General features: G+C 37.0%; 52 protein-coding genes and 3 pseudogenes. 5 read left to right on the forward strand and 50 right to left on the reverse strand.

Features of this window, described 5'->3' with window-relative positions:
• Positions 1–335: 335 nt before the first annotated feature.
• The 8 genes from PGL02S_RS18720 to PGL02S_RS18755 all read right to left on the reverse strand — a co-directional run bounded on the left by PGL02S_RS18720 (position 336) and on the right by PGL02S_RS18755 (position 8,279).
• Positions 336–677 (reverse strand): hypothetical protein, encoded by a 342-nt coding sequence (locus tag PGL02S_RS18720; RefSeq protein ID WP_063477637.1) that lies wholly within the window; start codon positions 675–677, stop codon positions 336–338.
• 195 nt (positions 678–872) lie between these two features.
• The gene (locus PGL02S_RS18725; protein WP_063477636.1) at positions 873–1,712 is read right to left on the reverse strand and encodes a GIY-YIG nuclease family protein; all 840 of its coding nucleotides are present in this window, start codon (positions 1,710–1,712) and stop codon (positions 873–875) included.
• A 29-nt stretch (positions 1,713–1,741) separates the two neighbouring features.
• Positions 1,742–2,755: a 3'-5' exonuclease gene (locus PGL02S_RS18730; RefSeq protein ID WP_063477635.1), complete on the reverse strand. Its 1,014-nt coding sequence runs from the start codon at positions 2,753–2,755 to the stop codon at positions 1,742–1,744.
• 18 nt (positions 2,756–2,773) lie between these two features.
• Positions 2,774–3,925: a hypothetical protein gene (locus PGL02S_RS18735; RefSeq protein ID WP_063477634.1), complete on the reverse strand. Its 1,152-nt coding sequence runs from the start codon at positions 3,923–3,925 to the stop codon at positions 2,774–2,776.
• 175 nt (positions 3,926–4,100) lie between these two features.
• Positions 4,101–4,313 carry a DUF3006 domain-containing protein gene (locus PGL02S_RS18740; protein ID WP_063477633.1) on the reverse strand — a complete coding sequence of 71 codons (213 nt, stop codon included), beginning with the start codon at positions 4,311–4,313 and terminating at the stop codon, positions 4,101–4,103.
• 19 nt (positions 4,314–4,332) lie between these two features.
• Positions 4,333–5,238, reverse strand: coding sequence for a ComEC/Rec2 family competence protein (locus tag PGL02S_RS18745; protein ID WP_063477632.1), 906 nt, complete (start codon positions 5,236–5,238; stop codon positions 4,333–4,335).
• A 515-nt stretch (positions 5,239–5,753) separates the two neighbouring features.
• Positions 5,754–7,118 (reverse strand): hypothetical protein, encoded by a 1,365-nt coding sequence (locus tag PGL02S_RS18750; RefSeq protein ID WP_063477630.1) that lies wholly within the window; start codon positions 7,116–7,118, stop codon positions 5,754–5,756.
• Between the two features lie 15 nt (positions 7,119–7,133).
• A complete protein-coding gene (locus PGL02S_RS18755) occupies positions 7,134–8,279 on the reverse strand; it encodes a 3D domain-containing protein (protein WP_063477629.1) in 1,146 nt (381 codons plus the stop codon).
• A 531-nt stretch (positions 8,280–8,810) separates the two neighbouring features.
• On the opposite strand from PGL02S_RS18755, the gene PGL02S_RS18760 reads away from it, so the two are divergent.
• Positions 8,811–9,569, forward strand: coding sequence for a LytR/AlgR family response regulator transcription factor (locus tag PGL02S_RS18760; RefSeq protein WP_063477627.1), 759 nt, complete (start codon positions 8,811–8,813; stop codon positions 9,567–9,569).
• A gap of 23 nt (positions 9,570–9,592) precedes the next feature.
• On the opposite strand, the gene PGL02S_RS18765 is transcribed toward PGL02S_RS18760, so the two are convergent.
• From PGL02S_RS18765 to PGL02S_RS18790, 6 genes are all read right to left on the reverse strand, one after another.
• Positions 9,593–9,910, reverse strand: coding sequence for a hypothetical protein (locus tag PGL02S_RS18765; protein WP_063477626.1), 318 nt, complete (start codon positions 9,908–9,910; stop codon positions 9,593–9,595).
• A gap of 184 nt (positions 9,911–10,094) precedes the next feature.
• Positions 10,095–11,245 (reverse strand): IS3 family transposase gene (locus PGL02S_RS18770; protein ID WP_127502898.1). Its coding sequence is split into 2 segments (ribosomal slippage): positions 10,095–10,984 and positions 10,984–11,245, totalling 1,152 coding nucleotides; the frame shifts between segments, so codons are not numbered across the junction.
• A gap of 206 nt (positions 11,246–11,451) precedes the next feature.
• Positions 11,452–12,822, reverse strand: a complete 1,371-nt coding sequence (locus PGL02S_RS18775; RefSeq protein ID WP_063477625.1) for a helix-turn-helix transcriptional regulator — start codon at positions 12,820–12,822, stop codon at positions 11,452–11,454.
• A 350-nt stretch (positions 12,823–13,172) separates the two neighbouring features.
• Positions 13,173–13,517 (reverse strand): hypothetical protein, encoded by a 345-nt coding sequence (locus tag PGL02S_RS18780; RefSeq protein WP_063477624.1) that lies wholly within the window; start codon positions 13,515–13,517, stop codon positions 13,173–13,175.
• 143 nt (positions 13,518–13,660) lie between these two features.
• Entirely contained in the window at positions 13,661–17,776 is a 4,116-nt protein-coding gene (locus tag PGL02S_RS18785; RefSeq protein ID WP_063477623.1) for a DNA topoisomerase 3, read from the reverse strand.
• A gap of 292 nt (positions 17,777–18,068) precedes the next feature.
• Positions 18,069–19,616 carry a hypothetical protein gene (locus PGL02S_RS18790; protein ID WP_063477622.1) on the reverse strand — a complete coding sequence of 516 codons (1,548 nt, stop codon included), beginning with the start codon at positions 19,614–19,616 and terminating at the stop codon, positions 18,069–18,071.
• Between the two features lie 574 nt (positions 19,617–20,190).
• On the opposite strand from PGL02S_RS18790, the gene PGL02S_RS18795 reads away from it, so the two are divergent.
• Positions 20,191–20,820 carry a 7-cyano-7-deazaguanine synthase gene (locus PGL02S_RS18795; protein ID WP_063477621.1) on the forward strand — a complete coding sequence of 210 codons (630 nt, stop codon included), beginning with the start codon at positions 20,191–20,193 and terminating at the stop codon, positions 20,818–20,820.
• Positions 20,821–21,140: 320 nt separating this feature from the next.
• Positions 21,141–22,004 carry a hypothetical protein gene (locus tag PGL02S_RS18800; protein WP_063477620.1) on the forward strand — a complete coding sequence of 288 codons (864 nt, stop codon included), beginning with the start codon at positions 21,141–21,143 and terminating at the stop codon, positions 22,002–22,004.
• Between the two features lie 76 nt (positions 22,005–22,080).
• Here the strand turns inward: PGL02S_RS18800 and PGL02S_RS18805 are convergent, their stop codons facing one another.
• The 4 genes from PGL02S_RS18805 to PGL02S_RS18825 all read right to left on the reverse strand — a co-directional run bounded on the left by PGL02S_RS18805 (position 22,081) and on the right by PGL02S_RS18825 (position 25,916).
• Positions 22,081–22,554, reverse strand: coding sequence for a hypothetical protein (locus tag PGL02S_RS18805; protein ID WP_063477619.1), 474 nt, complete (start codon positions 22,552–22,554; stop codon positions 22,081–22,083).
• A 1,031-nt stretch (positions 22,555–23,585) separates the two neighbouring features.
• On the reverse strand, positions 23,586–23,933 hold the full coding sequence (locus tag PGL02S_RS18815; RefSeq protein WP_076153638.1) for a hypothetical protein: 348 nt from the start codon (positions 23,931–23,933) through the stop codon (positions 23,586–23,588).
• A gap of 337 nt (positions 23,934–24,270) precedes the next feature.
• Positions 24,271–24,849 carry a hypothetical protein gene (locus PGL02S_RS18820; RefSeq protein WP_063477615.1) on the reverse strand — a complete coding sequence of 193 codons (579 nt, stop codon included), beginning with the start codon at positions 24,847–24,849 and terminating at the stop codon, positions 24,271–24,273.
• 650 nt (positions 24,850–25,499) lie between these two features.
• Entirely contained in the window at positions 25,500–25,916 is a 417-nt protein-coding gene (locus PGL02S_RS18825; protein WP_063477613.1) for a hypothetical protein, read from the reverse strand.
• A gap of 372 nt (positions 25,917–26,288) precedes the next feature.
• Here PGL02S_RS18825 and PGL02S_RS18830 point away from each other — a divergent pair, with 372 nt between their 5' ends.
• The gene (locus tag PGL02S_RS18830; RefSeq protein WP_231887929.1) at positions 26,289–28,313 is read left to right on the forward strand and encodes an ATP-dependent DNA helicase; all 2,025 of its coding nucleotides are present in this window, start codon (positions 26,289–26,291) and stop codon (positions 28,311–28,313) included.
• A 236-nt stretch (positions 28,314–28,549) separates the two neighbouring features.
• Here PGL02S_RS18830 and PGL02S_RS18835 read toward each other — a convergent pair whose 3' ends face one another.
• The 23 genes from PGL02S_RS18835 to PGL02S_RS18945 form a co-directional block, all read right to left on the reverse strand.
• A complete protein-coding gene (locus PGL02S_RS18835) occupies positions 28,550–29,308 on the reverse strand; it encodes a helix-turn-helix transcriptional regulator (protein ID WP_063477611.1) in 759 nt (252 codons plus the stop codon).
• Between the two features lie 5 nt (positions 29,309–29,313).
• Positions 29,314–29,820 (reverse strand): hypothetical protein, encoded by a 507-nt coding sequence (locus PGL02S_RS18840; RefSeq protein ID WP_063477610.1) that lies wholly within the window; start codon positions 29,818–29,820, stop codon positions 29,314–29,316.
• Positions 29,821–30,042: 222 nt separating this feature from the next.
• Positions 30,043–31,146: an RES domain-containing protein gene (locus PGL02S_RS18845; RefSeq protein WP_063477609.1), complete on the reverse strand. Its 1,104-nt coding sequence runs from the start codon at positions 31,144–31,146 to the stop codon at positions 30,043–30,045.
• Positions 31,147–32,132: 986 nt separating this feature from the next.
• Positions 32,133–32,627 carry a hypothetical protein gene (locus PGL02S_RS18850; RefSeq protein ID WP_218029250.1) on the reverse strand — a complete coding sequence of 165 codons (495 nt, stop codon included), beginning with the start codon at positions 32,625–32,627 and terminating at the stop codon, positions 32,133–32,135.
• 87 nt (positions 32,628–32,714) lie between these two features.
• On the reverse strand, positions 32,715–32,933 hold the full coding sequence (locus tag PGL02S_RS18855; protein ID WP_063477607.1) for a hypothetical protein: 219 nt from the start codon (positions 32,931–32,933) through the stop codon (positions 32,715–32,717).
• 20 nt (positions 32,934–32,953) lie between these two features.
• A complete protein-coding gene (locus PGL02S_RS18860) occupies positions 32,954–33,250 on the reverse strand; it encodes a hypothetical protein (RefSeq protein WP_164762875.1) in 297 nt (98 codons plus the stop codon).
• 146 nt (positions 33,251–33,396) lie between these two features.
• Positions 33,397–33,846 (reverse strand): hypothetical protein, encoded by a 450-nt coding sequence (locus PGL02S_RS18865; protein ID WP_063477605.1) that lies wholly within the window; start codon positions 33,844–33,846, stop codon positions 33,397–33,399.
• Positions 33,833–34,105 (reverse strand): hypothetical protein, encoded by a 273-nt coding sequence (locus tag PGL02S_RS18870; RefSeq protein WP_063477604.1) that lies wholly within the window; start codon positions 34,103–34,105, stop codon positions 33,833–33,835. The genes PGL02S_RS18865 and PGL02S_RS18870 overlap by 14 nt, the downstream gene beginning before the upstream one ends.
• Positions 34,106–34,499: 394 nt before the next feature.
• Entirely contained in the window at positions 34,500–34,700 is a 201-nt protein-coding gene (locus tag PGL02S_RS18875; protein ID WP_063477603.1) for a hypothetical protein, read from the reverse strand.
• Between the two features lie 1,329 nt (positions 34,701–36,029).
• Positions 36,030–36,320: a hypothetical protein gene (locus PGL02S_RS18880; RefSeq protein ID WP_063477600.1), complete on the reverse strand. Its 291-nt coding sequence runs from the start codon at positions 36,318–36,320 to the stop codon at positions 36,030–36,032.
• A 99-nt stretch (positions 36,321–36,419) separates the two neighbouring features.
• Positions 36,420–36,698, reverse strand: coding sequence for a hypothetical protein (locus PGL02S_RS18885; protein ID WP_063477599.1), 279 nt, complete (start codon positions 36,696–36,698; stop codon positions 36,420–36,422).
• Between the two features lie 206 nt (positions 36,699–36,904).
• Positions 36,905–37,321, reverse strand: a complete 417-nt coding sequence (locus PGL02S_RS18890) for a hypothetical protein (protein WP_063477598.1) — start codon at positions 37,319–37,321, stop codon at positions 36,905–36,907.
• Positions 37,322–37,713: 392 nt separating this feature from the next.
• A complete protein-coding gene (locus PGL02S_RS18895; protein ID WP_063477596.1) occupies positions 37,714–38,097 on the reverse strand; it encodes a hypothetical protein in 384 nt (127 codons plus the stop codon).
• Between the two features lie 383 nt (positions 38,098–38,480).
• Positions 38,481–38,861, reverse strand: coding sequence for a hypothetical protein (locus tag PGL02S_RS18900; protein ID WP_063477594.1), 381 nt, complete (start codon positions 38,859–38,861; stop codon positions 38,481–38,483).
• Positions 38,862–39,330: 469 nt separating this feature from the next.
• Positions 39,331–40,014 (reverse strand): hypothetical protein, encoded by a 684-nt coding sequence (locus tag PGL02S_RS18905; protein ID WP_063477593.1) that lies wholly within the window; start codon positions 40,012–40,014, stop codon positions 39,331–39,333.
• Positions 40,015–40,089: 75 nt separating this feature from the next.
• Positions 40,090–41,736 carry an LPD1 domain-containing protein gene (locus tag PGL02S_RS18910; protein WP_063477592.1) on the reverse strand — a complete coding sequence of 549 codons (1,647 nt, stop codon included), beginning with the start codon at positions 41,734–41,736 and terminating at the stop codon, positions 40,090–40,092.
• A 253-nt stretch (positions 41,737–41,989) separates the two neighbouring features.
• Positions 41,990–42,574 (reverse strand): hypothetical protein, encoded by a 585-nt coding sequence (locus tag PGL02S_RS18915; protein ID WP_063477591.1) that lies wholly within the window; start codon positions 42,572–42,574, stop codon positions 41,990–41,992.
• A 969-nt stretch (positions 42,575–43,543) separates the two neighbouring features.
• Positions 43,544–43,702, reverse strand: a complete 159-nt coding sequence (locus PGL02S_RS28275) for a hypothetical protein (RefSeq protein WP_164762876.1) — start codon at positions 43,700–43,702, stop codon at positions 43,544–43,546.
• 785 nt (positions 43,703–44,487) lie between these two features.
• Positions 44,488–46,158 (reverse strand): SNF2-related protein, encoded by a 1,671-nt coding sequence (locus PGL02S_RS18925; RefSeq protein ID WP_063477589.1) that lies wholly within the window; start codon positions 46,156–46,158, stop codon positions 44,488–44,490.
• The gene (locus PGL02S_RS18930; RefSeq protein WP_063477588.1) at positions 46,155–46,544 is read right to left on the reverse strand and encodes a hypothetical protein; all 390 of its coding nucleotides are present in this window, start codon (positions 46,542–46,544) and stop codon (positions 46,155–46,157) included. The genes PGL02S_RS18925 and PGL02S_RS18930 overlap by 4 nt, the downstream gene beginning before the upstream one ends.
• Positions 46,545–46,599: 55 nt before the next feature.
• Entirely contained in the window at positions 46,600–47,169 is a 570-nt protein-coding gene (locus PGL02S_RS18935) for an RNA polymerase sigma factor (RefSeq protein WP_063477587.1), read from the reverse strand.
• 205 nt (positions 47,170–47,374) lie between these two features.
• Positions 47,375–47,629, reverse strand: coding sequence for a hypothetical protein (locus PGL02S_RS18940; RefSeq protein WP_063477586.1), 255 nt, complete (start codon positions 47,627–47,629; stop codon positions 47,375–47,377).
• A gap of 15 nt (positions 47,630–47,644) precedes the next feature.
• Positions 47,645–48,130 carry a hypothetical protein gene (locus PGL02S_RS18945; RefSeq protein ID WP_063477585.1) on the reverse strand — a complete coding sequence of 162 codons (486 nt, stop codon included), beginning with the start codon at positions 48,128–48,130 and terminating at the stop codon, positions 47,645–47,647.
• A 431-nt stretch (positions 48,131–48,561) separates the two neighbouring features.
• Here PGL02S_RS18945 and PGL02S_RS18950 point away from each other — a divergent pair, with 431 nt between their 5' ends.
• Positions 48,562–49,389 (forward strand): HD-GYP domain-containing protein, encoded by an 828-nt coding sequence (locus PGL02S_RS18950; protein WP_164762877.1) that lies wholly within the window; start codon positions 48,562–48,564, stop codon positions 49,387–49,389.
• A 282-nt stretch (positions 49,390–49,671) separates the two neighbouring features.
• On the opposite strand, the pseudogene tnpB reads toward PGL02S_RS18950, so the two are convergent.
• The 9 genes and pseudogenes from tnpB to PGL02S_RS18990 all read right to left on the reverse strand — a co-directional run.
• Positions 49,672–50,681 (reverse strand): annotated as a pseudogene (gene tnpB / locus PGL02S_RS18955) (IS200/IS605 family element RNA-guided endonuclease TnpB); the annotation flags it as partial.
• Between the two features lie 14 nt (positions 50,682–50,695).
• Positions 50,696–50,803, reverse strand: a pseudogene (locus PGL02S_RS18960) (transposase); the annotation flags it as partial.
• 293 nt (positions 50,804–51,096) lie between these two features.
• On the reverse strand, positions 51,097–51,402 hold the full coding sequence (locus PGL02S_RS18965; protein WP_063477582.1) for a hypothetical protein: 306 nt from the start codon (positions 51,400–51,402) through the stop codon (positions 51,097–51,099).
• A 249-nt stretch (positions 51,403–51,651) separates the two neighbouring features.
• Positions 51,652–52,239: a hypothetical protein gene (locus tag PGL02S_RS18970; protein WP_127502904.1), complete on the reverse strand. Its 588-nt coding sequence runs from the start codon at positions 52,237–52,239 to the stop codon at positions 51,652–51,654.
• Positions 52,240–52,324: 85 nt separating this feature from the next.
• Complete coding sequence (locus PGL02S_RS28280; protein WP_197477059.1) at positions 52,325–52,651, reverse strand: hypothetical protein; 327 nt, start codon at positions 52,649–52,651, stop codon at positions 52,325–52,327.
• A 70-nt stretch (positions 52,652–52,721) separates the two neighbouring features.
• Positions 52,722–52,976 carry a hypothetical protein gene (locus PGL02S_RS18975; RefSeq protein WP_063477579.1) on the reverse strand — a complete coding sequence of 85 codons (255 nt, stop codon included), beginning with the start codon at positions 52,974–52,976 and terminating at the stop codon, positions 52,722–52,724.
• 168 nt (positions 52,977–53,144) lie between these two features.
• Positions 53,145–54,164: a hypothetical protein gene (locus PGL02S_RS18980; protein WP_063477578.1), complete on the reverse strand. Its 1,020-nt coding sequence runs from the start codon at positions 54,162–54,164 to the stop codon at positions 53,145–53,147.
• Positions 54,165–54,246: 82 nt separating this feature from the next.
• Positions 54,247–55,332, reverse strand: coding sequence for a GGDEF domain-containing protein (locus tag PGL02S_RS18985; protein WP_063477577.1), 1,086 nt, complete (start codon positions 55,330–55,332; stop codon positions 54,247–54,249).
• Positions 55,333–55,517: 185 nt separating this feature from the next.
• Positions 55,518–56,328, reverse strand: a pseudogene (locus tag PGL02S_RS18990) (DUF5704 domain-containing protein); the annotation flags it as partial.

Here is a 56,328-nt window from a genome sequence, read left to right on the forward strand (position 1 = left end):
TGAAAATTAAATTTAATTAGTTCATAAAAATCAAATAGTAGAATATGTAGGCAATTTCAAAAGAAAGACCCATTTAAATAAAGCTAAACTAGCTCCATTTAGATGGGTGCTTCCATTTCAAACCATTAGGTTTGTATATTTATACTATATCTTTTTTCATGTTTGTTGTAAATCCAAAGTCCTAGTCATGGGAATGGGTAAAAAGTTCTATCATATGCACTTTATCTACTAGAATATCCTTGTCTTATACGGCTGCTCTGAACAGGGAATATTTTGTAGCTATGCATTTAGGTAAGTCGTTTAGGATTAGAACTATTGATTCATCAAAATTTAAATCAGTCAATCAAACCAAAAGCCCGATGCACTCGTTCTTTTATTCTAAATTGTTTGTTTGTGTCCCTTAGTGGCGATGGTTGGAAGTTAGTCGGATTCTCGAATAGATTGAATTTTTTAAACCTTTCTCGTTCATATCCATCGTTCTCTAATTGTCTAACACAATCTTTTGCTTTGTCACGGAGAGAATCACTCCAGGGGATGAATTTCTTTGAATGTGTGCTATAAACGAAATAAGTAATTTGGTACTTACCAGGCACCTTCGCAGACATCGATAAAATTGCACGTGCTCCAGTCAGTTTAGGGTGAAAATAATAATAAGCGAAAAAATGGGTTTGATGCATTGAAATGACTCCTTCGCATTTTGGATTGAAATACAAAAAGCCCCTAGAAAGTATGTGATGACAACCATCAACAAACCTTCAAGAGGCACTTTAACTTAAAAGACAACGCCCTTTTGTCGCATGACTAGGACCTGCATAAGGAATTTATGGCTCTATTATAGCATCAAAACGGCCTTTAGTCATTTTCTTGGTTTCCTAAAATAATAGTGGCTGTCCTTCAACCATCTCCCTAAATCGGTCCTTTAAGTCCTCCACTGTAATCTTGGGTTTGGTTATGTTAGATACATTATACTGTTCAAGTTTATATTTTTGGATCCACCAGGACTCAATGCTATTTAAATAGTGTTGATTCTGATCATCAGTCAAGCTACGGTTTCTATTTACATTGGCTAAGACGGAGAAAGTCAAATCCGAGATATCTCCTTTTTTTCCTGACTTTATGTGTTCTTGCCACCTGAAAAAGGGAAGGAAGCGGGTTTGGCCAATATAATATGTATTTTGTTCACGATTATAAATCAGATATACATAACCGAATGTATTCCCATCGTTACCTTCCTCTTTAACCTGGAATTCCCCTTCATTATTTCTTTTCACTATATTAAAATCTTTCTTGCATTCATTTGAGCAAAAAAAAGCAGACTTATTAAAATCACTGAATACATCATCATTTGGACTATAAAATAAACCTTCGCCGATAAACTCTCTTGGAAATTCACTTGCTTTCCCTTTGATTGGTTTATTGCAGAAGAAGCAGATGGAATCAAGTTGACAATAAAATCGATCATAATAAAACTTAGTGGATTCCATCACGATCGCATAAATACCATTGTTACCTTTCTTAGGTTTGGCAAACCGCAGATTTTCTTTTGAATTTGAGCAATATCGCTCACGCACTTGTAACTTTACTTCTTCTCTATCAGCAATTCCTTTGAGATAAAACTCATCCAGCATTGTACCTTTTTCATTCTCAAGATGGTCCCGTTCATAAATATAATCAAAAATCCTAATCCAATAATAATTTGAGTTGCTTTTCATGTTCTCTTCCCCTCTCTCTCATATCGATCTCATGCTATAGGATCTTGTTTTCCTAAAAGTGTGTGATTATATAATGCTTTCAGTAATTCAAATGTTGATTCACAATCGTTCAAAGCTCGATGTGCCGATCCTGATGTAATGTTAAAGAGACGGCAGAGAGTTTCGAGTTTATAGTCTTTCACAATGATTTGACTCTTGCGAGCAAACTTCATCGTACATAATAATTGGCCATTCCAGGAGGGCATCCTGAAGCGTTGTGAAAATAATCGAAGCAACTCATAATCATATGAATAGAGATTATGGCCAACTAAAACCTTTGTATCACCTATAAAATTGATTAGTTTTTTCATTACTGTATATGTTGTCGGAGCTGTATCAATGTCGATTTGTCTGATCCCGGTTAGTTCTCTTATAGCCTTTGGAATTTTTATACCTGGGTTTGTGAAGCTTTGAAAGCGATCGATAATAACCCCATTTTTGAATTTAATTGCTCCAACCTCAAAAATACGTGCATATTTAACATGAGTAGAATTAGTTTCGAAGTCGATAACTACGCCACTTAAAGGCATCAGGACTCCGTTGTAATCTTGGGGCCTATCCCTCTTCTTTTTTCTTAGTTTTTCTTCGTTTAATTGGTTTCTCCTCATCTCTACCTCAGTCGAAGAATATCCATGAAGTATACATTGATCAATAGAATCGATCTCCCCCATCTGATTGACTATACTTAGTACTTCTAGATAACGATCATTAGTAAACTCAAATGATTCAAATTTGTCTAGTACTCTATAAATCTCACTTTTGATTTGGGGATGAAGAATCGATAGATAGGCTTCAGGAAATGCTAAAATAAGTGATCGGTTGTTATAAGATTTAACTATTACTTGTATTGCAGCAAGGATGCATTGACCAAATGCTTTAACTGGATTTGAAGTACTTTGATTGTAGTACAAGTATCCGTTCTTTATTCCTTGGATTTCACAATACATAGCAGCTGATATGTATCTTTCATACTGATAGAGTTCTATTGCCAACAGTACCTTCACGTTATATTCTCACACCTTTCAAAACATAACTTTTTGTTCATCTAAGGTAGCAAGGATACTTTCGATCAATCCAGAATCAAAATGCCACAAGGGTTTGTTAGGCATTGATAATAGTTCTTGTAAGTAACCCATATCGATAAGCTCATCAATATATTTTTGAACTGACTTTTGAGTGTTATTAGATCTTGAGCTTAGTTGACTAATGTTTGTTTGGAAATCAACTACAAATAGAAATTGAAGTATCCCTTTTGCTCCCCAGGAGAGAAGAGGATCATCCATAGCCATTTGCAATAATCTGGTTTCTGCTTGTTTTGTATGTATTACTTTGTTGACTGAATCTGACACTCGTTGTTTTTCGGAATTCATTTCTAGAAGTAAACCCATTCTGGTTAAGGGTGTATCTTGAAACCCGATTCCATACCAGAAGGATTTTTGATTAGGTTGAATAATTCGTTCGGGGATATACACAGATGTAATTTCAAACTCATGTTCAAGCGTTGCTATTAAAGTATGTGCAGCTTTAAATGAGTTGGTATCTTGCGTTATTTCTGATTTAATTTCATGGACAATTGCAAGATCTTCATAATCACTTATGGTGGGGAAATCGGTAATACTCATACCAATGATCTCCTGCATAAATAGAATAGAATTTCGAAGGGTATCTTGATCGTTACTTATTAAAACAGAGCCGGACATTATGGCGTTTTCTTTTGGAGCTTTGAGATTAAAGCGCAGTTTATGAACGCCGAATGACGGATCAAATATTTGTTCGTATTCTGAAACAATTCCGTCAGTGATGCTTGGTAGATGAACACGTTCATCTAGAACATCCTCTTGAGTTAATCCTAATTCCTTATAAACGGCTTCGATGTCATCATCTAAAAAATCTACTATTATCTGTCTAGTTTGGTTGTTTACAGTCTGGGAATTAACAACTATGAAGTCTCCATAAATTTTCGTAACTTTGTTATGTTCTAATCTAATCAATCGATTAAAAGTCTCACTATTATCTTGTGCCTTAACATTGTATGCATATGAATATGTACCAAATGGTTTTATTAACATTAATTCATCACCTATTAGCTTACGAAGTGCATGTATAGATCCATCAATTGATATTAAAGTAGGTACACCGGTTGCCTTCATAAGCAAGGCGGATACTTCACCCATATACTTAACCTCCTAGATGTCTTGTAAAATATTTTATATTAGTATTACTGGTGGTGCGAATTCAAAACAAAAAATAAGCACCATAAGCAGCCTCTAATAGAGACTGCCATGGTGCTTCCATGGGAAATACTTATTCCCCCTATTATACCCCAACTTTATTTGTATTGAAAAGTTACTACTCTTCCCACAATTCCTCTGCAAGTCGATTAATACGGTCAGATTGGTTTTTTGTTTTTTCTGGATTAGTTACCCATTTTCCATTTACCAGATCTACTACATCACCAGGGGACGCTGCAGGATCCACTAAACTTTTGCTTACATCTTGCGTATGACCATCAATCTCAATAATAACAATTTCCCCTTCAAATCGGTCGATGATGCCTTCCATAAAAGTATCCCTTCTTTCATTATTTTTCAACTGATACGGACCATTTCTGTCCATCTGTCGAGGCAAACACAGTTCCGTTTAAATCATTCCTATAGATATGTACATCTTGATCCTTTAGTCTCTGGAGAGTCTTCGATGTGGGATGTCCATAATTATTCTCTCCAACCTGAATTACGGCAAACTCTGGCTGGACGGCTTTGAGAAACTTGGAGCTGGTGGAGCCGGCCGACCCATGATGAGAAACCATAAGTAGATCTGCAGATAAATCTTTTCCAGAATCCATCATATCATTTTCGCTAATAAATTCTGCATCTCCTGTAAGAAGGGCAGATCTATCCTTATATTTCAATTTCAAGACTACACTATAGTTATTAGTGTCCTCATATTTATCCTTTACTGGGGCTAACATATCTATCTCAATACCTGGTTCCCAGTCTAGTTTTACGCCAGCCTTTGCAGTTGTGATCTTCAACCCTTTTTCTTTAATGGCAGTAAGCAAAGACTCAAAAGTCTTTGTATTCTTAGTAACTTTAGGCATGTAGATTTTCCCAACATCTACATTGGAGACTACAGCATCAAGGCCTCCGATATGATCTGCATCCGGATGCGTTGCTATCAAAATATCGATTTTTTCTACACCATAGCTCCTAAGATATTCTAACATCAACTCTTCTTTGTCGTTGTCTCCCCCATCGATCAACATGGTTTTACCTGTTGGACCGACCAAAAGTTGACTCGCTCCTTGCGATACATCGAGAAAAATAATGTTTAATTTTCCGTTTTCAATCTTTAAATTGGACTCAACAATCGGCTTTTGTTGCATTTTGGTTGCTGTAGAACCGGATGTTGTAGCCGTTGGAAATGAGCACCCAGATATAAGCAGCAAAAACACAGTAATGATGAGCAGGTTTTTTATAAATTTCATTTTTCTTAGTATCCCCTTTTAGGTTAATGGATTTTAAATTCATTATGTCGTTACTCATGGACATTTGTTTAAATATACAGTTATAATAAAATCAACCGAAAGGAACGGTGTTCTATTATGGAATATAAAATGGTGGGTTGTTGCGCAATTGTGGCCATCGCAATACTACAATTTTTTTACTTGATATGGGATATTTTTTTGTTGAGTCCTACCGCAATTTTGGTCACGGGAATTGGTCTCTTGGTGGATCTAATCATACTTCGATTATTCTTTATTGACGAGGCTGAAGAGTTATACAGAAAAATCCTTAAAAAAGAATCCTAGTCGTTTCAATTTGGTTTCTTATTCGCTCCTTTCATATTCTTCTTTATTATAAACAAACAAAGAAAGAGCACTAGCGCATCGTGTTTCAGGGAGGTTTAGACTCCTGAAGAGTTTACACGAGAATGGCTAGTGCTCTTTTATATCCCATAAGCGCGTGCTAGGGATTGTTCGTCCATTTCAATTACTTAGCACTATAATAACATCTTCCTTGCCTCGTGGGAAGCAATTAGTCCATCCATGTAACGGCAATTGAGTGCATGAGGAGCTTGAGCGATGTGACCTTTACTTCTCGCTGTTTTTGTATCACAAGTCCATATGACAAACGTACCAGCATCCAGTTGCATGAGCTCATTAGGTTTTATTGAACTGGTTTCTTGGAATGAAGAATGTATGATGTTTATGATAGCTTCAGCGCTTTGGTAGTCCATCTTAAGTCCAGTAATGGTTTTTACTTTTTGTATAATGTGATGATTTGATTGTTGATAGCGTTGAAATGACAATGAGATCGACAATTTCTCAGAATTAACAGTAGAGTCCATCAAATAATTGATAGGAGAAAGATCATAAGCCTGTGCATCATCTATAGTTAGAAAGCAGGGCAGCTCTACTGTAGAACTTGTCTTCTCAAAGAAACTGACACTCAACGCGTTAATAAACAGATTGCCTAAAAATGATCCATATTGAGGATGTTTTGATGTTCTAATAAACACAATCTTGCTTTCATTCAATACCTTTGAAACGCGAAAAGAGGACGTACTGTTTAGAACTCTCATCAACCCTTTATCATTTGTGATGTCCTCAAAAAAGCGGATCACTTCATAATTCATCATATTATGCTTTGATATCACCACCTGTAGTCCTTCGTAATAGTGTCCTTCAGGATACCTTGTTGGAACTAAAATACCATCGTCCTCATGTTCGAGATAATCAAGAACATGATGCTTAAAATAGTCAGTTATCGTTTGCCATTCTGTATTTTCCCTATATCCCTCTCTTTCTGTCATTTCTTCAACAATGTCAGCTAGGTAGCGGGGATCACTGTATAAGCGATTAAGATAAATAAGATTTGCTCGGTCAGAATAGTATGCCTTTACCAATCTGACCATCCACCTACAATCGTGCTCAATGAAGTCTTTAAGATTTTCCTCGCAGTTCGCCAAACTTGATGCAATTGCGCGTGATAGAATTTCTGCTGCGCGTTCTTCTAATAGTGGGTTCCAGCCAGATTCAAACTTAGGATCTACGGCATTCAGTAGTTTCACTTGACTTGGAGTAATCCCTAAACGATTCATTTGTTTCTGCGCCCCTGAGAGAAGGCCTCCGTCTTCCTCTAAGACAACAATAGATCTTTTGTCTCCCCGAGATAAAGATAACAAATCATGGGTTATCCTTCTTAGCAAATGGATACTTGATTTTCCTGTTCCCTCAATCCCAAGTACAACCTCATGTTGAAATCTTAAACTTTCAGGTAAAGCAATTGGTTTGTTATTTGAGGCACTCCAACCCAGCACTAGATCATTGTTTTCCTGTTTTCTTGTTTTAAATAATTGGAACATCGTTCACTATCTCCTTCAGCTATCAGTTGGTTTATTAGGTCCAATTACAGTCACTGTGAAGCCGTACTTTCGACCGAACTGCATGCAGTATTCTTCACTTTCAAAATAGATATCAATTTTATTTCCTTTTATGGCACCCCCTGTATCTTCAGCTCTTCGGTATCCCAAGCCCTCAATATATACCCACCAACCAATAGGGATCACTTCAGGATCGACTGCGATCGTTCGACCTTCTACTACTCTGGCTCCGGAATAAGTAATGCCGTATTGAGGATGATCCTCAGTTTTTCCTGTTGATTTTAGATGAGCTGAATAGGCTGACAGTTCAACATTGTGTAATATTTTTTCGTAGGGACCGTTATAAGGTGATGAGAGTGATGAGCTGCTAGCCATTTCTTTTACGGTTTGTGAAACAGGTTTATCTATAGGTTGTTGAACTGGCTTTGGTTTTTGTGTTCCAATTACTACTATTTGTGGAACCCCTTTTACTTCAACTTTGCCGGCGTCTTGTTCATTAACAAGAACACCGTTCTGGTAAGTTTGATTTGTCATCTTATGAATTTGCTGCGGAACTCCTTCCTGGGCTATTCTTTGTTCACCTACTGGAAGTGTTTCATCATATACGGTTATTGTTTCTATAGGTAATGTTTCAGTGGATGATCCGATATTTTGATTTATTTTTATAATGTGAATATCATCATCCTTCATCAATGTCGCAGTACGAATTGGCGAAGTCTTATCGCTTGGCTCAAGTATAATTCCAACATCTTGAAGAGCAGCTTCCACTGTCTGTCCAGTTGAAGAAAAGGAATAATTCGCACCTTTATATGTCACTGTGAAAGGTTTGGCATATCTGATTTGAATGGTCATATCGTTTTGCAATTCAGACTGAAGAGGTACCGAAATGAAGTCATTTTTAGAGAGCGGAATCAGTTCTTCCTGTAGCATTTCTTCTACGCTTTTACTCTCTGTTCTGATATCCAATACTTTTCCATCCACTTGAAGTTTTATACTGGTATAATCACTACGAAATATAAATACAAAAAAGAGGATAGTTGCAATGGTGATTAGGAAAAATGTAAATGCGGCTACCCTTATCCAAGTTTTGTTCAAGAGAGAACTTACCAGATATCCTTTTGAATGGATTTGACGATTTTCCATGCTTATTTATATACACCTCCATATAACGAAATTTATACAACAAGAAAAGCACCTCAAAGTGAGCCTGTTAAGGCTACCTTGAGGTGCTTCCCCATTTAACACATATAAATTGCTGGCTAAATCTATTATTGAATATTGTGCGTTAGTCGTCAAGCAATGGGCGTATAATACCAGTAGAAGCCGTCTCTATAGCTTATGTTGAAATGCCCCTGGTCTGTGAGAACCTCAAATGTTTCCCCATTGTTCTTATTAGGTGAATTAATTCTTATGGAACGTACTTCATAATTTTCTCGTAAGAAAATACTATAGATAGAATCGATATGATCCATTGGTGTGAGAGGTGCAATCTCAACATCAGAATTAACCTCAGATGGTTTAGAATTGACTACATATTCGAAGTCAAAACATAGTTGTGCATAATCTGGTATAGTTTTTAATATTGGCCCCATGTTGGTCTATCCTTTTTGTTTAGTTTATAATTAAAAGACAGTTTCGTTGTTGCAGCAAGCAGTACATAAGCGAGGTCATGGTATGAAGATTAAAACTATAATTGCAGAGGATGATTTATCTCAACGAACCGTGGTCCATGAATATGCAAGTGAATTAGGACTAGAAGTGGTTTGTACTGTATCATCAGGTACACGTCTTGTTGAAGAGACATTGCTTCATCAACCGGATTTGTTGTTTCTCGATATTTCGCTTATGAAGCTCAATGGACTTGATGCCTACAGGCGAATATTAGAAATGGGTCTTAACCCTAATTTAATTATTATTTCAGGATCTATTGATAGTAAACACCTGGTAGCGGGCTTCGAATTTGATAGCGTAGATTATATCGTAAAACCATATACATTTGATCGCTTTGCTAAAGCCGTAAATAAAGCCAAGAGAACAATAGAAGCTAAACACCTTCTTATGAACAGCACAAGCGATAACCCTTCACGCTGGATCCTAATGAAACAAAATTATCGAGAACTTCGATTAAAAGAAGATCAAATCTTATTGGTTGAGAAAAGCAATCTTTTCCGCAATAGGACAAACGTATACTTAATCAATGGAACAATCGAGGAGACTACTTCCCAGCTAAGCGAGATCAAAGATTTGTGCTCTGAGTTAATAGTTTATTCACATAGAGCGTATCTTATTAATTTGGCTCATGTTGTAGGTATTCAGCCAGATAAGTTTATTTCAAAGAATTTTATTGTTCAATTTGAAAATACTGGCCTCACTGCTCCTCTAACACGGAGGTATTACAAAGATTTTCAGGACTCTTATGACCGGTATAAATAATCTTAGTAAAAGAACACTCTATTTTATCCGGAACGGACAGTTATTCCCCCATCCTTAATTTTGCCCATTATATTGGTTGTTAGGTCTATCTCAATTTCTATCAGGGTATTTTCAACCCGTTGCAGCTTGCGCTCCAATTGTCTAAGAACGGGAGCGATAATAACTTTATCTGATATAGCTCCTCCCCATTCCATTCGTTCATATTGAATAGAGCTACTAGTAAATGTTCCATTATGAAATCTGATTTGAATTTTGTATGAATAACCAACCGATAAATTCAGATGGTTTAACCAAGTGACAGTTTGGTTCAAAAGTCCTTTTTCATAAAGTGATACATCCATCTTTAGACCCCTCCAACCATTAATATGTGCGACTACGAGACTATTCTATCATTGGTTTATTCATGAAAAAACAGCGTATGACTGAAAGGTCCTGTTTTATGTCTGAACGGTCTCTAAAGAATAAAAAAAGGGTCCCTCCAGTGGTCATAGCCCCGTCAAGTAGACATTAAAAAAAGAGATTTTATTAAGCGGCGACTTTTTCCCGAAACTCAATCGGGGAGAGGTCGCCCAGTTTGTTTTGGAAACGTTCCATGTTGTAAAACGAAATATACTCCGTAATTTGGCTCCTGGCTTGCTCCAGATTTTGAGGTCTCTCCAAATACAGTTTCTCTGTCTTTAAGTGGGAGAAGAACGACTCAATGCAAGCATTGTCATAGCAGTTTCCACGCCGGGAATGGCTTCCTGTAAGCTTCTTCTCTTCAAGTAACTTGGCATAGGTTTGTGTTGTATACTGAAACCCCTGGTCCGAGTGGAGCAAGGAAGGTCCACATTTCAGTTTCTTCACTGTGTCTGTAACGAGTTTTAAGTCATTTCGCTCAGAGAGTTCCCACGCTACAATTTCATTGTTGTACAGATCCATCACCACGGAGAGATAAGCAAAATCATGCCCAATCCGGACATACGTAATATCCGTCACGAGCTTCTGCACAGGAGTTGTCGCTGAGAATTCCCGATTTAGGACATTACGGAACAGAACGGACGGTTTCCGGCCAGCAAATGGACGTTTCTTGCGAATCACGGAACGAATCTGAAGTTCTCTCATTAAGCGGCGTACCTTTTTGTGATTCACTACAAGGCCTTCTTTGCCTAACGCGGTTCGCATACGTTTGTAGCCGAAATAAGGACGAAGCCGATGAATGCTTAAAATATGTGCTTTCAGATCCGCATCCCGGTCTGCTCGTTTCTCTCTGAGGGCAGCATTTTTCTTCCATTTGTAGTAACCTGCACGTGAAATTTCAGCAATTTTACACAGCCAAACCACAGGTGCCCACTTGCTTATTTCTCGAACGGACTGGCACCGGGCTTCGAAATCCAACTTTCCTCTCCGTGCAAATTTGGATTGAGCTTTTTTAGATATTCTACCTGTGCTTTCAGATAAGCATTTTCTTCTTCTGCACTACTAAAATGCTTCTTCGTCCAACGTCCACGGTAATCCTCGAAACTCTCTCCATTTTGGTTTTTACGAACCCATGTGATAATCTGGCTCTCGCTCTTAATCCCAAACTTCTTCATGATTTGACTGTACGCCCAACCTTCTTCCACTCGCAGACGAACGGCTTCTTTCTTCGTTTCTTCGCTATATCGATTAAAGGTTTGGCCTTTCTTCGCTGACATAACAAAAATCCCCTCCGGTATCCAGTATTTGAGTTCATTGTAACATGTCCTCTTTTTTCACTGTCTACCATGAGGGGATAATACCACCAGGTCTTTGGAGGTGCCCTTTGTTCTGAATGAGGTAAATTATTTATAGCATTAAGGTCGAAAACAAAACTCATATGGTCAGTTTTTGATCACGAATTGTACATTTAGTAATAATATAGCTAGTAACGGAGACTCGGGATCAGATTTAGTAATTGGTCTAACGTACGATTACGTTCTGAATCATTAATAAAAGTCTGAAATAATGAAGAGACTTCAAAATATAAAGAATTTGATTCAGGCTCTCTTAGTTTTGCGAGTTCGAATAAGATCATGGCCTTTTCTTTAACCATTGATTGATCCAAGTAATTTAATGCAGTTGAAAGAGCATGTTCCATCTCAATAGGTTGTTTGGTCATTTTGTAAAAGATAGATGCAAGCCAATAAGTCTTATAATTTATTCTAGCAGGCATTTTATCTACGGTTTCTATACAAAAATCAATATATCTCCCTATATGATCGAATTGATTTTGTTCAAGCATAAGCTCAATCCAAGTATGTAAGTAATCAATTTGCACTACAGAATCACTGTTTAAGACGGACAAGTAATCTAATTCGAAAAACGTCCTTACTAAAGCATATTTATGGGGGTCAATTCGGTACAATGTATAAAAGCATTTATACATGTTACCAATAGAAGTAATATCTTTTATCTTTTGATAAAACCCTAATGCTTCTGAAATATAAGAAATTGCTTCCTCAGTGTCCTCTTGTATCATATACAAAATACCAAGAGAAAACCGAATTTCTGTCAAATAAACTGTATTATCGTGAGAAAGAATTTCAGCATTTTTTCCATGCATTATAGCTATGTCAGTATAGCCAACAAGCCCATATAGTAACGACATGTTGTAATATGTATTAGATCGCTGCTCTGCAGATAAGTTCTTGTCGCTAAACATGAGTGCTCGTTTTGTATAAAGTAAAGCATCTGTTATATGGTGCTTTTTAAACGAATTACATGCAAGGGCATTGAGTGCTCTCACTTTATAGTGGTTCAATAAAGTATGATGGCCATTCATGTTAGAAATAAACGAAAAGGTCTGCATTGCTTTGTCGCTTTCCCCACTAGAAATATGAAGTTCAGCTTCGATAAATAGAAGTGCTGGTTGAAGCCATTTAGATTCGGTAGAATTTAGTTTCTGTTTTAAAACATCAATGAGCTTAGGAGCTTCATTTAATAAACCAGCTGCAATAAATTGAAGTATTAAATCAATATCTCCATAATATTTTTCAATTGGTGGCTTTATTAAAGCATCGTCATTAAGAATATTGGAAATAGGAATATTCAGGGCATCTGCTATTGACTGTATATCATCTATCTGCATTTTTGAACGTTGTCCATTTTCTAAGTAGCTTATTTTTCCTGCAGATATTTTTACGTCTTGGGCTAACTTTGAGATACTAAATCCTGCTTTGTTTCTCTCGAAACGTAGATTTACACCTACTTTAATTGGGTCGAAGTCTTGAAGATCATTCGTGAATTTGTCCACAACGTTTCCCCTCTAAAAAAAAATTCCAACAGGACTTTGGCCCTATTAGAATTATTATAAACGAATCGTATGTTTTTAAGAAGAACCCTAAGTTATGGTTTAATAGAAAATATTAATCAAGACTTTACAGTTTCTCTCCTTTTTGCCCAAAAAAGAATAAGGTTAAAAATCATTATAAGAACAAAAAGAAGAGAATGTTCTGAATCCACTTATTGTATCTTTTAAAATACTGTGATGCTATTTGATACACTGTCTGACTATCACATCTACCAAGTTTCTATATTTCTTGAGGTAATAAATCCCTTCCCTGTTTCACTATCTTGATAGTAATGAAAGTTAAGAGACTCTTCCTACTCTGACTCGATACAAAGCTGTACGAATTGTTGCTGAAGTAACTCTTGCATACGAGAGGATGAGAGGCCGAGTTCCTCTCGTGCCTGTGCAGCAGCAAAAGGATGAATTTTTGAACCCACTGTTGTTTTATAAAAATTCAATGCTTGTTTGGCTTTTTTTCTTGCCGGCATACTCATGCTGATACTTGCTCTACAAAGTAAGCTTAGTTCAGCAATAGCAGTGGCTGTCTCCTCTTTAGATAATTTGTTCCATATGATATATTCCTGGCGATCCTCTATTCCGGCTATTTTCACCTTATCTTGAATTTGTGGATATGGAGAAAGATCAATTGCTTTCTTCATCATCTTGCCTCCTTTATATGACCTGAACTGTGGAATTAATAGAACAAACCTCAGTAATTATGTGGGATCGTGGTTGTTCTTCTTCATTATCTTTGAAGACTTACTGGTCACGCAAATTCAAATGAAGTTATTTAATCATTTCTTCATCTATACTTTTGTTTGATATAGTTTACAACTTTCTCAATTTCTTCGTCACTGACATAGGCAGAGACTAGACGTTGCTTAGAGCCGCCATTTGGTTTGAAGAACATATCCCCTTTACCAAGTAAATCCTCCGCACCAGACTCATCCAGGATGACAAGTGAGTCATTGCCTGCTGCAACAGCAAAAGCAATTCTTACCGGAAGGTTACTTTTGATATTAGGTGAAAGGAATTGTTTGGTTGGTCGTTGTGTAGCCACTACCATATGAATTCCGGATGCGCGTGCAAGTTGGGATAGGCGCTGGATAAAATGCTCAACGTCTCCTGCAGCTGTCATCATGAGATCAGCAAGTTCATCTATGATAAGGACGATATAAGGCATCTTTTTAGCATATGGATCCCGCTTCAATAATTGCTCATTATAAGCTTGAATGTTTCTGACTCCTGCTTTTTGGAACAGGTCATATCTTTTGTCCATCTCGTCGGTTAATTTGTTCAAAGCCCTGACTGCTTGTTGTGGATCGGTAATAATCGGTGTAAATAAGTGAGGGAGTCCGGAATAGACTATAAGTTCAACGCGCTTAGGATCTATCATGACAAACTTAAGTTCGTCCGGATCCAATCCGTAAAGCAAACTTACTATTAAAGAGTTTATCCCAACAGACTTGCCTGATCCCGTAGTCCCAGCAATTAGCACATGTGGCATATCTGCTAAATCGGCTATAACCGGCTTCCCTACCATATCGACGCCGATTGGGAAGCTAAGAGCATTACGTTTAATTAAAAAATCCCGATTTTCAAGCATACTTCTAAGGTTTACTACATACGGATTTTTGTTTGGTACTTCAATCCCTACTAAATTAGTGCCTGGAATAGGAGAGTACAGTGTTATTTTTTCTGCCTGAAGAGCTGCTTTTAAGTTATCCAAGTAACGCCTATAGTTGGAGATGTTGATTTTTAGTGTTTCTGGTAGTAGCTCATAACGAATCACTTTGGGGCCATATGAAACATTTTTTACTTTTGCAGGCATTTTAATTACTGCTGTTACATTCTCTATCCATTCAATTTCCTCCTTATTTCCTTCAACTGGTTGCTGATTGGACTGAACTCTAAGCAACGAGGTTGGCAGCTTGAGCGTTTTTGGTTCAGGTCGTTTAAACTCAATTTCCCCACCTTCTTTCAAAACCAGAGCGGCATTGAAATATTCCTCAGAGTTTCTCCGCTTGAACCCTTCCTTTATGATGGTTTCACCCTTGTTCAAAAGAGCTTGAATATCTTCCTTAGAAATCTCCACTCCTAGAATCATCTTACTGATTGTAAACTTACACTGGGTGTCTTTATAAGCGCTACATCCATAGAATTTACCCTTATCAACAACAAGAGCTGTATGGCATTTTGGACAGTGACCTAGATCATGCATATTTAATGATGGGCGCTGATAACCAGGTGTTTCACGTTGTTCAGGGCCATTATTATTCTCGCCACTCATCTGTAATGGTACTCTATTTTCATGTCCAGTGTTATAATTGGTAACTCTCGTTTCTTCCTGCATATGCAGCTTGTTGTCTTGAATGCCAGCTGAAGGAGGATATGCCCCTCTATGATCTTCATTTAGATTAGCCAAAGGTGATACAGAAGGAGTTGTTTTTTGAGATGCGACATCATCTACTCTTTTTTCAGCTTGTCCTTGTTCATACATCGCAGGCTTTCGGCTAAGCTGGGGAAATATATTTTGATCTTGTTCGAAATTTGAACTGTTTTCTCGATGCTGGGTTTGATTCTGGTTATTCACAGCGCCAGAAGGTGCTTGACTCTCTAATGCTCTTGCGTTGCTTGGAAATCGTTTTTGAAACTCTCTACTATCAATAAGAATCTGTCTTGGCTCAGATCCTCTGTATGGTCCGATAATCCCTTCTTGTTCCATTCGATCAATGAGCTTAGCACATTCGGTATATCCGCGCATTATTCGACGCTGCAGGATTGAAACCGATGCTTGCTTTGCCCGTAGTACTTCCCAGATTGCTCTAGGATACAACTCGTCATCTAGTTGAATGAAAGCCTGTGTTGATGGTATCGGAGTTGTATTTGGTTGTTGTATTGCTGATTTCTTATCTTGTGTAGTTGGCCGAGTTTGGGCGTGCACGGATTCCCTAGCCGTCATAGGAGAACTTTTCTCTATGGAAGACCGCGATCCGATCGTTGTTTTTGCACGGTCTAGTTGCTGCTGGGATGTAGGATGTGCTGGCGTTGCATTGGGAGCTTGTATGCCCATGTGCTGAACAGATATATACCCTTCTTGAACCAATTGAAGCGTCAATTTCTTAGCTTCTTCTATAAAGTCCGTATGCTTCTTGGTACCCGCTCCAACTTCCCGAAGTTTCATCTCCCATTGGCCAGTCATTTCAGCACTGGCAAGTATTGATGCTCCAATAGCTTGTATTAATGTTCTTCCTTTGGAAGTGGTATAGACCATATTTTTTTTGATTTCAATGTATTTCTGTTCCTTTAATCGACCAATCATGCCGGAGCGGGTCGCCTCGGTACCAAGACCATCAGTACTTTGTAAAATTTTTTCTAGTTCCTGATTCTCCAGACTTTTCCCAGCACCTTTCATAAGAGCAATTAAGTCGCCCTCTGTATACCGTTTGGGTGGTTTAGTTTTTCCTTCCTTAGAAGTTACAGAAGCGGCAACACCTTGTTCACCGATCGATAATACAGGAAGTGCCTGCTCAACAGGTTCAAGTTCATTCTCTTCATTCTCCCCGTGTGGGTATAGCACGCGCCGCCATCCTTCTTGAACGGTCACTTTCCCTTTTGAAATAAATGAAAATTTAGCATCTACATACGTAATGATCGTTGTGTGATCGAAGATTGCTTTGTTATAGTGAGCTGCAATTAAGGATCGAGCAATCAAATCATATACATTTCGCTCACGATCATCGAGATCCGATAAGTTTGGAACATTCTCAGTTGGAATAATGGCATAATGGTCCGATACTTTCTCCGGATTCACATACCTTTTATTCCCGATTAAGCTCTGGAGGGGTGCAGGTAAAATGGATCCATAAGGATGTAGTGCTCTCAGTTTTTCAAGAATAGATGGAAATGTTATTGCTTCATCTTCCGTTACATATTGAGAATCTGATCTAGGATAACTTACAATCCCTCTCTCATAGAGCCCTTGAACAATTTTGAGGACATCCTGGGGAGAGTACCGGTATCTTTTGTTAACCAGAGTTTGTAACGAAGACAGGTTATGCAGTAGCGGAGGATTATACTGCTTTTGTTCTTTTTTGATATCACGAATATCCACCACTTTCCCTTGACATGCCTGGACAAGATCTAGGGAAAGCTTTTGAACTGGTAGATTCACCATAGCATCTTTATACCACTGGCCTTGATATCGTTTTCCATTCACCTCAAAATCCGCAATGACTTGCCAAAAGGGTTTTGATACAAAGCTCTCTATGGCTATTTCTCTCTCCACAATAAGTGAAAGAAGCGGTGTTTGTACACGTCCTGTAGAAAAGCTACCTTCAGATACGGATCCTTTACTTTTGAGTAAAATCGTATATAAGCGGGAGGTGTTCATCCCCACTAGCCAATCAGCACAGGATCTACTGTAAGCCTCATAATAGAGATTTTTCTTCGAGGATTCAGGAAGCAAGTTGTGAAATGCATGTTCAACTGCTGTCTTCGCTAATGATGATGTCCAAAGGCGTTTAACAGGCTTCTTATTGCCTGCTTGCCGCAGAATCAATCCAGCAATAAGTTCCCCTTCTCTACCGGGGTCAGTAGCAATAATCACTTCCGATACTTTCGGATCTGTTACAAATCTTTTGATAATGCTAAATAATCCGGCTTTTGAACGGTCAACTCTATGTTTGAATTGATTCGGAATAATAGGAAGATCATGGAGATTCCATTTTTCATATTTTGAGTCATATTCCTCAGGTTCGGCTAAGCCAATTAAGTGGCCGGATGCCCACACGATTACGCCGCCCTTAGGAAAGACTGAACATGGTTTTAATTCAATATATCCTTGAGCACTTTTATGTGGGAAAGGTTTCGCTAATTCTTCTGCCTGTATCTTTTTTTCTGCGAGCACGACCTTCACATGATTGACCTCCTTATTTAAATAGAAAAACAACAAAAAAAAGCACAGCTCTCCCGTAATGATGGGAAAGAGTGCTTCTCTTATTAGGGTTATGTGATTTGTAACTATTATATCAAATAAAATGGATAAATGGCACCGTAAATGAAAAGACTCCGTCAGAAACGCTAATTTCTCATCAATCAGTTTAAGATGTATCTTGCTCTTTCATAGCCTTTCTAATCAATCTACAAAAGCAGATCAATACCAGTGAAAAAAGCCGCATAAAGTGCGGCTTCAGTGTTTATATGTTCATCTACTTCGACAAGTCTTCTTCATTGTTAAATTCAATTCCGAAACTAAAAGGATTTTGTATGGTCCCGGGTTGCTTGTTCATAAAATAAGCTAATGCGATATCTTCTGTTACCAGAAGAGCTGGTTCCACTAAACTAGTGTTTTCTACTGGTAAACAAGATTTAATCACTGGATTTCTCGTCGATTTAATACCTAGTATGCGATCAGGATTTTTTTCATCATAAAACAATTCACTGTCGAATTGTATTGTCGCGATGTATTGACCTTCAGGCAAACTAATAAGAAAGGGACATTTTATTTTGGATTGCATCAATTTCAAATCGGAAGTGTCTTCAGATCCAAGAATAAACCCAATGAAAGAGTCTTTTTGGTCTAGCAACAGGCTCTTGATGAACATGTAAGTCAATACTGTGTACATATTATTAAGTTCATTCAATTGAACATGAGGTTCCAATGAAAGTGAGTCATATATTTCAGGAAGATATCTGACAATGCCCGCTATGCGAAGAAGTTCTGGCCAGGTTTCAACAGGTATCCCATCAATAGTATCTCCCTCTTGAATTACTCTTAGTAGATTGATGAGTTCAGGATATTCAAACAAATTATCAGTATCCTTCGCAGTAAAAATCACCTCAGTAAAATGATAATATTGATTGTCTTGTCCCTTCCTTTTTCGCGATAACGTCAAGCTCATACCACTCGGATGATAGTATGATTTCTCATCTCCGAATCCCCTGATTTCGAAAATACAGGTGGCGATTTTTTTGCCGTTGCGTTTTAATTGCAACCGGCGCATATCATAGTGTAAAGGAGCTATAAGAGAAGTAAGGTCAGCTATATCGTTCAGCTGCTCCGAAACATTTTTGAATGCTCCCAGGGGTAAGGACAGTTTATTGATATCTTGTGCAAGAAAGGATTCTCGCACAATTGGAAATAATTTATGGGTTTTGTCAAAGAGATCTTCTGCTTCGTTTGCTTCCACAATGGCAACACTACCATCTTCCGTTTGATGGATTTCTAGTTTTACTTCTCCAATTAGTTTTTGAAGCCCTAACCGTGCTTTCAGCAAGCCCAATTTGTTTTGATACGATCTTTTTTTAACAATTGATAATTGTTCGATAAAATGATCTGGATCTTTGCTCATTTTTGATGGGTCTAGCCGAAAGGTTTTTTTATTGGTAATTAAACGTTGATGAAACTCGACAAGTAACTCTTTGTCAAAAAAACGATGATAAACATCTTCTTTATTGACATCAACCAAAATAAATACAAGTGGCTGAGCTGATTTCAGTGTGAATTCCATATCGGATTTTTCTAACCTGGCATACGGTTTCTGAAGTTCAGAACTTTTCACGTTAACCAAGAGAAATTCAGGAAGCATTGGCCGGACACTTCCTATCGGATTACCTCCTATCTGGCAAGAAAAATCTATACCGTAGTCGGACTCAAGCTTATTTGGAGTTAACTTAAGTGTACGCTGTGAATAGAGCCTATAAATGGTTTCTCCGAGCTCACCAATTTCCTGGCTTCTATTTTTATATTTGGTCATTTTCTCCTCCACAACAATAAATTCATATGTTCGATAATGGAATAACATATATAGCCGGTTTATATAAATTATATATTATGAACTATATCCTTTATTTCTTATATTAACAACGCTAGTACATATCCATATACTTAATATCTACGATCTTCACCCCTACTGACAATGAGGTCTTAATCCTAAATTTTATATAGATGAAGCTTGGTTCCTCCAATGCATTCTACTCTCGCGCTAGATATTATATATAGCAAAACCGACCTATTCAGTTTGTTGACTCATTTTCTCCCTACACACCTTGAAATAGACGGCAGGGAAAATCGGTTTCCGACCTTCCTTTACCCCCAATGTGAAATGAACTCAAAAAGAACATCTCATAGATAAATAAGTTCTTAAAGTCTCAGCATGTACTGTTCAATGACCAAAGCACACATCAATAATTTGGGGGGCCATATTAAACTCAAATGGAACGTGATGCGTATGCCTCAAATAATGTATTTTTCTCATTACATCCGTTTAATTTGCATGAATAATAATTCAAAAATTTACTCATATTAAGAAAAAAATGGAGTGATGTATCATGAAGAAAAAGGCAATTGTGATGGTATCAGGAGGACCTGATTCCTCTACGCTTTTGTACCATTTAAAAACGGAGTTTGAACTTGTTCCTGTTTATTTTGACTATGGTCAGAATGCATCGGATTATGAAATAGTTGCTGCGAGGAAAATTTCTGAAGAATTAAACCTTCATCTTGAGATAATTGATATCTCCTCCCTGAGAAGAACCTTTTTAGGATTAAACAGACGAGATAATATATCACTATCCATTAATGGCAATTGTCCGGTTGCATTACTTTCAATTGCAGGACTTTATGCAACAGAACGAAATATAGACACACTTTTATTAGGTGTTCACAAAGAGGATTTTCCAGAAATAAAAAACATAACCTCAACCTTAAACAAATATTCTGAAGTTTTAGAAGAATTCAATAACAAGCATGTTGAGGTATCTGCCCCTTTCATCACTAAAAAGAAGAAAGAGGTCTTTGAATTAGCAAAACAATTAAATGTTCCATTTGAGTTAACTCGTAGTTGCGAAAGAAATAGCTATATCCACTGTGGTGAGTGTAACCCGTGTAAAGAGAGGAAACATTCATTTCTTGAAGCTGAAATACAAGATCCAACTAAATATCTGGCACAACATTGTTAACTTTCCACCTCTTAGCAGCGGGCGTTAATTTTAGGAAACTACCTACTTGTCTTTAGTAAAAAAGGCAGCATATAAAATGACTGCTGCCTCTTTCTTTTTGGGTGTCCTGCCATATGAGTGATGAAAAAATCAAAAGTGCGATTCAAGTGGGAACGGAAACGACTCAAGGGGAACGGATCAAATAAATATCTAACTTATAAAATCCTTATTGATGGCAGCATGAAATGATTAATTAGTATTGCGATCGATTAGGAGATTTAAAGAATAAAAGAAGGTTAGGGGATTTAAAGAATAAAAGAAGGTTAGGGGATTTAGAAAAAATGGATAAAGAATTTAAGGATATGACTTGGAAAGAGTTGATTGCATTTTTTACTAGTGAATACTTGATTCCAGGAGCTGGTGACTATATTGCAGGCGAAATAGTTACTCGTTTGATTGCTGAGATAATGCCAAATAAAGAAAGTTGGGAAGAGAAATTTCTCGAAGCCCTATATGAATTACCTAACTTGATCGCTCAAAAGATTGAAGAGAATGATTTAAGGAATTATCTAGCTTACGTAAGAAATGTAATGGAGCAGATTATAAACTATGGTACTACTAAAGATAAAACAAAGCTTGATGATATTGAGGCCGAAGCTCAAAAGGCCGTAACTCTATTAGCGTCTCTAGGTAGAAAAGGGGTAACAGGCCTTGCTCTTGCAATGACACACCACCTGCTTGTTATAAAGATTATCAGTACTGATTATAAGCCTGATTACAGTAAGCTACTTGGTATTAAAGCGAAGGCATATAAAAAAGAAATTAAGGTTGCTGTGGATCAAATACTCGAAGAGGAAAGTAAGTGGCTAGGGGAGATTCAATTTATGGAAGTGATGATGCCATTAGACATGCAAGTAGAAGAAAGAGTAAGGCGAACTGGTATTAATTTGCCTGTACAAGACAGTTATAAACAAGGTTTCTATATGTTTAGGTTTAAACATGAGACAGAATCGTTCATAAGTGAATTTGGATATTCATTAATTGACTTTGAAGCTGAAAGGATTGAGGAAGCAAAAATAAATATTGAACAAAAGTGGAATGAGTATAAAAGCACTCTCTTAGTCGAACATTTGGAACCCTTTAAAGAACTGCATGCTGACTTGATTGCAGTTGTAGATAACTGGGGGAATTTCCCTATTGAATAGCCAACAAGAAACATGATTTAGACATAGGTACAAGTGAGTTATATAAAAATGGATATAAAGTTCATGTTCAACTCCGTTAACGACACATAATAGATGTTTTACTGATGAAGACGCAATCTGATTTCATTAAGAACCGAAGCATTTCATCATTAACTTGATCGAACATCGCTCGGTTTGTTCCAACCAACAGGGCTATCTGTTTAGTTGGACGGCCGGTAGCCATTATCTGTTTTGCTAGTTTAAGTGGATTGATACCCGTTCGCTCTACTATAATCCTTTGTTGAAAGTCATCCAAAAGTTCAAAATCAATAATGTGCTGGATATCGATTAAGTGAACAGTATAATCCTTAGTTACTAAAATACCTGTTAATCTTTCATATTCTGATGAAATCAAAGACAGCATTTCTTGTTGAGTAAGAGAAGAGGGTAATGAAAGCTGGGAACCCGTATGATAATTTTCTGTGTAAAGTTGGAAGTCTGTCAAAACATGCTTAAATGAAACGCTTGTAGGATTATTACTACGTCCAGCTAAATCGTCTAACCTTTTCATCATATCTTCCCCCTTTTACTAATGGCGAGATTCAAATTATTATCGATGGACCCACAATTGAAAAACCCAACTATGGTTGGGTTTTAAGCGTCATATAATGGTCAAAGATATTCTTAGTGATGATTCCAAAATCATAATAAAAATGCAGTCTATCTGTGTCTATTCTTAGAGGTTGCTGGTCCCAAACCTGAAGCAACAAGGAAATTTGTTTATCATCGATTATTATGAAGCGGGAACCGGCAGCGTTATATTGTTCTGAACGGAATTCAAAGACTTCTCGACTCATTACCTGTCGGGTTCGATTTTCAAACAATTCATAGTACTGATCTTGCTCCCAGTAAAAAACAACTCCCGTTAAACTTATTGGGTACTTGTATGTGTTCATATTTCCCCTCACTTTTCTGATTCTAGTCGTTACTATTGTATTAGATGGTATGTATATCAGACAATTTTAAATACATATTTATCCTTTCGCTTTAATCCTTGAACTAAACTTTAACATTAATTAGACCCCCTTTTGCTTTCTACTATGCGTACAACTAATATAACTGGGAGTATTGTATATGTATTCTGCTCACAGATGATTTTGAGGTGAGAACTTTTATGGTCGCCCCTTATTTCTATGATATGAGTTTAATTTTGCCTGTCTTTTATCATCTTCCCTGCAGAGAGGACAATGCACTGGGTATCCATTTTTTATGCGCATATAGTGGTCCTGTGAGACAGAAAAAAACAAGCGTGAGCAATTACGACAATTCTCCTTGAACAAAATGGGCTTACCCGGGTCTCGTCCACCCTCCAGATTGATGAGATTTACGAGCTGATCCACTGTTAATCCTGTTTTTTTTAGTAAGTCAGGAATGCTTTTCAATTCAAGATATATAGGAGTTCTTCCGTCAGATCGTATCTGCAGGTTTTTTCTAGTTCTGTTTAATTGAGTCATTGTTACACTCCATTCCCTGGATTTACCCTATGATATCGAAAATCCTATCTTTATTTTTAATAAGGGAGTATTTATATTAACTATAAGATCATCGGTAGCTAAGCCACTTTTCCATCTTTTTCTTTGAGATTTTCTTCTTAGACCCCATAAGAGCAGTACGAATTTCTAAAAATTTGTTTACCAGATACCATAACCCTACAATTGGTGGTAGTACTATCACTGACCACTGAATGAATGACAAAAACCAACTCATTTCCCGCTCTTCTACTATTGAGGAAAACCAAATAAATGCAGTTCTTATCTCCTCCAAACAATTCAATGCTAAACGGAATATTGAAACTCCTGTTATATTCATTTGAATGTTATACAGAAGGATTACTATAACCATCAATAATGCAACAACGATTTTATTAATTTTTTCCTGCCTCCTTTTCAATCGAAACTTTCCTTATAATAAGCTCCTCAAGATTCTCTAAATTAAGCGCAATTGTACGATTCGATCCATGATCATGGAATAATAAAAAGTTGTTTATGTATTTGATTTCTGAATTAACAAACCATGAATCCCCCTTATATTGAATGAAATATCTATTGTTCTGAAGTATCACTATAGGTCTTTGGCGCATTGTCAGCATAAGAATAAGAAGAATCGCAATTATCAATAACAAGACAAATACATACGGCATAGTTACATACCTTCCCCATATTGTTAGAAAAAGCTCCCTGAAAACTTATGTGCGAGCTTTGACCTAGTACACGTACAACCTTCTTTCTTATAAAACCTCTGAATCTTCAATGAGAATCTCATAGTCGATAGCATCAAGAATATACACTATAAAATCCCTTTGTGAAGATGAGGCCACTTTTATTCTATTAGCATATCGAATTGCATTTTCGAGATACAATTGGATATGAGAAGCCAGATCAGCCCCGTAAAATGTAAATTCCGCATATCCTTTTTGCCACTTAGAAAAAAGATTTCCAAAAGTACCGGTATCAATTTCTAACAAACAGAGCAGGATTGCTTGAAGGTTACTATCCTTATGTAATAAATAGAGTGCGTGAGGTTTTGCTTTGAAAAGTCGTCGCAGGAAATCCCGCACAGAATTGTATTGAATAAGTCCTCGTCTATCAATTCCGTCAAATGTTAAGGTGATGGAGCTGCGGCCTCTCTTTTTTTTCTTTTCTGCCATTTCAAATAATTTGAGCACCCTTTGAATTTGTCCACGTTGTAGCTCTTCTTTTGAAACTGATATATCCAGGTTGATGTAGGCTTCTTTGTTGGGCGGATCTTCTTGGTTTGTCTGAGTGCACTTGAGCATTACTTGTTCAATAAGCATTAATCTATCCATCTCGTGACACCTTTCTACTTCGTTTACTAAGAGATCGTTATCATAAACAGAGGTTTCCGAGTCTCTCATTTTTCTAAACAACGATGAATTACAAGGCATTTCGAATGCTAGTAATGCCGCCGTTTATTCGTATAAGACACTAAACATAAAACAGGGAAGCAAAGAGTCCACTCAATAAACATAGCCTTAAGGCTAGATCCAGGAGTTAAAATATTGTAGACAATAAGACGATTATTAATACATCTAATGACTTAGTTAGAGTTTGAAATAGCGTTCCTTGTTAGTAGAATCACGAAAACAATTCTTTAGAGAATCCCGAGTAAACCCATCAAATGCTGTCTGATTTTTTTTGTATCTTCAATTATATCCCCTATAATGTCTTCGATATCAAGAGATTTGTCCATTAGTATTTAATCGTTATTAAAAAACACCGCTCGTAAATGTTCTTTAAATTTTTTAGGTACAATTAAGTAATAATTGCAAACTAGATTAACCAGACAAAGAGTAATAAACAAAAGTACTTCCCAAGTGCTATTTTTGTTTGAATCCTCAAAGAAATTTGCATAAGCAAATACAAAAATCATAATAAAAGCGGGTAACATGATTAATAAATACTTAATCAAAATCTTCATCTATACTCCTTATAATTTCTAAACAGAGACTGTTATTTTACTTGCAGACTCTTCATCTATTTCTTCGGTAAAAAAACCGAACTCACGGAATGCGTTGAGAACCATATCAGCTATCTCTCTTCTCACCAAAAGATAATTCATTTCAACGACATCTGGTAAGTTGAGTGAATTTATATATGTTATATACAGCTCTAGATTAGAAAACGTTGAATCTTTTGCTTGTAATTGATCAACTATTTTTGGTTTAGTAAACTTAGTCGTCAAGTTACATAGCAAATAATCATTTATAGATAATGATTCATTCTCTGATATAACTTGAATTAGAGGTTGATCCACAATGAAATTAGTAAAACGATATATTGCGACTTCGGAATGATTAATATCGGTAAAAGGTTTTAGACCAGGTGTTCGAAAGATTTTGAAATTCAATGCCATTACACTCCCTTCATCGCTTGGTCTGCTCTTCTGGTCAACCCAAATTGGTGGGTCCCCTTTCCTTCACTACATCTCCATAATAAGCGTTAAATGAATTTTCGAGAAAGAGATTGTTTTTTTGATTTTAAGATGAGTTATATTATTGAATTTTTGCTATCTGTGTGAACATACCCGTAATGCCCTGTTTTAGATTTTTTTCGATAACGACCACTACATATAGTGTTTCGAATAAAAAATATACACATATATAGAAATTTATTTGATCACCTACGAACAAATGTACTTAATTTGTGGTATAATATTATGATGGAATAATTATGTAATGAGGTGGTCTTTATTAGTTGGCTTTCTGAAGTTTACTCATATCAACATGTGAAAAAGAAGAGTGTTGAAGAACAACTATTCAATGCCATATATAAGATTTATGATCATCACGATAAGTATGGTCTGAATGATCGTGAAGGGCAACAGACTATGTCGCTTGATATAGTAGATGCATATATAAATAGTAAGAACATAATGATTGAAGCGGGTGTCGGGATCGGGAAGTCGTTTGGATATTTAATACCAAGTCTCTATATCAACCAATTCATGAACCGCCCCATCGTCATTGCGACCTCTTCTATTCAGCTTTCCGAACAAATACACCAAGATCTCCATACAATCACAGCTAAATTAGGATTTTCCGGAGTCAGATCTATTGTAGGTAAGGGGATGACTCATTACGCTTGTGCTGACCGTGTTGCTTATCTCTATAGTACCTCCAAAAACCATCCCAATCATGACATTATTAAAGGGATAATGGAAGGTGAAATTACTGAACGAGCAAACATCGAAGGAAGGGTATCGAATGCTGAGTGGTCAGAATTCTGCGTGAAGAAATGTAAGCAAGAGAGGTGTCATTACAAAAGAGGGTGTTCATTCTACTCCATGAGGTCCAAGATAAAGTCACTTCGGGGTGAAATGAACTTTATTATCGTGAATCAGGACCTACTCATTCAAGACTTGCTTAAGAAACAAGCAGGGAACAGCAGGCTTATAACACCTAATCCTGCTCTTATAATCATAGATGAAGCACATAATCTAGAGGCCAAGGTTCGTGATGCTAGGACTATCGAATTTTCCTTAAGAGAGATCGAAAACGATTTGGATAATGCTTTGCAACTTCTTATCATAGGGACTGGAAATCGAGGGTTTTACTCACAATTTGCTTCAGTAAAAAAATCGCTCTCCCAGGTTTTTGAACAGGTTGATCTGATTATAAAAGGTCTTTCCTCACAAGACACTGACCGAATAAAAATTCCTAAGTTGAAGAGAATTGCTTTCCAAAAAGTGATGGACGAGTTGTCAGATATCCACACTAGTTTATCTCTTTTAGAATCTTCTCGTCGTGAGCGGGAACAAGAGAACGCCTTGGAGGCAGTCAGCGACCTGCTCGATCTATATGGTATTCTGAGTGGTCAACTAGACAGTCATTTATATTGGGCTTCAAAGCCCAAAAGAGAAACTGTCATTAGCATTTGTCCGAAAGAGGTCAATAAGCTTTTACGATCAATGTTGTTTGATGGAAGCACACCGGTTGCTCTTACTTCAGCAACTCTTTGCCAAGGTGGAGAAGAACTAAAAGAAAAATATGCTTATCTTTCAAAATCAATTGGTTACGAGGGAGAGTTTGGAGACCGTCAACTCTCTCCATTTGATTATGCTAACCAAACGATAATGTATATTAATAACAACATCCCATATTATAAGCCAGATAATAAAGACTCTTTTCTTACTGCAGCCTGCCAGGAACTTATTAAGCTCTGTAATTTGACAAAAGGCCGTACATTAGTATTGTTTACAGCAAAAGAAGACCTAAGGGTAATATATGACAAATTAAAAGAACAAAATCTAGACTGGAAGTTATTTGTTCAAAGTGAAGGCTCTTCTCAAGATGAGATTATCAAAGAGTTTCGTCAGTCTAACGGGGTCTTACTTGGAACAGGGGTGTTCTGGGAGGGTATTAATATTAAGGGTCCAGATCTGTCACAAGTGATCATTGTTCGTCTCCCCTTCCCCGTTCCTGCTGATCCCGTGTACGAGTATAAAGTAGCGACAGCTAAAGACCCTCAGAAAGATGTATATATTCCGGATATGCTAATTAGACTTCGGCAAGGTACAGGTCGTCTTATCCGAAGTGAAACGGACTTTGGTGTCTTAAGCATCCTAGATTCAAGAATGTCACTTAAAGCAAATCGAGATTATCGACAGGATGTTCTTGAGGCACTCCCATTCACTAATATCACTGAGGATTTTTCTGAGGTCGCAAAGTTTGTAAAGGACAATATTAGTTCTGATGTCCTCGATAGTAAAGCATTGCAGCTAAACAGTGCGACAGTAGCCGATGCCGGTTAGATGTGGGTGCTTACGATTAACTAAGAGGATACAATTGTGATGAAATTTGATTCGAAGAGGACACCCCAGAAAACCTGCTTTAGAGGACATGAAGAGCGGAAGGGATCTTCCCTCCGCTCTTTTAATGTTGTTCTTTTTCCTGAAAGCTTTTGTGCTAAATTATTAGGGCTTCCAACCAGGTAAAGTGAGAAAAGGAATACCATAGGTAAAGCAAAATGAGAAGTATCGTGTCTTGGTTACTTCCCATTATGCTGGAAGAGCCGGAGTAAATTGTGCGTGTACAATTGGAGGTTTTGTATATAACTTAATGCAGCCTGACCTTCTTTAGAAATCATATTGGAGCCGTGTTCTGTTAGACGATATACATAATTATGCCGACGATTAGAATTCCATCTTCCTTCTAACCATCCATTACTCGCATCTTCCATTTCATGAGCCAGCTCATAAATATAACCTTCCCCACACTGCCAACCATAACGATAATTCATAAGTTCATAAATGCTGATGGCTGTTTCTGCAGAGTACTCGGGTTGATTTAATATGGAGAGAAAAAGATAACGAGCTAGATGTCGGACATTAATGAGGCGATTAAAATGTTTGAGAACACCTTCATCCCAAACAGGCTTATTCTTATTTCCAGTACCGGTGATTTCGTATGCAAAATAGTCCGCTGCATCTTTTAAGCGAATGAGTGTTTTAAGATAAGTAGCAGCGAACTCTTCTCGTTTCTTTTCTCCCGCTTCTGTAGTGGCCATCGTCCGGGTTTTCCCGTTAATTTCAATACAGTTGATCCATCCTTGTGCTTCCATTTCTCGGATGGCCTGATAAATATAAGACTTGGATTTTAAGTTAACGGGCTCTTCTACAACAGAATCATAAAGCTCACGCATGTATTTGGAGTGCGTTTGCAGTTCCCTAAAGACAATAAGGTAAATAATATCTTTGGCACTTAAACCGAGCTTGTTTGGTGCTATAGGAGTTAAAGGTTTATCCATATAGATCACTCCTTATTAGTTTGATTTTCTTTTGTCGCTATCACCTCATCCAAGATTTGTTTGAGTGCATAATATGCAAATTCCAGTTCATATCTTGATCGGTGATAGCGATTAATTACGTAAAATATCAATAACGAGAATACTGCTAATGGCCAGAAGTTTCCTTGTGTGAGAAAATAAAAGGAAGCTAAATATAGACATATTGTAACGATCACTTCCAATAGGATCCATAACAATGTCCGTAATGGCGGCATCATAGGTGGCAGCTTAGGAGGAGTATTATGATCTTTTGGAGGAGTAAGAAGACGTTTTGCCCTGTCTCTTTTGAGCGCCCCCATTAGCAGTAAAGGAAGGAAACAGAAGATTCCAAACGCTCGGATGAACGAGGAGATAAATTCTGATTGACCTTCGTAAGCCCCCAAACAGATAAACACTACGATTAAAAGCGTGTAAATGACACTGTTTGCTGTTGTTAATATTCGAATTTGTTTCGGAAATTCATCAAAAATCATCTATACATCTTCCTTTCATGATGTAACTTGTTTGAACTGTATTTCCGTCCAATGGCATGTATAAGAACATTTGTGCGCTTCCATATTTTGATTATAGCACAGACCTCATACGCCGGAAATTTAGACAGCTATACTAGGAGTATAATCGATAAGAACCAATTCCAGAAACGGATAAAAAAACGGAACCACTATGAATAGTGAGCTCCGTTTGCCTTGCTATTCTTACATCACTGAAAATGACTCATTAAACAAGTAATCATCTAAATTACTGAAGTCTAGTTGATCATATCGAATTCTTTTGTTCATGAACATTACCCCATGAAATTCGTATAATTTAGCAAAGGAACTATAGTTACCTGTCGATTGTAAAGGTTTTCTAGTTAAATGCTTATATTCTGCAAAATTGATGGGATCGGTAAGACGAATCTTCTCAGCAAATTCAGAGTATTCTTTACCCGGATTATTTTTCATGGGTACCGCCAAGTTAATACAGAACGGATAATTACTGGAATGACTATCAACTCGATTTGAGTTGTATGCGACTCCATCAATGTTAAAGTCGGCCAGACACTGCATCACTAATTGAGATATAATGTACTCACTTCGAAATGTTCGATTTTCCTCATTGATCCTAAAAGATGTGGCAATGACAAGAGGGAACAGTGCAATCATACTACCCAGAGGGTTTATGAGTTCATCGGAATTCGAGTACCCATTTAACATCGCTTGAGGAATGGCTAGATTCAAAACTTTCATGTCATTTGGCATGTCAAATGCGGCCACATTAAACTCACTGTCTGCAGGTTTACGCAATTCCAACCAGCAAACATAGGAAGTTAAGCCAAAGTACATGCTGGGTACACCGGCTATACTGAATCGCTGCGTAGATACGTTCCCCCTGTTACTGAAAGGTATATGTAAAAATCCGCTTTTGTTGAAGTTGTTTACTCCTAATCTTGCTCGATACATACGAATTGGATGTGTCGCGACCCCACTCCATTCATTTATATTCTTATTTACTCTTGTCAATCCCCGAAAAGCTGTTGAATCATCTAACCGAGCAACAATAAATGGATCATGAGAACAATAAACCAAAATCTTAAGTATATTTTTTTTTGCGTATGTAAGATTTGCATCGTAATAGTAATTGATGGCCTCCAATATAAATTGAGTATTCCTCGCTGCAAGTTGATATGTATCCGGAGCCACATACTGCTGGATTTCAGACAAATACTGTTTAAGCACTGTTTCGAGCTTTGTGTAATATTCCGAATCCTTCTGGATGATGAACGGTAATTCAAAATTATTAAGCTCCAATTTGCTCATTTAGGTACCCCCCTACTCCACCTACCAGGTTATCTTAATGCCTGAGTAGATGTTTTTCACTAATCTTAACTCACGATCCACTTTTTCTCCATCTTAAAATATGCAGAAGTTGAGTACCAGAAGGGAAGGGGAGAGTGCCCTTCTTTGCCCTTCCTCCGGCAGTATTCTATGGGAAATCCAACGTTGTTTCTCGAACAATAAATGATCTGCTATGATAAATAGGTTCGCGAACCGCGGACCTCGCATCCAACAGGTATAAAGCAATTATCCCCCCCCGATATGAAGCTGGATGCGAGAATCCCATCTTCATATACGCACCACAGACACCTCACTCTACGCACAACTTAGGCCCCTCATCTTCGACTTTTCTGATTCGTCCTTTTCCTGCCCCTTTATACCCGATCTTCTACCTGGTCCTATTCGTACGGATTTAGTAGCAGAATTCATCTCTGCAACTTAATACGAATCAAGTTACTCATAAATTTGTTGGGGTGGGGGCTTGTCACGCGCAGGGTCCAGGACGAGGTATCCCCAAAACATAGAAGAGTTCTACTAAAAGAATTAAAACCGGGTTGAAATGGGGCCAACAAACCAACAGGCAGGAAATGGTAATTGCTATTCGTGAGAAAGGAGGAGTGAAAAAAGAGGTAGGGGAAGAAATCGACAGTGATGATAGGATGTGCGTGGAGTGAGGTGTTGGTGTTCTTCGATATATGCATACTAAATGGTTAAATGTACATTATTTATGTGTGATATGAAGATAGTTCTAGTTGATTAATTGAATAATTAAAGAACCTTTTAAGTTAAGTTAACTTAACCAGCAGACTTTATCATAATATAAGTATTCCCTCGTACCCAAAATTAATAAGTCATGATTACTAAAAGGTGGAGGCACTCCTCCCTTCTATTTCGTGGCCGAAGCGGGAGAACGTATAAAATAAAGAAGCAATCCCATGTTAAAAAGGGAGTGCTTCTTTATAAGATAACTATTTATTTAGGCCTTTAATGTCGTCCACGATTTTATCGATCGGAACACCATTCACTACAGCCAGTATATGGCTTATGGAGTCATTCAATTCAGATGTTTCTAATGCTTGCCCACAATATTCGACTCTAGACCATTCTCTCGGTTCAAAAACCCCATGAGGAATGTCTTCACGATCTCCAAGCCACATTTTAGCTCGGTAATCAATATTTGTTTCATCTTCGATAACGATCCAAAGATGCGGTTGAATAATTTTATTTGTTACACGATCTCGGATGGAGCCTGCCATGGCACGATGATTCACACCCGATCGGTTTAATATATAACTGATGATCCGAGTCATTCCGTCACATTCTAAATTGCAGCAGTCTAACTGATTTAGAATACTTCCGAGTTCGCTATCTGTTGAAGGTTTATAGGATTTCTGTTTGTACCAACGATATGCACCATCTTCGGCTTGTAAGGTTGCACCGGCCTCTATTACGATGGCTTCCATCGTTGGATTGTCAACCGGTACCGGCATTAAACCAGCAGCCAGATTGTCATAAAAGTTTGCTGCATTACAGGAACTCCGCATTTCAGCCTACCTTCTATTTCCATTTGGCAGATATCCTACTTTGAAAATACATGTTTCTTTAAGATAGTAACCGCCATTGATGGTAATCTTATTTTCTGTATGAGATTCAATAACACCTGTTTCCTGGTGTGTTCCTTCTTTCATATACACTTCAATTGGTAGTGCAAAGAAAATAGCGTTATCAAAGTCCACTGGATTTATAAGTACATCATCCTGTTTCAACATCATAACGTCCCCCTCATTGTTTAAATCTCATCTTGATTATCTATTCTTTCGACAGCATTACAGTCATATTTCCCCATCGCTATCTTTTGACCAGCATCATTATACCAAATGACCTCTACACTTTTTCCAGATCGCGACACATCGTGTATTAAGCCATTCGTAAAGTTTGACCATTTTGTTTTCTCATGTTTTATATGTCTTACCTTGTTTCCCGGTTTTAAGCCGTTAATAGCAATTCGGGATATGGTTTCATTTTTAAGGTTCTTCTTTTTAAAATCACGTCCGCAAAGATGGCATTTTGAACCCGCGATAAGCACCTCGCAGAAAGGGCATTTCTTCATCCCATTCACCTCAATATGAATAATTTACACGAGTTATTCTATAACGTTGCAAATTCAACTCTCTGGTAGAAATTCCTATTCCAGTATATCATACATTATTTATAACTCTTTTACCTATCACATTAGAGCTCAGAAGAAATGTCAGTATATTTTATTCGGCATTTTAAGTCATTCTGAAATACTTTTATCGTTTTACCCGCTTCATGTAAAACTGTTATGAGGGAATACCCTTTGCTTAATTCATAATTGCGAAGAGCAGCAATATAACTCTCTCCTTCTACCTCAATTTGAAAAGAAAGAGATTCCAAACACTTTTCATATTTCATTTGTGCCACTTTATCATCAATGGCCATCTGAAACTCATCCTCCGACCATTCTCCTACCCAATCATTCGTTTCAGGACTCCAAAAAATCAATGCATTACCTCGATAATCCTCTGAATAATAATAACCACGATAGTGATACAAAAAAGAATCATTCATCGAATTGAAAAATCGATACACCCTATCCTTGATTAAGCACTTATAGTCTGTTGTTTTGGTCAGTACTATTAACTCATTACTTGTCACCATTCTTAATGTTCTCCTCTTCAACTATGCCAGGATCTGTTTGATAATCTTCCAACGTCCTCTGAATTCTTTCAATTAACATTTCAAGCTGTTGTTCCTGATCATGGAAAAATGATTGATCTGTGAGGTGGACTTCAGCCAATTCTTGGATTCGTAGGTAGTCATGCATTGGTATGTACTGTTGGTTTTGCTCTTTCTCTAGCTGAGCAAGTAAAAATGACATGGTCTCCAGTAATGATTCAACATCGGTTTTCATAGACATTGTCAAACACCATCCTTTTTGGAATTTAATAAAAAAACGCCTCCCTTTTGTAACTCATGTCAAATAGACATTGAGAGATAATCAAAAGGTGAGGCGTATTTTCTAAGATTAAGTACTTCATAGCCGCATGGCAGAAGCAAAAGATAAAGTATCTAATGTCCTAATTATACCATTTTTTCAGCGTTAACAAAACACCTACTTCATTGATATTCGTCCGAACTATTGAACATTCTATATCCAGTCCAAACATCTCTTTTTATAAAGTTATTATGGGAACTCTGGGTTTTCATTTCAGAACATAGTATTGAAATTTGCATTTAGAACAAGATTCATCAATAGATTGATCCGGGATAGTGCCCTCAATAAGATTGATTTTCTATATCCAAAAAGACATTTATGTTGTCGAAAAGAAACGGTCACCTTCATCTAGTAAACTCATATAATCTTTCTCCGTCCATCCTTGAGGAATTCCATCTATCTCTTCTTCCTTAATAACCTTGACCGTGTAGACACTGATAGGAAGGAACAGAATAGGGCCATCCTCACTCAATTCGCAATACAACAAAGTCGGCTCACTTATATCTGGATTTCTCAAATGTATTCACCCCATCCCTAATGGAATACACGCCTCAAGTAATGATTTAATTTTGATGATACAAAAAAACTGAGCAACATAGCAAATAGCATTGAGTAAAGTGGTGTAAAATCGCCAAAGGCTAGGACTGTAAGAAAAACCACTATATTGAAGATGATGATTGCTCCCCCCCAGAATACCAATAACGCTACCATGAGCCGGCAAACTCCTAATGGAAACTGTAAAAAAACAATAATCAGGGGATGCCACATTTTTCGGAGCATAAACTGGATACATTCCCTTAACCAAGAAACAATAAGAAAGGATACGAAGAAAATAATAATATGAGGCAAACTTATACCTATAAACGAAACTGTATGCAAAATCTCCCATGGTGAGTCCTCAATGAAGAGGTAAAGGAAATCCTTAAAATAGATTGTTCCCTTCCAGGTCACAAATAAAGCTAGTGCCAATGAAAGACACCAGCCAAACGCTGCTCGATGATTGATTATTTTTCTATGTTGTAAACTAGACAATATCTCCCCTCCTTATTTCATGGACATGTATTTACTTATGAATACAACAACCAGGTCTTCATTAAATAACATTAAAAGTTCTCATGTTCATAGTATGACTTAATCTTTAGCAGACTACCGCTCGATGCACTATCCACTCCTGTATGATAGTTGTCGGTATCCATTGAAATTTCCACATAATCAATAGACTTCTCAATCAGATAATGAGTGAATTCAGATCTGATTTGATCGTACTGATCAGATGTTTCCCAACCTTCCTTAGATCCATCGCAATTCACAAAAAAAAGAATAATAGTTATTAGCTACGCTTTGAAGAATTTCAGATACGAGATTTATTTCGCGTGGAAACTCGTCCAAGTTAAATAGTTCCATTGCTAATTCACGTGCTACTACTAATTCATTAAAATTATAGTGAGTTACAATAATGAAATTATGTTTAACCCATCCCAAACTATTCTCCTATCCCTTTGAACAGTTTTATTCAGACGTTTTTCATTTCAAAATCGGCTTGTATACCTCTCTGACAACTTTCACATGATTCGAATTGCTGTATCTATAATCACAGGACATCATAATATCTATTGCATCAGCTATAAGAGAAATACGGTCCTCTGTATATTTTCGCTCAATTGAATTAATGAGATGTAGGCTTGATTGCAAACGCTCCATTCTTATTTCTAAATCATAGAGAATCCACTTTCGTTCAGATTCATCTATGTTGGGAAACTTTCGAAAAATCGATCTTATCTTCTTGTTCCTGAAAAAGTTGAACAATGATTGCCCCCCTTAAAACAACATAATATTCAAACGGTGCTCAAACTACTTGTTCAATATATTTAGATTTGAAGAATACTTTGTATCCTTCGTTTCTCGCTTCAAATATGAAATTTACTCCGTACTGAAGCTGCTCAACTTTATCATTTTGATCCATGTCTTCTTCTTGGCTTGTTCTCTCAAATTCTTCTGCTAGGTATATTGCGAGATCCGGCAAATCATCCATTTCGATATTACATTTTTCAAGAATATTATGAATGAGCTGATCGTCGCCAATAACCACATAATATTTACTGTATTCTTCGATTACTTTCTTGAACTTCTCTTGCATATAAGCGCCTCCTAAAGTATCCACCTGCACGCGGTCTGTATTCCGTTTTGTCTGTCTGGAATGAAATAGAATAGTCTTCTCATCATGAATAATCGATATTCATTGGAGTTCATCTAGAAATGCTTTAATAGACACGCCACTTTTGCTAAATACACTTAAAAGCTCTTCGGCTACTTTATATTGATCCATGGTTAAACTTGTTTCTTTTGACAAGATATCATAAGACTTTAATTCCCCATTTTCATCTAGAACATCCTTAATGGTTATTTGCGGATTTGCCGATATCTCGAAAGGATTAAAGACTGTACTCTTGCTAGGGTCAATTTCGATTATTTTTCCTCCGAACTTTTCTACAAAGTCATTCATTTTATCATTCATTTGGATGCACTCTCCCTATTCAATTTATTTCATAAGACAATAGCGGTTCTATTTCGATGATCAGCATCGCGAAGGCGAAATCGGTTGTTGCTGATTAAAGAAGTAGAGCTGGTAAACAACAAAATAGAGAATGCCAGTATAAAAAGGGGTTAAATCACACAATAAATGATTGAAAATCTTCATTTTTATTTTTTCTGTTTTATACCTTATTTGCGATTAGCTGTGTCCTTTTCTTTAAGACCGAGATAGTGCTCATATTCACTTTTATAATAATCGGCTAGATACAATTCCACTTCATTAGCAAATGATTTTGCATCTTGCTCGTTATCAAATTCATTTTTGAATAGTCCTTCGAATATTTGAAAGTTGCTGAATATTCGATTTGGAGAAGCATTCGGGAGACGACTAATGGATACAATGTCTGTAAACATAAATTTAAAAACTCGTCTCCTTATTAACATAGATGGTAAAGAACGTTCTTCAAAATACAGTCTGCAGTTTAAATTCTCCATTCTCTCTCGAAAGGCACAATCTCTTGTTTCTGCAACAACTATTACCTCAAATGGATTTACAGCATTAGGATCTACTTGAATATCAACTTTAAGAACAACCGAAGTTTCCATTATATACATCCTCTCTGTTCATTAAGCAGTTTTATACAAGGCGTCCTTTATAATATCATTGGTGACAACAAGATGAGTTGTTATTGAGATTGAAATAATTAGGATCAACAGAACAGCAGCTATTGCTTCAAACATTTATGTACGCTCCCTATTCATTTTGGATTCGTACCACACATGATAAGTAATATCCCACGATTCTTTTCCCTTAAAAACTATTACTTCGTGAATTTTGTATTTATCGCTATTTATAAAATCCCTGAACCAATACTCTTGATCCTCGACATTAACGGGATTTTTATAAAATTCTACAAATTTAACATTTTCCTTCGGTTGAATCCTATACATTTGCTGGCTATATTCAGACATCCTGATACTCGCTCCCATTCAATAGGTTACTCGTCAACTTTAGCAAATAGTTTTTTACGTAATACGATTAATTTTTGGAATTTATCTCGAATCTCTTGATTTATTTCAGGTTGATCCGGAAATACGTTACTTCCATCAACATAACATTCAACATTTCTTCCGTCATTAAACATTACTGTAAAAGAACCATCACCAACCCAACGTGCTGTATTCATTTCAATCTGACCTTCCGAAAATACAGATACTCTATCTATTTCATCGTTCAATGGCTTCAGCTTTTGCTGCAATCGCTTATTTGGCCAGAAAGGATCGCGTTTTTCACAAGCATCATTAGTACATATCCTTCTAGCTTCGCCATAATCGCCTTCCCTCATAAGGGCACTGCAAAGATCACATAAATGAGTCTCCAATTAAATTCTCCTTTACAACCTATTATTCAAATGATGTTCATTCTGTGCATTTACCGATTTCTAAAGATAACCCTGATCCGTCGCCAGACTTCCAGATGTGTAAATATGTATTCTCCCTATTCATTTAGTTGATTTTAAGTTTTTTTATGCACAAAAATTATCATGATGAGTGTCAATAGGAACCCGATTGAACTCAAAAAAAGAATTCCAGCTACCAAAAAACCTATAAGATAACCAAATCCATCATCTTGGATTTTGCCAGGGAAGTAGCTGACAATAATAATGGAGATTAACATCAGCCCGAAAGAACTAAAGTAACCCTTACAGATACTAAAATTGTCGTTCATTATACCGTACACCTCTATTCACTGAAAAGTCATGTTCTATTCAATTTCCACAGTTTTATATGCTTTTACTAGATCTTTCGCCATTCTGCCTACCGTCTCATCATCATGATGCTCATTTGAAGTGATTTTGGTCAGTAAATATAATAATAAGTCTCTAGGATCGTATTCCGGATTAATCTTATTTTTTTGTAACTTTTCTTCAAAGTATTGAAGGTAGCTTCCAGATTTATTTCCATTTTTATTTATGACAATGATCTTGTACCCGTCCACTTCATTAATTGGAGTTACTTTAAGTGAATGTTTCTCAGTTACGATCGCATACTGCTCGACTTCTTCAAGAATCTCATTGTGCTTACCTGCACGAATGGACACTTCTAAGCAAGTGTCGTACATTTCAACAAGTAATAATTGATCCATAATACTCTCTCCTATTCATTTGATTATTACTCTGACAATTGCATTAATGCCAATAATAATTACAACGATCAAAGCAGTGATTGCATATCACATTTTAATTTATGATCGACTTCTGGATCTCGTATAGAAAAACACATCGATATTAATTTTCATATACTGGCCGCGATGATCATTAATAGACTGATTAATTACTGATGGCTCACCTAACCCATGTTAAATGTGTTATTACAATACTCCGAGATTTGAAGATAATCTACTTGTAAGTGACTCAAATGTTTCCGAACGATATCAAAGGATACAACCGCCCTATAACTAATTATAAAGAGATGAGAAGAATTCGAGAAACTGTGCTCTCAGTTGAAAACAAAAAGTCCGGATAAACTCATATTGAGTTTATCCGGACTTTTTTGTGGTTAGGCTTTCTCATTCTCAGTAACGGAACTAATGTATCGCTACATTGATTGATACTCTATCTGGTCGTAGAGATAACCGTTATAACCGAATATATAACAAGAGAACAAGCCACTAAATATGATAAAAATGCGATGGCCGTATAGATCCAAAAAAGCAGACGACTATGTGACCATATAAGCCTTCCATCGGTAAATCCGAAAGTCGTATTCGTTAAAGCCTGTACATCCTTATTTCGAATTTCCATGGCTTCTTTGCGCTTTCCTTCCCAAAGTTTTATGCATGGGAAGAAAAGCGTCATCATATTAGTACTCAGAACTAAAAACGATATTAAAAGAGTTACGTAATGGTGATTTTGCTCAAAGAGTGCTAGCCATATACCCATAATCATAAATACTATTCCTACCATACCTTCAGCTGCTGGTCCAGCAATTGCAAACAAGAGAAGTTTCCATTTTCTTGACCCAAAGTAAACATGGTTCCAAGGATATGCGAGACCTCTTGTTTGACGCAATTTTTTAGCCGGTCTTGAATATTTAATAACTGGGATACCACAGACTTTAAATGATTTTTCTCTAGAGCCATTGATATCACCTAATACGATTCCAGCACGGCTTTCCCTATAAACTAATTTCAGAATTAAATAATGACCCACTTCATGAAAGAAGGTCGAAATGATTCGAAAACAGGATATTAACGAAGCAGAAACTAGAAAAAAAACCAATATGATAAATTGGCTCATTGTATTTAATCCTCTCCATTCATTGTGTACACCTTATTATCGGAAATAATGCTCAGTATAATAAGATGAAAATCATCAAAACAAGAGCAATTGTCCATTCTGAGCATGTAAATAACTCTGGACTTCAGTCTCTGGTGCAGTTACATCAGACTGTGAAATATGAAAAGAAAAACTCCTCTTCTCTTCACGAATGGGTTCACATTTTGAGAACAGATTATCAAAATAAGATCTAAGTTCATTCAGATATTCTCGGTCAGAAGGATAAATTGGTTGGTCGTAATCTTGCTTAAGAAAGGAGGATTCAATCCTTTTGCATTTTGCGAGGTATAATTCGAAAGAACGTGCAAAAATCTCGGTAGGTTGAAGATAGTAATTCCGATTATATTTTGTTGTACCTCTCCATCTCTCTACAAATGGATCGTCTGCTGGTAATCTCGAAATATTTTGGTCAACGATTTGCTCGTATAATTGAATAAGTCGCACAAAAGACATTTCCTCACTCAACATACATTTTTCATTCATGGTATGGTCTATCTGATGACCAAGTTCATGCATAAAAGAGCTTGGATGTTCGATATCGATTATGGTAGCTCGATAAAATGCATAATGTAAGCCTGCAGCTCGATGTTTTCCCAATTTTCGGATACGGAAACTATAATCCTTTGCAAGTGGTATATAGACTTTCTTTTTGATTTCTTCAAATTCTTTTTCCAATGCATGGAATCTAATGAGATCCACATCGTTATCAAGTTCCACTGTTCCATAACGAGTCAAAAATTTATTGCTTTTCATGACTGCCTTAACTTTTTGATTGATATGTTTCTTGTCTTGAAAGGACTTTGCATAAGTGGAATGTTCATCAATCATGCGTTTAGTCTTTTCCTGGACATAGTTCATTGTACTAATAAGGCGAGGAATTATTATCTTCTTACCTTGTGCGGTTTCCATAATATAAGGAACGCCATCATCATTCCTTGCTAAAGAGAACTCTTCATAGGAATAATAATTGCTTATTTCTGTTTCTTCTCCATCAACATAAGGAAGATTGTATTTTTCGATTTCATCTTTTACCTCTACCGCAAATAGATCATCACCCGGACGAACAACCTTTCCCCTACTAACCGATTCAGTTGAGTAGTACTCGGCTATTTTATACCTAATGTAATCTTTTTGCTTAATCGAAAATTCACACAAAGTATTTAAAAAAATAATTTTAGATATTAATCGTAAGCAGTCTGCAAATAGAAAGTAACCGATTCGGTTCAAGTTTTCTTTCAATCCATACTTTCTTAAATGGTACTTTTCAGGTAATTCTTTATTCAAGAATGTGTACGCGATATCCGTTTGATTGAGTTTTAAAGCCACTGGTAATGACGGTTCATATTGTTGGGGAACTTTATTAATCTTAGCAGCGCTGCAGAGGAGCCTCAAAATAGAATTTTCCTTCTCATTAGCAAATTCCTTCATAATTTCTACCTCAACCTTGTAAGGGCCGAACGAAATATCTTGGAGAAAGCTCAGTTTATCTTCAAGATTTTTCGCAAAAAACATGGCCTTTACTTTTCTTCTGATTGCCGATTCGCATTTCTTTCTTAAATCATGAACAGTATCCTCAGGGGAAACAGTAAATTTAGCTTCAGCAATTAAATCGGACAAACCATAATGTGCATACTGTTGTTTTAATACCTCTGCCTTTTTAAGTGTGACAATTCGTTCTTTCATGAGTATCCCTCCAGATCACTGAAATTTAGTCAAAAAATAGACTAAAATGCTTCACTCAATGCATTCACGACAGGTCCATAAAAAAACACACCAGAAATGAACAAATCCCAATTGGGATATGTCTGATCTAAGATCAGATTGTTCACTGCTAGTGTGTTCTAAATAGAATCTCCGATGCCGCGTGGCGCAGAGCAAAATCATTATAGTCGAGTTATGAGTTAATCATAACACTTCTATGCCAAGAAGTGAATGGCTACCCATTTTTCTTGAAACGTTCGGCAAATGTAGAGAATTCTCGCCAGTTTTCTTCTAAATATTCAAGCCGTTTGATTTGTTCTTGTAGAGAAGCATTCGTTTCTTTCAAGTTATGAATTTCTCTATCCTTCTTCTCAAGTGCTTCACGTATGGTTTGAAATAGACCAAGGTTTGAACTCAGCGCTTTAATATACTCACTTAGTTCATTCACTCGCTCCGGACTCAGCAATTGTTCGAGGAGCTCAAATTTCGCTCTATTTCTAACGCCCCGTTGTTTACCAATCCTTTGTTGTTTATTTTCAACTTCTGTCTCTATGGACCTCGTCGTTTTAGTTAGCGATAACTTCTTTTTGTGTTCTTTTGCCGCTTCAATCAGTTCCTTAGTTTTCTTTCTCAATTCGGAGTTCCATCTAAAGCCACAAGCTCCAGGGGTTCTTCCCTCCAGCTCCTCAGAGGCTCTTTGAAACGCTTTTAATTGAGTTTCACCAAGCCTCATATGATCCAAAACAATTTCTGTTAGGATGGAGTCTTCTTGGTTACTCCAATCTCTTTGCCTATGTCTTTTGATTGCTTCTACACTCACGTTGTATTGCTCCTTTCGACTTCTTTCTAATACAGATAAATCACTGGTGGTAAAACACACAAAACTATTCATATTGTTACCAACTCAGGTATGAGGTATACCTTTATGTAGTTGGTATAGCAATAAGGTTATACATAAAACAAAAGAACGTTCCCATTAATAAGGAACGTTCTCTTTCTAATACTATTGTACCCATCATACTCAAACTCCTTTTTTTTAATTTCATATTAGGAACGTCTAAGTCCCAGATGATGGACTCCACCGCAGCTCGTGAAAGACGATCCTGCCTCAATCACCCAGAAATTTCAATCCAAATATTCCGTCCAGTATAAGTGATCCAGCTATACAAAAGGCTACAGGAAAGAGAAAGGATATTATTGCCTGGCTGGTTTCTCCTGAGTTTCTCTTTTTTATTGAGGCTAACACTGCCCCTATCGAAACGCCTACTTTAGCGGCGATCAAGACCAAAGTTACTGTATTGATAGGTGTCATTTTATTTATTCTACATCTGTTGTTATAAATTACGGCTTAATTTGTGCTTCTTCTAAAACTTCACTAAACAACAATTTGCATCATGTCCAGTTCATTGACACTGATCAACTCTATTTACCTTTGTACAAGAACCGACCAATCGTTAAACCCAAAAGCAAAAATACAATACATGCCACGCACCACATAAAAGTGTCATTTTTCAAAAAATCATCTATCATATCTACCTACTCCCCTCAGAATTCTGGTTCTGCTATCGAATATTTGTTCCGTCCGTGTATTCAATGATGTAAAATTGACAGCCGTTTACTTCACAAATGACGATTCCCCGAGTGGGGTCATTTATTTCCGATCCGGTGTTTGTCGTTTCACCGCAGCAGGGGCACTTTACGTCTTTAATGCCAGCGGCCAGTTCCTTTATTCTCGCTTCTAGCACTTTCTTAATACCGCTCATCCCAATACACCGTTCTATTCATAATGTTACTCCCCGAACAACCCATTTAAGGTTCCATCTTGAAAGGCTTTTTGATAAAGCACCGTTAGTAGATCCCTGGTTAATTCCCGACTGTGATCTTCAATCACTCCGGCTTCTAACATCATGGCCAGCATGTCGTTAACACGCTCTTGCTGCTTCCTCATTCTAATGCACGCTCCTTATTCATTGAATTACATTAGCCGAATATATTGTCTCAAAAATCAGTAACGGTTTTTCTTGTTGGTTTTTCAAACCATTTCGTTTCCTTTGTTTTTCACTCATGAAACACGCTCCTCTTTAAAAATGAGTCACTGAATATAATACCAATTTAAAAAAATTTCCTTTAAAGAATGTATAGGCCTTAAAAGAATATGTTTCCATGATGCTCGTGGATTATCAGGTATTTTCTCTTTATGATGATTGATTTGATTTTTCCACTTTCGTAACAACGGAACCAAAGCAGGAAGCCAGAAAATACACACAACAATTTGAAAGTAGAGAAAACCCATGACGGTGTTTAGAATGAGGTTCCAGTAAGGATTTCGATTGTCGAATTCTAATACTTTTGCAATTGCGAACCAAATGAATCCAAGGATGAAACCAATAAGAAAATAAAACCCAAAAATAGCTCCCAGAACATATAAATATGACATGGTAATCTCCTCCGCGCTTTATTGTTCGGTTGCCCTTTTTAGTCGTTTAAGTGCAGTTTCTGTATAGATCACTTTATCACCACAGAATTCATCCCATCCTACTGAATAGCCATCTAAGCAGGTACTGCATGTAAATGAGAAAATCAAATCTTCCGGATCATGATCATCCTTGATAACCTCTAAACTCATGACCTTTTCGCAGCAAGTTCGTAATTGCATCTTCTACCAACTTTCCTTATCTATGGTTTCCCCATTTAGCCCATCAATACACAGGTATCCAGGAGTACGATTATTGATTATGATGTGATTAGTTCTCGATGTTTCAAGTTATTTAAATATTGGCTGGCCAATGCCTGTATTCGACTTTTATCCGATCGTTTAGCCTCAAATTGACGACCAGGATCAATAATTCCGTTTGATTGGGAAGCTTTAATCCCTAATACTTCTACCATAGGTGGGTCCGATCCTTCATATGTATTAAGATATACAACCGTAATTTGTTCTTTCTGCCCCTCCCGCTCAAGACGACCAACTATTTGTTCAATGACCTTGGGAGACCAATCCAGTTCACCTATAAGAATCGTGGAACATCGATGTTGCAGGCCGTCCAACCCCGCTCCACTACGAAGTGAAAGTATCAAAAGATTACTCTCTCCTTCCATAAAGCGACGTGCTGACTCATCTTTTTGCTTATCCTTTTCGCTCCCTGTGTACATGGCGGGTTTATATTCATTAAGTTCTTTTAACCAAATATCATACACATCTCGGTGCCATCCCACTAAGAGTACGGGAATGTCAGCATCTAGCAATATTTTTGCATATCGTGCAACGTTAAGTGCTTTTGAAACCCCAGTTGCATGACGCATCAACAAGTCCAGTTCAAGACCTGCACGTCCCCTTTCCATAAAGGAGCCGATTGTTGTTTTTAAGGCGAGTTGTCGAGCAAGATCCTCAATTGATTTCAATGTGTCGCTATTAGGTTCTACCTCTTCAACAATGGTATTGACTGAAGGTATTTGAAGACCAACATCCTTCTTAGTTCGTCTTAGCATTACATTTTGTTCTCTTAAATAAGTACCTAATGCATCTGGATCTTTTACTTGTTTGTCATCAACGCACCATTCTCTCAAGAACTCCGGATATGTGCCTAATATACCACTCTGTATATATTCCATCACATTCCAAATCTCAGATCCATAATTATAGATTGGGGTAGCGCTAAGACCAAGACGATACACGGCAGCATCGGCCAGAATTTTTGCTGCTGTTCCTTTTCCACTTTTCACACCAGTTCTTAATTCTTGGATTTCATCAAATACCACAGTTTTAAAAAAACCATCATGAAAAGTATCAATCCAGCCGAGTAATTGACTATATTTAAATAGATATACATCTGCCTCAGGTAAATCATAGGGTCGGGTCCCCTTTATTTTGTGGACCTTCAGAGTGGTGAATGATTCAATTTTTCTCTTCCATTGTTCTTGAAGATGTGTTTGGGCCACAACCGCTGCCGGCAATGTTCGTGGATCGAGTAGCATGCCTGCACTTACGTATGTTTTCCCTAAGCTAGGGTCATCTCCCAAGAGAAGAGAACCTCTAGCAAGACACAACTCAATGGCTTGGGATTGATAATGTCTAATAACTTGCCCATCTTTTAAACCCATACGCGTTGGTGGCTGGTAATCCGGTTTAAGAATCGCTTCCATGACTGCCTGATTGGTTTCAAATTTTACTCGTCCGTTGTTAAGAGCTACTCTGTCATCATCCGTCATTACCATGGGGTATCGTGTGATAAACCACGATAAGTCAGCACAGTGACTATGATCATGCGGAAATGTGAAACGACTCGTTTGTGATTTAGATATCCGTGGGAAAAGTTGTTTCAATCTGATTGCCACATGTGGTGGAAGTGATGTCATCTCCCATTCATTTTGGACTAATGCAAGATTTCCGTATGTCTTGCTCATAACCACCCAACCCCTAATGAAGCTTTTAATGACGGTTTATTATTTATTGATAATGGAAGGCACATGCTTGTCCCAGTTAAAAGGATTAACCCGTTCACTTCATCATACTTGGAGTATCTCTCTAATTGTCTATAAGTCGCTTTTTTTGCGTATCTTGTTTTTACTTCCAATACAACATTACCAAAAGAGCTATGGATAAAGAAATCAGGTATATCTCGCTCAGATAATCGTTTTTCTCTTTCATACGTATATCCTTCAGTTTGAAGAAATTGTTCTACTTCGATCTGCGTACGTTTTTCCGGAACAGTATTAAATCGCTGTAATTGGAGACCGGATTTAATCGTGCTCATGTAGACAAAGAGCTTGTTATCAGTAATATCTTGCACTAATTTTCCCTCCTTTAGAAAATAATCGTATAGTACAATTTTCAAAATGATGGATCTAACTTACTCTATACTTTCTCCGTAAGTATGCTCTTCCTCGGAAAATTCTCGACTTCACCGTATTCACTTCCATTGAAAGATTATCTGCAATTTCTATCAGAGAATAATCCGAGAAAAACCGTAATAAAAACACGTTTTTATACTGATCAGGCATCGTTTTCACTAAATGAAGAACCCTTTTGCTTTCTTCATTATCTACAACTTGTTGATCAGGTGTTTTTTCACCATCGGAAAGCGTCTCAAGAATGAAGTTTGACCCCTCACTATTTTGTTCATCTATGGAATAATGAGGCTTCGATTTATTTCGACGCACACGATCAATGCAAAGATTCTTTACAATACGTTTCATCCAGGTGTTTATTCTACAAGAAAAATTATAAGTATGTAGGTTGAGATATATTCGAATATAGGCTTCCTGGACAACGTCCTCCGCATCTTCTCGATGCTTTAAAAATCGATATGCCTGGTAATATAACATATCCCTATTTTCTTCATAGAAAGCAGTGAAGGCCACTTGATCTCCAGAAAGAATTCTAAGTACTTGTTCATGTGTAATGTTAGGTTTCATGGTCCCTCCAAAATAGGATCATTTCTTATTCATAATTGTATCAGAGGAATAGATTTTCGAGAAAAAGAGACAGATAAATTTTCAATACTACAATCTATGTTGAGGGTGGTTAGAAGAAAGAAAAACCATCCCGTTAAGGGGATGGTTTTTTTCAGTGGATAAATTAATTATAGAGTTCATTTATGAATTTTCTAATGAATCAGCTTTATTGAAACAGCAATCTCCCAAAATCACTTAGAGTGACCACTCCTACCAAAAGAAGTACGAAACACAGTGCTACCATTCCATTTGTAAGCCATCTTATTTGGCTTTGAATGGTTTTTGATTCTTTATCTATATCATCCACTTTTTTTTCTCCGGATGAGATCATCTGAAGAGTAACAACCTTCATGCTTCTTGTGTTAGAGAGATATACCAATCCAACAAAAAGCAAAAGGAGAATCACCAATTTATCAAACATACCGAACCCCCCATTTTATACTGATAACAATTCGGATTCAGCAGCTCGGTTTCGTTGAGAATAGGCACGATCGATGCCGTGGGTGTAAATAATCTGGTTAAGCATAAATTTGCTAAGATCGATTCCATTATTTCTTAAGCGTTGAAGTATAACGCTTCGTTCTACATTACTGCGATATTGTAGTCTAACAAAATCAACAATTTCATCCGGTAAATTCATAATTGAGCTAGTCTCCTTCTGATCTAAACGATCCTTCTTTTTTCGTCTGTACGCAATAACTTCAGCATCCGAGGCAACAATGAAATCCCCCTTCATAGGACCATATAGTCCGTTGCCTTTTCGCTGCACGATGTAGTACATAACCATTCGGTTTAAAACAGAATGTACAGCAGAATATGTAAGATTTAGGGTAGAAGCAATATCGGCCGTGTTTTCAATGCCAGTTTCCAGGACATTTATTATGTTCATTTCAATTTGTCTGATTTTCACTTGATTAGTCATTTTACAATCAAACCTCACTTCTTTGATTTTTAAACTGCCTTCGCTTAACGGTCGGATACTGTCACCATTTATCTCATTTGCATAAGCTATTTATTCTGCATTCTTAGTACCGAAAAAACGCAAAAAGCACCCCTTATGCAAGTTTTTCTCTTGCGTAAGAGGTGCTTCCTCAATGTTAAAACATGTATTTAATTATAGCTCTAAATTTGGTTTGAAATGGTGACTGGCTTTGTATATTTATAAATTACCCTATGACCATAGTAATGTCAATAAAAATCTCTAGGTCTTTTGGCAGGTATTATCATTCTCAATATTTCTTGATATAATGAAAGGCAGAAAACTACATGTGAACATTGAGTGGGAGCACCACGAATCCGTCCGAGAGGACTTGATTCGTGGTGCTCTTTTCTATTAAGGAGATGATGCGGCACTTGGTTCTTAATAATCGTGAGGTGTATGTACTACACTTAATTCTGTTTGTTTTATTAATTATAGGTATACTCATAGGAGATTTTAATTTAAATTTTTTTGAAATTTTGTTACTTTTAACTGGCTATTCTTTGGTATCCCTTTATATAACCAGACTCATCCTCAACAAGCGATCGCTTAATTTAGTGAAATCAAGCAAATATACAAATACACAATTAGCAAAATCTGCAGTTAATGCTCTCGTAACAATGGTTGAGCTGCGTGACAGTTATACAAGTAAGCACTCATCAAATGTTGCTGGCTATGCATATTCCGTAGCTAAGAGTATGCAGCTCCCTGATGATGTTTGTAGAGATATTTATATTGGATGCAAACTCCACGACCTAGGTAAAGTTTATGTACCTGATGATATATTAAAAAAGCCAGGTCGATTAACAGCAGAAGAGTTCGACATCGTGAAGGCACACCCAGAAAAGGGATATCAAGTTGTCTCTCAATTAGAAATTTTTGATGATACCTGCATACCCAACATTGTGTTATATCATCATGAAAGATTTGATGGAACTGGCTACCCCAAGGGACTTTTTAGAACAGACATCCCCATTGAAGCAAGAATTGTAGCTATTTGCGATGCTTACGATGCTATGACTACTACACGAACTTATAGAAAGGCTATGCCACCTGAAGAAGCTATTCAAATCATTGAAGATAACAAAGGTTCTCAATTCGACCCGATTATTGCGGAGCACTTTGTTAGATGCATACGTGAAGAAGAGATTAACGAAGTAGATGCTCTCAATCTTTACAAAACAAATCAAAGGACCTCTTAGTATGCTATGAGGTCCTTTGATTCTTTAAAGAAATTCTTGATTTATCAAACATTCCACCTGAGTTATTCTTTCAAAATCATAATTCCATTAATGTCCTCTTGACACTCCCCATGCCTAAAGGCAGGGGATTCTTGGGTTGTCACTCCTAACGGAGTGAAATTCACCAAGCTATCTCTGTGTGTCCCACAGTTCAATTAGCTACACCAACAATCGAAGTCCTTCTTGCTCTATATTGATGGCAGCGTTTTGGTCACGATTATGGTGTACGCCACATTTTGGACATGTCCACTGTCGTAAATTTAGGTTTTTTACATCTTTATTTCGATATCCACAGGCAGGAGTGGAGCAAAGTTGGCTGGAGGGGAATTGTTTCCCAACAATAGAGAGCGTTCTTCCGTACCATTCCGCCTTATACTCCAGCATCGTCCGAAACATAGACCATGAAGCATCTGCAATGGATTTTGCCAATTTGTGGTTTTTGATCATATTTTCGACTTGCAAGTCTTCCAAACAGATTACTTGGTTTTAGCGGATCAGCTTGGTTGACAATTTATGTAGAAAATCATTTCGTGTATTGGCGATCTTTTCATGTAGCTTAGCCACTCTGATTCGTGCTTTGTTACGGTTTTTACTGCCTTTCTGTCTGCGAGATTGAGTCTGTTGCCACTTCGCCAATTGTTTTTCAAGCTTGCGATAGTATTTTGGATTCTCCACTTTCTCACCTGAAGAGAGAATAGCGAAATCCTTGATACCAAGGTCAATTCCTACTGTCTGATTTACTTCTGGTAGTGACTGAACCTCTGTTTCACATAATAAGATACAAAGAATTTGCCTGAAGAATGACGTCTGATCGTAGCTGAAAGGATGCGCCCTTTCACTTCTCTGGACTTTGCGAATAGAGCCCAGCCAAGCTTAGGAAGTTTGATGCGATTCCCTTCTACTTTGATGTTCATTTTACAAGTATAGGACTGTTTTGGATTCTTCTTGCTTTTGAATTTTGGATAGCCTTTTTTCTCTTTAAAAAACTTTTTGTATGAGGAATCCAAATCCTTCAATGTGGATTGCAGAGCAGTAGAATCTACTTCTTTCAACCATTCAATTTCTTTTTTCAGTTGAGTTAACATAGCCGAACAGTCGTTGTAATTCAGCGTCGTTTTCTTTTCTTGTTCGTAAGCATCTTTTCGTTTCGCAAGAAAGTGATTGAAGACAAAGCGAGTGCATCCGATGGTCTTGCCAATGAGTGTCGCTTGTTCTTTGTTTGGATATAGACCAAATTTGTACGCTATGTGCATACTCAATCACCCCTTTACTTCTGAGACTCAATGTATTTCTTAATTACATCCAGTTGAACAGTTCCAACAGTGGCAACAAAATTGGAGTTTGTCCATAGCGAGGGAAGTCTACTTTTGAGATGTCTAGTTTTCCATCCGCAACACTAAATTTGTAATTGAGTTGCTTTCGAATCTTGCCGAAACTCCAATTGGATATATTTTCGTTAACTCTCTTTCTCTTCTTCTTTTTCGTATTACGATCCACTTCCATCATGCGACAGGGAATGCTTCCTTGCGATAGACAGACTAGGTTCCAGATTTCGGCTGAAATCCGGTTACATGCGTACAATACAGTCTGTCCAAGTCGGCTTTAAAAGTTTGAAATGCTGTTTATTAAACATCGAATCACTCCACCTTTGCCCCCTTCCTTGATTCTCTAGATAGGTTTTGAATAATTATTGTTAATTAATATAGAACCGTTTTCAAGTCCATCTACTGCGGAGAATTGATAATTAATAATAATTTCTCCATTCAGAGGAATCTCTCTTTTCGAAAGTTTTTTACAAACTAGTTCTACTAATTGCTGCCTTTCACTCATCGTTAGGATATGTCCATCTGCATTTTTTATATCATTCTCTTCTCTTAGAATACCTGCTTTAATAGTAAAATGCCTTGATGCATGTGAGAATGATGGAGACTGATAAATCATATTACTTAATGCTGTAACAACTCCCTGGATCATTTTGTTTAAGCCCTCTTTCCACACAAGATTTTTTCTATCAAGCTGGAATACCTTTTAAGTAAGAGGTCAATTCTTTTCAGTGTAGTGAGAATTGATTCTCTAATGGTATCAATACCAAGATTACATTTAGTGTAATCCTGCTCGACGGTTTACGGCAATTTTCGCCAGATATTTCTTATAGCATGCAAAAAAAGCACGAACAACCAAGCCCTCTCGGGCTGAGCTGTGCGTGCTTCGCAACCTTCGTTCCTATTCAACTAAAAGAGAATTCAAACCATTTTGCTCTGCTAATCTGCACCAATCTGATCTTTTAGAGACGAGAATGTTATAGTGTAAATTGCTTCTCTGATCTCCAATATATGCACCTATTACTCTATCAGATAATTTATCGGCTGAAAAGTCTTCATTGTTTAGATAAAAATCTTCAATACTGCAAATCTTTTTTTGTTTACGGTTAGATAATATTGAAAAGATACGTTTCACTGAAAAAGCATAGTTTGCGGACCTTGAATGATTCTCTAATGTCTTAATAACATCATGGGATATGGCGATTCTCACGTTCTCATTTAGTTGCACTAATAGTTCTGGATTATTCAGCAGCACTTCATCATCAAAGCATAATTGAAAACCTTGAATTGATAAATAATTTAACTTGGACAATAAATCAGTGTCATTCATTTCCTGACTTGATTTACTTCGTCTGGTATCTTCATGAGAGACGGTGCTAGATGATTCAGTTGTTGTATTACGAGGAGTACCTGCTGAGAATATCCCATATATAACTAAGAACAACGTAATACCACCGATAATTAGCAATATCATGACTCCTACTCTCACCCTCCTTTATTCAAAGATACAGTAGCTAAGAAAATTACTAATACACAGATTAAACATTGTTCGTGGTATACATATTGGTTTCTAATCATTCCTCATTTTCTACAATACAAATAATATCCCTATAGTCCTTTTGAGAGAGCCTTACATACGGTTTTGGATTAATGTTCATTTTATGCAAAACGGCTTCATCAACAAAGTACCTATCGAATTTGTAAATTAGAACGTTGTGGTTATCTTCAGTTAGTTTCACTAATTTGTTTTTTAAAGGTGTAGACCAAACTAGATATCCATATCCGAAAATCATATAACCTGTAATAAGAAAAAAACCAAAACTAATCAAAAAAAAGAGTTTCATTTTTATATCCGGATCATCAACTGATACAATAACATTGAGTTGGAACATTGCCATCATTAAAAAGCAACAACATATTGGAACTAAAGACCATATCCAATACTTTGAAGGTTTATTGAAGTAGTTCCTCTCAAACTGCATTAAGAAGGTTCACTTCCTCTTGGTTCCAATCAAGTTTCTCTATCGCATTTTTAAAAGCTGCCTCATTAATATGGCCAGCAAGCATCCGTTCAAGTTCAGGCAGTTTTTTCATTGCTAAGCGTTTTTCCTCTGCAGTTCCAAAATTCATCATTGCAAGAATACAGATATATTTATGGATTAAAACGCCGGCATCAAGTTGATTAAGATCTTTAATATCCGGTTTCTCATTAAAACTTTGATTCATTACCGACACCTCTGTTCATTTTTTCCAATAGTTATTACTTAATTCCACTATAAGACTAGCCTCCGATTAATTCAACTTTCAAACAAAAAAGTTAAGCCGGTATGAATCACCAGGCTTAACTCATGCTTCCTATATTTATATTTCAAAAACCATCTCAATACAAGCTTCTCATGTTGAAGGGATATCGATCAAAGGAATCAACACTGATTGAGTTGGAATATGATCATCAAAATGAATACCCGCCGAATTGTCACCACTCTCCCACGTCTCGAAGAGAATTGGATTCACATATTCTTTTATGCCTTCACTTGTAAGGTCAAAGTCGGTATGTTTTGATGCTGTAAATATCAGCTTATGTCTAAAGTGATTTTCCGGAGCGGGATTCAATTTGTCCGATGACAGTAGTAAAGTTACAGTCGTTTCATAGGTTAGGTATCTTAAGATGTTAAAACTAAAATTAATGATTTCAGCAATCTTAGGTTCTAAGTTTATATCTATTAGTTGGTGTGGTACTTCTACAACTAGCAGCATTTGTGTTGGCTCATCAAGCTTCCCTACGATAGCCCAAAAGCTCCAAACGGCACGAAGAAATGAGAGGGCTTTATTGTATATGTTTTCATGTTGGTCAAGGTAAAATATTCGACCAGCATCTGCAGATTGATACCACTCTACTCTTGTCAGCTTTTCCATTTCTATTTTCAAATCGTTTTTGTAAGGATGGCCGTCATCCAACCTTTCTATTGCTCTTAAATATCCGAACAGCGGTCCCTCATAATTCCACCGATATGAAGTTGGTGGTAACAGCTCTGGCCGTGTAATCATCTTTGATTGAGCAAAAAGATTGAAGTATGAGGTGGAGAAATAACGCCGATTGTTAATGAAATTTTCTCTGTCCTCATAGTCCTCGGGTGGATCAGGCAAGCTCTCAGTCCATAGTATGGCGTCACTTTCCATTAATTCTCCCTTCAACACAACAGAATCCAATATTTGATATACGCTACCTAATTTCATTGACTGAACCTCAGAAATGATGCGCTCCACCAATTTTTTTCTAGGACTTTTCAGGTCATCTCCCACAATGGTCATAGTGGAATGCTCCTCCTGATTCCATGGCCAAACAATATCTTCGCCTGTTTCTGGATTCACACCTAATTTAATCGATTGATATAAAAGATTATTTTCACTCATACACTCTCAATCCTCCCGTAAATAAAAAAAGAAACTTTGTAAGAACAGTTTGACCATAGACGTTGTTTCGTTATCTTAACTCTTAATGTAAGAGTTCATCAAAAAACTCAGTTACTTGGTTTTTACCATTATTTTTAGAGTAATACATTGCTACATCTGACTTATGAATTAATTGATCAAAAGTAATAGACGGAGTACTCTTAGCATATCCAATGCTAAGTGTTACCTCGCTTTCAGATTCCACCCTTTTCCTTATACTCTCGGTAATGGTTTTAATATCTATATCTCCTGAAGAAAGATTAACAAATGCTACAATTTCTTCTCCTCCGTATCTTGCAGCGATTCCAAAAAGTTGTACCTCTTCCCTAACAATTTCAGCAACTCGAATTAAGACTTCATCTCCCTTCTTGTGGCCCTGATTATCGTTTAGTTGTTTGAAATTATCTATATCACAGAAAATTGCGTACACTTCAGAGTCAATTTGTTCTAATTCAGTTTGTAGCTGCTTTTGATAATGTCTTTTATTATAGAGTCCCGTCAACGGATCCGTTACAGAAGCTATATATGAATTCATAAGCAATTTCATAAGACGATCTTGGAGCGTCATAAATATAGATAATAACAAGAGTGGAAGAGTTAGATTAGAAACAACCCATACAAACTCCAATCCTATATAGTGAGCTGCCAATGTGACGAGTGCATAAACAAGAAGCACAAGCAGAGAAATGGATAGTTTTATTATTGCTCGATAATTATTTCTGATTTGATATAAAAGGAAAAGTGTAAGAATTACAAGAAACAAATTCGAAATGTAATAAACTTCTACTAGTTCAGTTAAGAAGTAAACTGTAATAAGCCCATACGAACTCAATTTCTCGTATCTTGTCTGTTCCCAATGTAACTGCGTTAACAAGATGAGAAAAAATACTATGCCCGCTAAAGTAAATCTTTGTGTAAAAGCAGAGATGTTTTGGTCAAACAAAAAAGAAGAAACCACTGAGCTGAATTGAAAAAAACTTAACACCATCGCACAAATTGTAAGATATCTATATCGGTTTCTTCGTGCTGAATAGAGCTGGTATGAGAGATAGAGAAGTATCAACGATATCGGAAAACAAATATAAGTAAGTACCCCCGAATTACTATTACCGAATAATTCAAGAACCATATGATCCTTCCTCCAAAAAAAGAAGCACAACTTAACAGAGGTTCTCCCTCAGAAAAGTGGTGCTTCCACAATAGATTTGTTTGTAATTGTACTAAAATTATAACAAGTTCTAAATTTGGTTTCTACATCTTCATTTATAAAGAAAGCATGGATTAACCATAAGCGGCAAACCCATGCTCTCACCGTTAATGGGTACCGGAACTGTTAAAATCATCATATGATGACTTATCAGCATTGTAGTAAAGAACATCACCATCAACCGATCCAAAAGTGACTCCATACGGAGTAGTAAATGAGCTTTTGAAGCCTTCCATATCTCTCCATTGATTATCATAGACTCCGTAGTACGGTGAATTTGATCTTCGAATATACTGAAGGTATGGATTACTTGTGTCACCATTTCGGATCGTTTCAATGGTGAAGTTAACGACAATATATCCATCCTTTAAGAAGACCTTTGACTTATCGTCTAGTCTACCTCCGTATTGAGCAAGATTTGTGCCCTTAGGTACCACGTATACTGCTGCTGGTAAACTGTACTCACCGTACCATTGTTGAACTGCCGCATTTGCACGATATATATCTACTCCTGCTGGTAATCCATACATGTTTCCTCTAAACGTACGTAAAGGTGCGGTTAGAATTTGTACATCATAACCCCCAACATAAGTCTTTTTAGAAGTATCTTTAATGTACTTCTCCATGTACCGTTGTTTTGTTACCTGCCACCCTCGTGGTCCAGAGAACATTTCCCAAAGAGTACTTGATGTATCAACCAAGTCTTGACCTGGGACATTACGGAGACGAGAGTTTAGAATAACATTTCTACGTTCAACATCAGCAGACGAACCAATTTTAACAAATCTAGCAGTGTCTGAATGGTAGTAAAGATCAACTAACCTACGATTTTTACCATCTTTCTGAACAAAGTAAAATGTTGGAGTAATCCGGATACCATCCTGATCATTGAACATATTTCCCTTCGTCATCAAATCA

It is taken from the genome of Paenibacillus glucanolyticus NBRC 15330 (genome assembly GCF_004000885.1).
Classification (GTDB): domain Bacteria; phylum Bacillota; class Bacilli; order Paenibacillales; family Paenibacillaceae; genus Paenibacillus_AQ; species Paenibacillus_AQ glucanolyticus.

What these genes read in the sequence shown, in the direction of transcription:
- PGL02S_RS18720 (WP_063477637.1), bottom strand. Translation starts at nt 677, where the DNA reads ATGCATCAAACCCATTTTTTCGCTTATTATTATTTTCACCCTAAACTG.
- PGL02S_RS18725 (WP_063477636.1), bottom strand. Translation starts at nt 1,712, where the DNA reads ATGAAAAGCAACTCAAATTATTATTGGATTAGGATTTTTGATTATATT.
- PGL02S_RS18735 (WP_063477634.1), bottom strand. Translation starts at nt 3,925, where the DNA reads ATGGGTGAAGTATCCGCCTTGCTTATGAAGGCAACCGGTGTACCTACT.
- PGL02S_RS18740 (WP_063477633.1), bottom strand. Translation starts at nt 4,313, where the DNA reads ATGGAAGGCATCATCGACCGATTTGAAGGGGAAATTGTTATTATTGAG.
- PGL02S_RS18745 (WP_063477632.1), bottom strand. Translation starts at nt 5,238, where the DNA reads ATGAAATTTATAAAAAACCTGCTCATCATTACTGTGTTTTTGCTGCTT.
- PGL02S_RS18750 (WP_063477630.1), bottom strand. Translation starts at nt 7,118, where the DNA reads ATGTTCCAATTATTTAAAACAAGAAAACAGGAAAACAATGATCTAGTG.
- PGL02S_RS18755 (WP_063477629.1), bottom strand. Translation starts at nt 8,279, where the DNA reads ATGGAAAATCGTCAAATCCATTCAAAAGGATATCTGGTAAGTTCTCTC.
- PGL02S_RS18760 (WP_063477627.1), top strand. Translation starts at nt 8,811, where the DNA reads ATGAAGATTAAAACTATAATTGCAGAGGATGATTTATCTCAACGAACC.
- PGL02S_RS18765 (WP_063477626.1), bottom strand. Translation starts at nt 9,910, where the DNA reads ATGGATGTATCACTTTATGAAAAAGGACTTTTGAACCAAACTGTCACT.
- PGL02S_RS18780 (WP_063477624.1), bottom strand. Translation starts at nt 13,517, where the DNA reads ATGAAGAAAGCAATTGATCTTTCTCCATATCCACAAATTCAAGATAAG.
- PGL02S_RS18790 (WP_063477622.1), bottom strand. Translation starts at nt 19,616, where the DNA reads ATGACCAAATATAAAAATAGAAGCCAGGAAATTGGTGAGCTCGGAGAA.
- PGL02S_RS18795 (WP_063477621.1), top strand. Translation starts at nt 20,191, where the DNA reads ATGAAGAAAAAGGCAATTGTGATGGTATCAGGAGGACCTGATTCCTCT.
- PGL02S_RS18800 (WP_063477620.1), top strand. Translation starts at nt 21,141, where the DNA reads ATGGATAAAGAATTTAAGGATATGACTTGGAAAGAGTTGATTGCATTT.
- PGL02S_RS18805 (WP_063477619.1), bottom strand. Translation starts at nt 22,554, where the DNA reads ATGAAAAGGTTAGACGATTTAGCTGGACGTAGTAATAATCCTACAAGC.
- PGL02S_RS18820 (WP_063477615.1), bottom strand. Translation starts at nt 24,849, where the DNA reads ATGGATAGATTAATGCTTATTGAACAAGTAATGCTCAAGTGCACTCAG.
- PGL02S_RS18825 (WP_063477613.1), bottom strand. Translation starts at nt 25,916, where the DNA reads ATGGCATTGAATTTCAAAATCTTTCGAACACCTGGTCTAAAACCTTTT.
- PGL02S_RS18835 (WP_063477611.1), bottom strand. Translation starts at nt 29,308, where the DNA reads ATGGATAAACCTTTAACTCCTATAGCACCAAACAAGCTCGGTTTAAGT.
- PGL02S_RS18840 (WP_063477610.1), bottom strand. Translation starts at nt 29,820, where the DNA reads ATGATTTTTGATGAATTTCCGAAACAAATTCGAATATTAACAACAGCA.
- PGL02S_RS18845 (WP_063477609.1), bottom strand. Translation starts at nt 31,146, where the DNA reads ATGAGCAAATTGGAGCTTAATAATTTTGAATTACCGTTCATCATCCAG.
- PGL02S_RS18850 (WP_218029250.1), bottom strand. Translation starts at nt 32,627, where the DNA reads ATGGAAGCCATCGTAATAGAGGCCGGTGCAACCTTACAAGCCGAAGAT.
- PGL02S_RS18855 (WP_063477607.1), bottom strand. Translation starts at nt 32,933, where the DNA reads ATGTTGAAACAGGATGATGTACTTATAAATCCAGTGGACTTTGATAAC.
- PGL02S_RS18865 (WP_063477605.1), bottom strand. Translation starts at nt 33,846, where the DNA reads ATGGTGACAAGTAATGAGTTAATAGTACTGACCAAAACAACAGACTAT.
- PGL02S_RS18870 (WP_063477604.1), bottom strand. Translation starts at nt 34,105, where the DNA reads ATGTCTATGAAAACCGATGTTGAATCATTACTGGAGACCATGTCATTT.
- PGL02S_RS18880 (WP_063477600.1), bottom strand. Translation starts at nt 36,320, where the DNA reads ATGCAAGAGAAGTTCAAGAAAGTAATCGAAGAATACAGTAAATATTAT.
- PGL02S_RS18885 (WP_063477599.1), bottom strand. Translation starts at nt 36,698, where the DNA reads ATGAATGATAAAATGAATGACTTTGTAGAAAAGTTCGGAGGAAAAATA.
- PGL02S_RS18890 (WP_063477598.1), bottom strand. Translation starts at nt 37,321, where the DNA reads ATGGAAACTTCGGTTGTTCTTAAAGTTGATATTCAAGTAGATCCTAAT.
- PGL02S_RS18900 (WP_063477594.1), bottom strand. Translation starts at nt 38,861, where the DNA reads ATGGATCAATTATTACTTGTTGAAATGTACGACACTTGCTTAGAAGTG.
- PGL02S_RS18905 (WP_063477593.1), bottom strand. Translation starts at nt 40,014, where the DNA reads ATGAGCCAATTTATCATATTGGTTTTTTTTCTAGTTTCTGCTTCGTTA.
- PGL02S_RS18910 (WP_063477592.1), bottom strand. Translation starts at nt 41,736, where the DNA reads ATGAAAGAACGAATTGTCACACTTAAAAAGGCAGAGGTATTAAAACAA.
- PGL02S_RS28275 (WP_164762876.1), bottom strand. Translation starts at nt 43,702, where the DNA reads ATGAGGAAGCAGCAAGAGCGTGTTAACGACATGCTGGCCATGATGTTA.
- PGL02S_RS18925 (WP_063477589.1), bottom strand. Translation starts at nt 46,158, where the DNA reads ATGAGCAAGACATACGGAAATCTTGCATTAGTCCAAAATGAATGGGAG.
- PGL02S_RS18935 (WP_063477587.1), bottom strand. Translation starts at nt 47,169, where the DNA reads ATGAAACCTAACATTACACATGAACAAGTACTTAGAATTCTTTCTGGA.
- PGL02S_RS18940 (WP_063477586.1), bottom strand. Translation starts at nt 47,629, where the DNA reads ATGTTTGATAAATTGGTGATTCTCCTTTTGCTTTTTGTTGGATTGGTA.
- PGL02S_RS18945 (WP_063477585.1), bottom strand. Translation starts at nt 48,130, where the DNA reads ATGACTAATCAAGTGAAAATCAGACAAATTGAAATGAACATAATAAAT.
- PGL02S_RS18965 (WP_063477582.1), bottom strand. Translation starts at nt 51,402, where the DNA reads ATGATCCAGGGAGTTGTTACAGCATTAAGTAATATGATTTATCAGTCT.
- PGL02S_RS28280 (WP_197477059.1), bottom strand. Translation starts at nt 52,651, where the DNA reads ATGATGGCAATGTTCCAACTCAATGTTATTGTATCAGTTGATGATCCG.
- PGL02S_RS18975 (WP_063477579.1), bottom strand. Translation starts at nt 52,976, where the DNA reads ATGAATCAAAGTTTTAATGAGAAACCGGATATTAAAGATCTTAATCAA.
- PGL02S_RS18980 (WP_063477578.1), bottom strand. Translation starts at nt 54,164, where the DNA reads ATGAGTGAAAATAATCTTTTATATCAATCGATTAAATTAGGTGTGAAT.
- PGL02S_RS18985 (WP_063477577.1), bottom strand. Translation starts at nt 55,332, where the DNA reads ATGGTTCTTGAATTATTCGGTAATAGTAATTCGGGGGTACTTACTTAT.